The following is a 57,671-nucleotide window of genomic DNA, read 5'->3' as shown; positions in this document are numbered from 1 at the left end:
CGCAAGGCGTACGGTGGAGCCTACGACGTCATGGGTTCCAAGCACCTGGGCGCCGACATCAACCTGGCCTGGCCGACCGCGCAGATCGCGGTGATGGGAGCGCAGGGCGCGGTCAACGTCCTCTACCGGCGCGAGCTGGCCTCGGCCGCCGATCCGGACGCCCAGCGGGCCCGCTTCGTCGCCGAATACGAGGACACGCTCGCCAACCCGTATCTCGCGGCCGAACGTGGGTATGTGGACTCGGTGATCCGCCCTTCCGACACCCGAGTCCAGATCGTCAAGGCGCTCAGGACGTTGCGCAACAAGCGCGCGACCCTGCCGCCGAAGAAGCATGGGAACATCCCGCTGTGAGACACCTGAAGATCGTTAAAGGGGATGCGACCCCCGAGGAGATCGCCGCGTTGGTGATCGCTCTCTCTGCGCACACCGCGGCCGCGACTTCGGGCCCGAAAGTCCTGCAGACGCCAAAATCCTGGAGCAATCACTCACATGGCATGCGAAAACATCTTCCTACCGGACAAGGTGCGTGGAGATCGAGCGCACTGCCGAGATAGATCCTCAGAACGGGGTGTCAACTTGCACGAGAGTTGGGACCATCTAAGAAATGGGCGCATATAGTCAGCCGATCAGCTAGTTCCGAGGCCTGGAGGACGACATGACCATCCTGGACCTCACGTCACACCCCATCGCCGCGAAGTACGCCGTCCTGGTCGACGTCGGATACCTGTACGCCGCGGCGGGGGAGGTGCTTCTGAGTGCCAAGGAGCGCAAGGAGTACCGGGTCGCGGCGGACGAACTGATCCAGGCGTTGCAGAAGCACGCGGAGGAGCGAATCCACGGCGAGCTGCTGAGGATCTACTGGTACGACGCCGCCCGCGACCGGGTGCCGACCGTCGACCAGCGGGTCATCGCGCAGCTCCCCTGGGTCAAGGTCCGCCTGGGCAACCTCAACGCGAGGGGCCAGCAGAAGGGCGTGGACGCGCAGATCAGGAGCGACCTGGAGGCGCTGGCCAGGCACCACGCGGTGAGCGACACCATACTGCTGGCCGGGGACGAGGACATGGTCCCCGCCGTCGAGGCCGCCCAGGCCTACGGGGTGCGGATCCACCTGTGGGGGGTGGAGCCGCCGTACGGCACCAACCAGGCCGAGCGCCTGGTCTGGGAGTCCGACACCGTCGAGATCATCAGTGCCGACTTCCTGCGCTCCTTCTTCAGCCGGGCCCCCGCGCCGGTCCCGGTGCCGGCCGCCCCGAGCGCCCCCTCCCCCGCCCAGGTCTTCGCCGGGCGCACCGCCGCCGCCACCGCCAAGCCCAAGGCCCCCGCGGGCCAGGTCACCAAGCTGGGCCCGAGCCGCCCGCGCGTCGAGGAGGTCGGCGAGCACGTGGCCCAGAAGTGGATTCTCACCCGCGGCCGCGACAACATCCGCGACCTGCTCCCGGGGCCGATCCTGCCCACGGTCATCGACACCGAGCTGCTCATCGAGGCGGAGAAGGAACTGGGCCACTCCCTCCGCCCCTACCCCGAGGCACGCGTCTGGCTACGCGACGGATTCTGGGCCCGCGTCTACCGCGAGTTCGAGATCGGGGTCGGCGTCTCCTCCAAGTGATACCCGGGGTGTCCGCCACGGCTCCGGTGCCGCACGCCTCAGCGCATCACGCCCCTCTCACCGGCCGTTCCCTCCCCGCGACGACCATGTCCGATTCCCGCCAGCCGTACGGAGTGGGCTGCGAGTAGCGTCATCAGCATGTCCGTGGGAGAGCTTGACTTCGACGCCTGTTACCGCGCGGTGGCCGCGAGGGACGCCCGGTTCGACGGGCGCTTCTACACGGCGGTCACCTCCACCCGTATCTACTGCCGTCCGATCTGCCCGGCACGCACCCCTTCCAGCCGCAACGTGCGGTTCTACCGCCACGCGGCCTCCGCCGAGGCCGCCGGGTTCCGGCCGTGCAAGCGGTGCCGGCCCGAGCTGAGCCCCGGCGATCCCGGCTGGGACCACCGGGGCGACCTGGTCGGCAGGGCGCTCCGGCTGATCGACGAGGGTGTGGCGGACGACGGCGGGATGGCCCGGCTGGCCGGGCGGTTGCACATCACCGGGCGGCACCTGCACCGGCTGTTCACCACGGAGCTCGGCGTGGGACCACTGGCCGTGGCCAGGACCAAGCGCCTGCTGCTGGCCAAGCAACTGCTGACCGAGACCGGGCTGCCGATCGTCGACGTGGCGTTCGCGTCGGGTTTCGGCAGCGTCCGGCAGTTCAACGCGACCATGAAGGACACCTACGGGTTCACCCCGGGCGAGCTGCGGGCGACCACGCGACGCAGCACCGACGTCTCGGGCGACGCGCTGACCCTGCGGCTACACCGCAGGGAGCCGTACGACGCCGCGACCCTGATGCGGTTCCTGGCCGCGCGGGCGATCCCCGGTCTGGAGCACGTGGACGGCACGTCCTACCGCCGCGCCGTCCCCGGCGGCACGGTCACCCTGACCTCCGAGGTGGACCACGTCCGGCTGGACGTGAGCGTCGACGACACCAGCCACCTGGCCAGGATCGTCGCCCGCTGCCGCCGCCTCCTCGACCTGGACGCGGACCCCGAGGCCATCTCCGCCGCCCTTGGTGAGACCTCGCTGGAACCGCTCGTCGCCGCCCGTCCCGGGCTGCGGGTACCCGGCGCGTGGGACGGCTTCGAGGTGGCCGTCCGCGCCGTGATCGGCCAGCAGATCTCCGTCGCGGGTGCCCGCACCATCCTCGGGCGCGTCACCGCCCGAGCCGGGCGCCCGCATCCCGGGACGGGCGTCGACGAGGGGTTGACCCACCTGTTCCCGACCGCGGCCGAGCTCCACGAGGCTGATCTGGGCGGGCTGGGCCTGACCGGGCGGCGGGTGGCCACGCTGAAGGCGCTCGCCGCCAGGGTGGCGGACGGCGAGATCGACCTGGACGGGGCACAGCAGCCCGCCCAGGCGGTGGCCGGACTGCTTGAGGTCCCCGGGATCGGGCCGTGGACCTCGGGTTACATCGCGTTGCGGGCGCTGCGCGACCCGGACGCCTGGCCTGGCGGAGACCTCGGCCTGCGGCGGGCCATGGCCTGCCTGGGCATCCCGGAAGACCACATCGAGCGGTGGCGCCCATGGCGGGCGTACGCCGCACTGCATCTTTGGAGTTCGCAATGATAGAAGCACAGGTAATCACCACCCCGGCCGGTCCGCTGGCCCTACTCGCCCGCGATGGCGTCCTGGTCGTGGCGGGCTTCACCGACGCCCCGGACGAGATGTTCGCGCGGCTCTCCCCCGGCCTCCGGTCGGAGGGCCTGGCCCTGACCGCCGACCTGGGTCACCCGGCGCGTGCCGTACGCGACTACCTGGACGGCGAGCTCGCGGCCCTCGACTCCGTGGCGCTGGAACAGCCGGGCACCCCCAAGCGGCAGCGGCTGCTCACCGCCCTGCGTGAGGTCCCGCCGGGCGTCACGATCAGCTACGCCGAGCTCGCCGAGCGGGCGGGCCTGCCGAGGACGGCGGCCAGGGCGGCCGGGAGCGCGTGCGCGCAGAACCTGATCGCGCCGTTCGTCCCCTGCCACCGCATCCTGCCGTCCACCGGCGGGTTCGGCGGCTACTACTACGGCACGCCGGTCAAGCGGTGGCTGCTCACCCACGAGAAGGCGATCGCCGGCGAGTGACACGCCGGCACGCCTAGCCGCTCTTCCTGACGGTGCTCTGTACCTCGCCCACCGGGACGTCGCGGGTGACCCCGACCTCGACCGGGTCGTAGGCGAAGGGCACCACGTCGTCCTCGATCTCGATGGGCCAGACCGAGGTGACCGTCAGCACGTAGGCGTCACGCGGCTGGTCGACCGAGGCCCGCAGGTAGCGCACGCCGCAGGTGAACGCGGCGCCCTTCGCGTACGGCTTACCGCCGGGGCCGCACTCCTCCTTGACCTCCGCCCGGTCGGCGGTGGTGCCCGCGTCGATCCGGATGTCCTCAAGGGTGGCGGTCACGGTGGCGCTCATCACCCCGGGCAGCGTCGCCGTCACGGACCTGGTGGTCTCGCCGATACCGCTCAGCCAGACCCAGGTCGGCAGGTTGACGTAGCTCCTGGCGTCCGGGTTGAGCTCGATCTTCGGCTCGGGCACGGTCAGCGCGGCGCGGGCGATCTCGACCAGCTCGGCGATGGTGATCCCGGCGGGCGGCGTGGTGTTCGGAGGCGCGAACACGTAGGGCTCGCCCAGCGCGGCCACGCACGCCATCCCCGCCGGGTCCGCGGAGTTGTAGGCGCGCTGCCACCAGGTGCCCTCCTGGCCGATCCGGGCCTCGAACGGCTCCAGTGCCTCCTTCCGCCTCTCCCACTCCTGCCCGGGGAGGGCGTCGGGCAGCGCGTCTCGCTGCGAGTCCAGCATGTCGGCGGCATTGCCCCGGGGCTCGTACCAGCAGGGGCGCTTGATCCGATAGCCGTCGCTCTTCCCACTGAGTCCGGTGCCCGTGACGACGATCCGGGAGTCCTTGAGGGTGACCCCGGCCTCGCGGCCGCGTTGATGGGCCTCGCCGGTCACTCCTCCGGTGTCGGGCGGGGCGGACGGCACCGAGGGGGCGAGCAGCAGCGACCCCGCGAGGATCACTTTTCCGATCATCGAACACCTCCGGTGTGGGGACCGGGTCCCGGCCGCGGGGAGAGAGTCATCTGAGGCAGCCCTTCGCGCGCTCGTCGGGGAGCTTCGCATGGCGGAAGATCCTGATACGCCAGCCCCCGTCGGCGGCCCGCCCCATCGCGGCGGACTGGAGGAAGGGCTTCCTGGTCCAGTCGGGCTGCCTGGCGACGGGCTTGCCGGTGGAGGAGTCGAGGAGGCGCATCTTCGACTCGTCGACGCAGACGTCCAGCTGCGCCCCCCGGTCGTCGCCCGAGCCGCTGACCGCGCTGACGTTCAGGGCGTACAGCCGGGCGGTTCCCCGCACCGACCTGCGCTCGCCGAGAAACGCCCCCACCCAGGAGGACGCGTCGTCGACCGCGTCGTACTCGACCAGGCCGAGGTAGCCGGTGTCGCGGCCCTCACTCACGACCGCCCTGAAGGCTCCGGCGAAGTAGTCGCGGAGAACCTCGATCATCGCGGTCGTGTCGGCGTCGGGCGCGGCGGGCCACTCGACCACCACCCGCACCCCCGGTGCGACCTTGACCGTCTCCGCCCTCGGCGCCGCCTGCCGCGCCGGGTCCCACGGAGAGGAGCTCGCCGCGTCCAGCGGGGATTCCCCCGGGGAGGCCTCGGCGGAGAGGTCGGCGGGAGCGAACGGCTGAGCCTCCGACGGGGTACAGGCCGCCGACAGGAGCATGACCAGCGCGATCACCACACGCACACCGATCACGCTAGAAGCGCCCGCCCGCCGGAACCACCGATATGCACGATTCGGCATGGCTCTCCCGCCGCTCCCGTGCCGGGTCTCCGGCAGGACGTCCGTGGCACCACGACCCCGCCTGACCCTCGGCGCGCGGACCCGGCCCGCAGCGCCCGTCATGCCGTCGGGGCCGAGCGCATCCGCCACGAGGGCAGCAGCTCGTCGATGAGGGCCTCGGTCTCCGGCGCCATCCCACCGCCGTAGGGGTGGGAGGCGGCCCGCCGGTGCAGGGCGTCGGCCACGGCACGCAGGCGGACGGGGTCGTCGGTGAGATGCGTGGCCCGCAGCAGGTCGCGCCAGAGCCCCTCGTCGTCGGCGGCCAGCAGCAGCCCGGCCCGCACCGCCGCCACCGCCTGGTCGGTCTCACCGCGGGCCAGCCGTACCTCGCAGAGCCGGTGCGCGGCGTCCGCGACGCCCGCGGTCACGTTGTACTCCAGGTCGTCGGCTGCCAGCCAGGTGTAGCGGCCACGCGGGCGGCCGTTCAGCAGCGGCCCCCGTACCAGGCTCAGTGCCCGATCGAGGAGCTCGGGACGCCCGCCGGGGTTGGCGTGCGACTGCCGGACGAGGTCGCGGAAGAGCATCCAGTCGGTGCGCACCTCGGGGCCGAGCCGCAGGCGCCCCGAGGTGTCGGCGTAGAGGTTGGGCCGCCCCTGGCTGTCGGTGCCCAGCCACGCGACGACCCTGGCGATCGTGGCGTCCCTGACGACCGCCTGCACGCCACGTGGCCACAGGATGCCGCCGAGCACGACGGGGTGGACGCCGCCGGGGTGCGTCGCCAGGTAGACGGCGAGCTCGACCGCGATCACGGCTCGCCCCTCCTCCATCGGCGAGGGACCGACGACCTCGGCGGGGCCGAGGATCCGCACCTCGACCGAGGGTGTCCGGGTGACCGGTTCCGGCTCGTCGGCGAGCGGCTCCCCCTCCAGCCGGTCGGTCGCCAGGAACAGATCGATCAGTGCCCGGTACTGCCGCCGTGGCAGCAACTGCGCGGCCACGTCGAATCCGAGCGCGTCCACCCTGGCGCGGCCCTCCTCGGTGATCGTCCAGTTCCAGGTGGCGTGCGGCACGTCGCCCGCGATGACGTACCCTGCGGCGGTCCTGACGCCCTTCCTGGCGAGCAGCGCCAGCCGGCGGCCCTCCTCCTCGGTGGGGGCGATCGCGGACAGCAGGTAGTGCGGGGCGCAGACCGGGTCGGCGGCGCGTCCGTGGATCCTGCCGGTGAGCACCTCGCCTCGGTTACCGCCGTCTTTGCCCGATGCCTCCAGCTCGGGCAGGATCTCCGCCAGGCTGCCCACGTACCTGATCCGGTCGGAGGCGATCACGGTCAGCTCCTCGCCGAAGCCGACCAGCGTGACGCGCATCCGGTCCGACCAGCGGTTGGTCGCCAGCTCCACGGCGAGCGCCGCCAGCGCGGCGGTGGCCTGCGCGCCCCCGATGCTGATCGGACCGTGGGCGGCCTCCAGGTCGACGAGCACCCGGCCCTCACCGCTGGAACCGAGCGAGACCAGACCCGGGTACGGCGCGGGCGCGTCGGCGAGTGCCTGCTCGTCGAGCATCCGGCCCTCGTGCGCGGGAAGCCGCCAGACCTGGCCTCCGTCGTGGGCGCTCCAGGGCGCGGGCGCGTCGGGGTCCGGCGGGTGGATCCACAGGTCGAGGGTCTGCGGCGACAGGTGGGCCGCGTAGATCGTGGGCGGGACGCGGTTCTGGGCGGCGAGGGACCTGCCCAGCAGCCGGAGCCCGACGTCGAGCATCCGGCTGCCCGGGGCGTCCGCGCCGAGCCTGAGCGCCAGCTCGGCCTGGGCGGCGTCGTCCCTCGGCCGGGTGATCCGGCGCCCGAACGCCCGGTGCCAGAGCTGCCGCCTGCGCCTGCGGCCGAGCGCCATCAGCAGCCCGGCCGCGGCCAGCGAGGCCCCGGCCAGGTAGTCGAGCATCTCCAGCCCGGTGTGCTGTCCGTTCTGCGCGGGCCCCGCCACCACCGCTCCCGGGTCCACCGCGCCGGGATCCTGCCGCCCGGGCGCGGTGGTGGCGGGCGCGGTGGTGGCGGGCGCGGTGGTGGCGGGCGCGGTGGTGGCGGGCGCGGTGGTGGCGGGCGCGGTGGTGGCCGCCGTGTCCGGACCGCGCTCGGCGGTCGCCGTGGGGACGGGCACCTGGCGCGGGTCGTGCGAGGCGCCGCGCTCGGCGGCGGTGTCGGGACGGTGCCCGACCGCCTCGTGGCGCCCGTCCTGTCCCCGGCCGGTCTCCCGCGCCTGGTCCGCGCCCTCGCCGGGAGTGGAGATCTCGGGTACGGGCTCCGCCGGGAGGTCCGCACCGCCCGGGGTGAAGGTCTGGGTACGGCCGTCCAGCTCGGCGGGCTTGCCGGGGTGGTCCTTGAGGGTGTCGTCGCGTGGCTGGGACGCCGGGACGATGTGCACGTTGCGCGCGTCGTCCGGCATGTCCAGCACCCAGCCGGGCCTGATCAGGTCGGCCATCCGCAGGCGGCTGCCGTCCGGCTGCTCCCTGTGCTGGTTGAGCCGGTAGATCTCCGGATACCGCCGCCCGTCACCGAGGCACTTCTCCGCGATCTCCCACAGGCTCTCGTGGTGGCGGCCGTGCGGCGGCTGCACCACGTAGACCTTCTTGGCCTTCTGCACCGGCGCCAACTCCACCCGCTCGGCGCCGGCCGGGGCCGACGCCGCCGACAGCCCGGTCGAGACGATGGCGGAGGTCGCGGGCGGCAGGCTGGTCAGCTTCGCGATCGGCAGGGCCACCGCCGAGACGGTGAACAGCAGCATGGCCGCCGAGACCAGCCGGTTGGCGAACATCTGGGTGCCCCCGGAGAACGGCACCCGGGCCGGCATCCCGACCCGGCGCACTCCGGCGTAGATCTCGACCAGCACGCAGACCACCATCTGCAGCCAGGCGAGCCAGACCAGCAGCACGAGGATCGCGACGATCGTGCTCGTGCCCACCTGGCTGGTCAGCAGGTCGAGGTCGCGCAGCTCGGGCGGGAGCGGCGGCCCGGCCAGCCGGAACAGGGCGTAGGGGACCCCCGCGATGAGCGCGACCAGGACGGCCAGCGCGCCGAGGCCCGCCAGCAGGTCTCCCGGTGTGCGCCTGTCCTTGATACGCACGGGCTGTCGCGTGGGCATTCGTCTCCCTCCTCGTCCAGATTCGTCGTCGGTCAACCGGTGGGCCAGCGATTCACGGCAATTGGTCTGCCCCGATGTCCGGCCCCGCCGCGGCCAGGGCCTCCATGTCCGAGCCGGGGAAACCGAACGCGGCCAGGAAGAACGCCTTCCAGGTGACGGAGACGTTCACGGTGACCTCGGCCTGGGCGCCGCCGAGCGCGCACCGGGTGAGCCGGACGTCACCGGCGCCGTGCGCGGAGACGATCTCCTCGGCCTTCGCGCAGACCTCTCCCTCTCCCAGCAGCCGGGCCTGGCCGGTGGCGCGCAGGTGCTCGACGTCGATCTGGTCCGCGGCGGCCCTGGCGGCCTGCTCGGCGATGTCGGCGGCCCGCAGCCTGGCGTTGATGGCGGCCCCGCCGTCCACGAGCAGCCCGGCCAGCAGGAACACCACCACCGAGAAGATCACCGTGAAGATCGACATCGACCCCCGCTCGCCGTGCCGCCCTCTCTCCGCGTCCGCACCCGCCGGCCCCCCGGACATCCGGCACCGCGAGGGTGGGTTCACCGGATTCATTCGACCCTCCGGAACTGTTCCAGCGGGACCACCGAGTCGCCCTTCATCTTCTTGGCGGCGCCGAAGCCGAGGAACTCCAGATCCAGGGAGCAGGTCACCTGGGCGTGGACCCGGCCGCCCTCCTTCCAGTCCGTACCGGCCAGGCTGACCTCGGGCTCGCACTCGCCCGACAGCGCGGCGCGGGCCACCTCGGCCGCGGCGTCCTCGGCGTCGGCCAGCGTGCGCTCGACGGAGGCGGCCCTGGCAGCGTCCCTGGCGGCGCCGTTGACCTCGCCCTGGGCCTCCACCACCCTTCCCGCGCCGACCAGGAACAGCAGGAAGAGCAGGAAGACCGGGGCCAGCAGCACCGTCTCGGCGCTGAGCGACCCTCGATCGTCCCCGGCCGCGGGAATCAACCGGCTCACTGACACCCTTCGCTTCCGTCGTCGGGCCGGAAACACTCGATGGGACCGCCGAAGCGCGCGGTGACCGTGAACGTGGTGGAGGGCAGCAGCGGGACGACCTGGACCGCCGAGGCGGTCACCTCGACACCCCGCTGGTCGCCCTCCGCCCAGGCGGTGACCGTGGCGCCCTCCAGGAGCTTCGGGCCGACGGTCCGGATCACCTCCTGGGCGCGGGACTCGGCGTCCTGCTGCCAGGACTCGGTGTCGACCCGGGCCAGCCGCGCCCCCTCCCTGGCCGCGGCGTCGGCGATCTGGCGCCCGTGGAACCAGAGGGCGGACTGCACGATGAGCAGGATGACGACCAGCACCACCGGCATGATGATCGCCAACTCGATCACGGTGGCACCGCGTTCACCGCCCCGGTCTCGTCGGCGCGCGTCCGAACGCGCACCGGGTCCCATGGCGCCGCGTCCACCGCCCCGGCCTGGCCTGGTTTTCCGGTTCCCCGGGCGGCCCCGCTCACGATCACGGGTCTCCAAGGTCGCCGCCCCCGCCCCCGCCGCCCCCGCCGCCGAACTGACTGGAGATCTCCGCCTGCTTCCCCTCGACGAGGGTCTTGATGAGCGTGGCGAGGCCGAGCGCCACTCCGGCGATGATGGCCGTGATGATGACCCATTCGACGGCGGAGGCCCCCCGGGTGGGGGCGTTGCGCGCCCTGGCGATCCGGACGCTCAGAACGGCGGTCGCGTAAGTGATCCACGGATGGCTCAGCATGGTCAGGACCCCAACATCTTCATAGCGGCCGGAAAACTTAGAAAGATCACGAAACCCGCGCAGAGCAGGAGCTGGGCGACGAGCATCGACTGGGAACGCTCGCCCGCCTGCCCCTCGATCTCGGCCAGCTCGCGGCGGCGCATGGTCGCGGCACGGGCGGTGAGGGACGAGCGGACCTTGGCGCCGTCGTCGGCGACCAGGCCGAGCGCCGCGGACAGGTCGCGCAACTCGTCGACGTTGATCTCGTCACCGAGCTGACCGAGGGCCTGCCAGGGGGTGATGCCGACGATCCTGGCGTTGCCGAGCGCCTCGCGGATACGGGACATCGCCCAGTTGGCGCCTTCCTCGTCGGGACCGGGACTGCCCACCGAGACCGCCATCATCAGCGCCTCGGGCACCCCGCGCCCGCCCGCCAGGTTCATCGCGACGAGGTCCAGGAAGGAGCCGACGACGTGCCGGAAGTCGCGGCGCATCCGCGCGGCGTCCCGCTTGACCTGCAGGTCCGGCAGGACGAAGAAGACCCCGGCGACCACGAGTGCCGCCCAGAGCGGGACGGTGAGGGAGACGCCCCAGTCCATCAGCACCAGCCAGCCGACCAGCAGCGGGAAGGCCAGCAGCCCGGAGACCGCCAGCAGCACCTTGGTGGCCAGGAAGCCCTCGAACGACCTGCCGAGCAGCGCCAGGTCGGCCCTGGCGGAGCGCGCCTCCCAGCCTCTGGCCGCGTAGAAGCGGGCCATCCGCTCCCCCAGGCCGCGCCGGAGGACGCTGACCTCCTCGTCGGGCAGGATGAGCCGGGCGCGAGGCGCGTCGGTGCCCTCGCGGGCCGCGTCGAGCGCCAGCAGCCGCGTCACCAGCCCTGGGCGGGCCGGGAACAGTGCCCGGAACAGCAGGAACAGGCCCATCCCGAGCACGGAGCCCGCCAGCAGCGCCTCAGTCATCGGACACCTCACCCCCGGAGGGCAGGCCCAGCAGGCGGGCGGGCTTGTCGAAGCGGGCCAGGCGGCGCATCCAGGCGAACCCCGCGCCGAACAGCCCGGCGACCACCACGAGCACGGCCTGGCCGAGCGCGTTGTCGTACTCCTCGACGTAGGAGGGGTTGAACACCACGAGCATGACGGCGAAGGCGATGGCCGTGCCGACCACGATCTGCACGCTCCGCCGGGTGGAGCGGCGCTCGGCCTCGACCCGGCGGCGCATGTCGAGCTCCTCGCGGGCGGAGACGGCCAGCGCGCCGAGCACGTCACGCAGGCCGGGGCCGCGCAGCTTGGAGTTGAGGATGAGGGCGGCCACGACCAGGTCGGCGGAGGGGTCGTCGAGCTCGTCGGCGAAGCGCCGCAGCGCGTCGGGCAGCGCCATCCTGGTGTGCAGGCGGTCGACCATCGACCGCAGGTGCGGGCGGAGCGTGGGGGCCGCCGCCCGGATCGAGGACGGGATCGCCTGCTCCAGCCCGGCCGCCCCGGCGATGGTGTCGCGGAGCGACTCGGTCCAGGCGGCCAGGGCCTCCAGCCTGCGCATCGCGGTCCGCTCCTCGGCGGCTCCGCCGGACAGGCCCCGCCAGGCCAGGGCGAGGAGCACGGCTCCGGCCGCCATGACCGGCCACCCGGTCACCACGAGCACGACCACCCCGACGATGACCCCCACCGCGGTACGGGTGGACAGGGCACGGACGAACTCGCGCCTGCCCGCCTTCCTGCCGGGGGACGACGGGCGGGGGCGCACCCCGTACAGCGCGACGACGAGCAGGAACAGCCCCGCGCCGATCGCGATGCCGGCCAGCAGCACCAGCGGGTCGAACAGGCCCGGAGGCAGGGAGGTCATGTCCAGCCTCCCGGGTCGTAGCCGAAGTGGGCGAGCTCCTCCAGGCACGACAGCGGCGCGTGCGGCAGGACCCGGCCGTCGGGCGTCATGGCGAACACCTCCGAGGAGAGCACCCTGCCGTCCACTCCGGCCACCTCGCGCACGCTCGACACGAAGCGCCGCAGCCTGCCTCCCACCGCGTAGTCGTTGCGCTTCTCGATGAACACCACGAAGTCGATCGCGCCCGCGATGAGCATGTGGGTGGCCTCGATCGGCAGGCGCTCCGTGGCCTGGAGCGCGTAGGTCGCGATGCGGTTGAAGACCTCCATCGAGGAGTTGGCGTGAATCGTCGACAGCGAGCCGTCGTTGCCCTGGGTCATCGCGTTGAGCATGGTGACGATCTCGTCGCCGAGGACCTCTCCGACGATCACCCTGGACGGGTTCATACGCAGGGAGCGGCGGACCAGTTCCGCCATGGTGATCTCGCCCTGGCCCTCGGAATTGGGCAGCCTCTGCTCGAAGGCGACCACGTTGGGATGGAGTTCTGGAAATTGGTCGAGGCCGAGTTCGAGGGCGCGCTCGACGGTGATGAGCCGCTCGGAGGGCGGAATCTCATTGGCCAGGGCGCGCAGCAGTGTCGTTTTCCCGGCGTTGGTCGAACCGGAAATCATGATGTTCTTCCTGGCCGCCACCGCCGCCGCCAGAAAACGCCCCAACTCCGGGGTCAGGCTGCCGTTTCCCACCAGATCGCTGAGAAAGACCTTGCCCAGCCGGGAGCGGCGGATGGAGATGGACGGGCGGACCGTCACGTCCATCACGGCCGAGAGCCGGGAGCCGTCGGGAAGGCGCAGGTCGAGCTGGGGGTTGGCGGTGTCGAACGGCCTGCTGGACAGGCCGCTGTAGGCGGCGAGGATCTGGATCAGCTCGACCAGTTCCTCGTCGGACTCGGCCACCGGCTCACGCATGATCTCCTGGCCGTCGGCATAGCCGACGAACACCCGGTCGCAGCCGTTGATGTCGATGTTCTCGACCTCGGGGTCGTCCAGCAGGGGTTGGAGGCGGCCGACGCCGAACAGGGCCGCGTGGATCCCCGCGGCCAGCGCCTCCTCCTCCTCGGCGGTGGGCGGGGTCCTGCCGACGCCGATCTCACCGCGGGCGAACTCCTCCAGGATCTGGGCGATCAGCGCGCGGGCGAACTGGCGCTCGTCCTCACCGGTCATCGGCTGCAGGCCGCTGGCCTGGTCCAGGCGGCGCTGGTGGGCCAGCCTGTCTCCGACGTCCTGCCGGAAGCGCTTCACCAGCGTGTGGTCGATGGTCACGGTCTGGCTCCGCTCGACGGCTCGACGGGCACGCCCATGACCGGCTCGGGAGCGCTGACCTGTGCGGCGAGGCGGCCGCCCAGCTCCCGGGCGGTGCGGATCAGCAGAGAGCGGTCCAGGCGACCGCCCCACTGGCCGCGCAGCAGCTCCGCGCCCTTGGGGTCGTGCGCGAGCCCGCTCACGAAGGCGAGGTTCCTGCCGGTGCCCGCGACGATCCGGCGGACCTCCTCGATCGTGGTGCGGTACTGCCGGGGGTCGGCGATCACGACCACGCCCACCTGCGGCTCGCGAGGCATGATCTGCAGGCGTTCCCGCAGGTGGGCGACGTGGTCCAGGCTCGCCCTGGTGAACAGCACCACCAGCGAGGCCTCCGCGGTCAGCTCGGCCAGCTGGGGGTGGCCGCCGAGGCGTCCGCAGTCGGCCAGCACGTCGGCGCCGGGCATCGTGGCCAGTGCCCGGCCGAGCGGACCCCAGAGCCAGGTCAGCCCGGCCGCCTGTTCGCCGTGGGTCAGCCCCGCCAGTATGTCCAGACCACCGATGATCTTCTGGGTGTGCTCGTGGATCTGTTCCGGGTGCAGGCCGCGCCGGGCCGTGGCCCCCAGGGTGAGCAGGCCCCTGGCCGGGTTGAGCACGCCGCCGTCGGCCGCGGGCAGGCGGTAGGCGAGATCTCCGCCCGCCGGGTCGCACTCGGCGAGCAGCACCGGGCGCGGCCAGATCGCGCCGAGCGCGGTGGCCGCCGTGGTCACTCCGGGCGCTCCCTTGTCCGCGGCCAGCACGATGAGCGCCACGTCAGCGTGCTCCCGGCAGCTCGGCGAGCGCGATCTCACCGGTGGAGGCGTACGCGACGACCTCCGGTGAGATGGAACTGTCCACGATGATGGTGACCAGGCCGTTCGCACCGCTCCTGCCGGGCGTGCCGATCTGGTGGACCAGGGCGCTCTGCGCCAGCACCCGCCGCTCCTGGCCGGCGCCGCCGCCCCTGCTCGGCACGTAGACGACCTGGACCCGGTCTCCGCGCTCCAGGGTGCCCGGTGACTGGCCGGGTTTGAGGGCGAGACCGACCTGGGCCTTGCCGGGACCCAGCTCCCTGCTTGCGGAGACCACCATCTCGCGGGTCAGGAGCGTTCCGGGGATGAGGGTGACGCGGGCGAAGTTCTCCGCGACGCGGGCGCGCTGGGACCAGGACACGTAGCCGATGCCGGTGTCGGCGATCTGGACCTCCTTGAGCATCGCCTCGGTGAACTGCTGGCCGGCGCCGATCTGCTGGGAGACGGCGATCGCCGAGACGCGGTCGCCGCTGCGCAGGACGAGCAGGGTGGTGGCGAGGGCGCCGCCCAGGATGAGGAGGACGGCGAGGGCGGCGAGGGCTGGTTTGCGCTCGCGTGGGGGCACGGGAAGCTTGCGCGACGCCGGCCCGGACAGGGTGCCCGCCGACGACTGGCGCTCGGCGTTCACCGGGACACGGCCCGTTGGCTTCTCACTGGTCCTCATGGGTAGGGGGACTCCCAGAGTGATCATAAATATGGGGACTACTGGTCGAATTTACGCCATTATGCGCACCATGCCGACGGGCTGCCGGACAAAAACCAGAACCCATGCTCGTTTGATAGGAACACGTCTGTCAACGCCGCTTCAGAAGAACGTGGCGGTTTCGCTAGATGACGGGACACTTATCTGGGTGATAAGGACGGTAATTAACTCTTGCACCAATCGTCCCAGCATTTACCTCCATCATTACGGCGCCCCGTTCCCCTCCTTCATTCACGGGGTGTGCGCCCTCCTTAACCCTGAACCTGTTCAAAATGTGGCACCCTGGAGAGATGGCCACATCATCCGGGCGCGACGCCCCGGGCGGGGGACGTGTCAGGCTTCTTTTCCGCTCGGCGGCCGGGCGAATGCGCCGCCGCGGGGTCGAACGCCTCACCGCCACCCCCGCGACGGAGCGAATGACGGAGCGAATGATCGAGGGACTGCACCGCGCCGCCGTCCGGCTGGCCGAGGTGACCTCCGAGGTCAGCGCGTACGCCGGGCTGCTCGAGGAGAGGACGGACGAGCTTCGGGCCCGGATCGTGGCTCGCCGTTCCACCGGTTCTCCGAACAGGTTTTCCACAGCTCCGTACCGCGGGCAGCCCGGCGCCCAGGAGGCGATAAATCACCAAATATCCCCATAAAGCGGTATAAACGGCCGCCGCCTACGGAGAGTTATCCACAGGCTGGGATGTTTTCCACATACCGGGTCGCGAGCCATGAGATTGCCGCGAACACCCTCTCGGACCCCGTTTCCACTCTGTACGGTGGATCCGGGGCCTGACCCGAGGAGAGCGTCGATGCGGATCATGCTCACCGTGCTCAGCGAGCACGCCGACCGCGATGTCGTGGTCGAGGGCGACGAGACGACCACGGTGGCACGGCTCGCGGAGTCACTCGCGGGCCAGGGCGGCGAGCGTCCGAGCAACGTGGTGCGGCTGACGCGCAGCAAGGCCCCGTACGGGCTGGGCCGCGACTCGGCCGGGGCCGAACCCCCGGCGCTCTGGCTGGACGGCCGCCCTCTCGACCCCGCCGCCCCCGCGCTCGGCCTGCTCCGCGACGGCGACCTGGTCACCCTCGACCGCTCGCTCGCCATGGCCACCCTCGCCGAGGAGCCCGGCGGGATCGTGGAGATCCGGGTGGTCGGCGGGCCCGCCGCCGGGTCGGTGCACCGCCTCAGCCTGGGCGTGCACGCCATCGGCTCCGACCCCGCCTGCTCGGTGGCCGTGTCCGACCCCCGGCTGCCCGCGCTGGCCGCCGTGGTGCGGCTCACCCCGGACGCCGTCACCGTGGAGCCGGGGGACCCTGGGAACAGGGCCGGGGCCCTGCTCGACCGCGAGCGGCTGGAAGGTCCGCTGCCCTGGCCCGAGCACGCCCTGCTGAGCTGTGGCGGCAGCGTGCTGACCCTCAAGGCGGTGGAGCCGCCCGACGCGCACCTGGACGCGCAGCCGGACGGCGGCCTGGCCTACAACCGGCCGCCCAGGTTCCGCCCGCCGGGCGGCGCGCGGCGTTTCGAGGTCCCGGCCGAACCCAAACGGGCCGAGACCATGCGGCTGCAGCTGCTCACCGCGTTCCTGCCCGCCGCGCTGGGAGTGGGCATGGCCATCGCCCTCAATTCGCCGTACTTCCTGCTGTTCGCGTTCATGACACCACTGATCATGATCGGCCAGTGGTGGAGCGACCGGCGGCACGGCCGCAAGCAGCACCGCCAGCAGGTCAAGGAGTACAAGCAGCGGCTGAAGGTCTTCGAGGCGGCCGTGGAGCGCGCCCGTGCCGACGACGAGACCGCCCGCCGCGCCGCCGCGCCCGACCCCGCCGAGGTGCTGCTCACCGTGACGGGCCCTCGTCGGCGGCTCTGGGAGCGGCGCGACCACGACCCCGACGCGCTGCGGCTCCGGGTCGGCCTCGCCGACCTCCCCGCCGACCTGGAGTTCACCCCCGAGCGCTCCGCGCCGGCCGACGCCCCGATGCCCGCCCCGCCCACCTGCCAGGCGGTGCCGGTGGCACTTGCCATGCGCCGCCTGGGCGTCGCCGGCCTGACCGGGCCCAGGGAGGCGACGGCCGGGTTGGCGCGCTGGCTGGTCGGCCAGGCCGCCGCCCTGCACAGCCCGCGCGACCTGGCGATCGTCGTGCTCTCCGCGCACGGTGACGGCGAGGAGCGCTGGAGCTGGGTACGGTGGCTGCCGCACTGCGCCCCGCGCGGCGGCGAGGACTGCGTGGCCCTGGTCGGCGCCGACCCCGAGGCCGCGGCCCGCAGGGTGAGCGAGCTGGCCGCGCTGATCGACGAGCGCCTCGGCGACGACGCCGCCGCGGGGCCTGCGGCCAGGCTCGGCCGCGTACCGGCCGGCTGGGGCGATCTAGGGGGTGGCGGGTCCGAGCAGCCGTACGCCGCCCCCGTCTACGACGAGCGCCCCTACGACGTGCTGGTGGTACTCGACGGCGCGCAGGTGCTGCGCGCGCTGCCGGGCATGCCCCAGGTGCTGCGCCAGGGACCCCGCGCGGGCGTCTACACCCTGGCGGTGGACGGCGACCAGCGGCTGCTGCCCGAGGAGTGCGCCACCGTCGCCGCCATGCAGGCCGACGGCACCGTGCGGCTGCGAGGCGGCGGTCTGGACGACCTCGGCGAGATCCTGGCCGACCAGGTGACGGCCGCCTGGTGCGACCGGCTGGCCCGCTCGCTGGCGCCGATCCGCGACGTCAGCCGCGACGACGCCGGCCTCGCCCTGCCGGGCTCCGCGCGGCTGCTCGACCTGCTGGAGCTGCCCTCCGTCTCCGGTGCGGCCCTGGCCGAGCGCTGGGGCCGGGCGACCGAGGCCGTGGTGGGGGTGGGCTCCGAGGGACCTTTCTCGGTCGACCTGCGCAGGGACGGACCGCACGCGCTCATCGCGGGCACCACCGGCGCGGGCAAGTCGGAGCTGCTGCAGACCCTGATCTGCTCGCTGGCGGTGGCCAACAGGCCGGACGAGATGACGTTCGTGCTGATCGACTACAAGGGCGGCGCCGCGTTCAAGGAGTGCGTGCGGCTGCCGCACACGGTGGGCATGGTCAGCGACCTCGACGGCCACCTGACCCAGCGGGCCCTGGCCTCACTGGCCGCCGAGATCCGTCGCCGTGAGCGCCTGCTGCTGGCCGTGGGAGCCAAGGACATCGAGGACTACCACGAGCTGCGCGACGCCCGCACCGCCCGCGCCTCCCGCGACCTGCTCGTCGCCGGGGGCGGCGCGCCGGTCAGGCCGCTGCGCGGGCGCGCCGAGCCTCCGGCCCCGCTGCCCCGGCTGGTGCTGGTCATCGACGAGTTCGCGGCCATGGTCAGCGAGCTGCCCGACTTCATGACCGGACTGGTCGACATCGCCAGGCGGGGACGCTCGCTCGGCATCCACCTCATCCTCGCCACCCAGCGCCCCGGTGGGGTGGTGACCGCCGACATCCAGGCCAACACGTCCCTGCGGATCGCGCTGCGGGTCACCGAGGCCACCGAGTCCACCGACGTCATCGACCGCCCGGACGCCGCGTACATCCCCAAGTCCGCTCCCGGCCGGTGCTACGTGAAGTCGGGCGCGGGCGCGGCGACGGCGGTGCAGACCGCACGGATCGGCGGACGGAGCCCCGGTGTCTCGGGCGGCGAGGCCAGGGTGCGGGTGACGGAGGTCGGCTGGCAGGCTCTGGGACGCCCCAGACCGGCGCGCGCGGGGGTCGAGGGAGGCCACGTCACCGACCTGTCCGTACTCGCCGACGCCCTCGTCGAGGCGGCCCGCGTCGCCGGGGTCGCGGAGCAGCCGAGCCCCTGGCTCGAACCGCTCCCCGAGCTCATGGTCGTCCCCGGTCTCGCCACACCGTCCGGCGGTCCGCCCTACCGGGCGGGGGTCGAGGAGGTGCCGCCGCTGGCCTTCGGGGTCACCGACATGCCCTGGGCGCAGGACCGGCGGGCACTGGCGCTCGACCTCGCGGGAGGGGGGCACCTGCTCGTCGCGGGCGCCTCGCGGAGCGGGCGGTCCACGGCGCTGCGCACGCTCGCGGGGGCGATCGCCGGCCGGACCTCCCCCGACGACGTGCACGTGCACGCGATCGACTGCGGCTCGGGGGCGCTGCTGCCCCTGATGGCGATGCCGCACTGCGGCGCCGTGGTGACACGCGACCAGCTCGACCGGGTGGAGCGGCTGCTGGCCCGGCTCCGCGCGGAGGTGGGGCGGCGCCAGCAACTCCTCGCCGAGGCCGGGTACGCCTCGCTGGCCGAGCTGCGCGCCGGCACGGACGGCCCCCGGCTGCCGTGGCTGGTCCTGATGCTCGACCGGTGGGAGGGATTCGTCGCCGCGTTCGAGGGCTACGACTACGGGCGGCTGATCGATTCGCTGATGCAGCTGCTGCGGGAGGGACCCGCGGTCGGGCTGCGGGCCGTGGTGACCGGTGACAGGTCCGTGCTGCTCGGGCAGATCTCCACGGTCTTCGACGACCGGCTGATCCTACGGCTGGCCGACCCGTCCGACTACGGCCTGGCCGGGCTGCCGGTCAAGGACCTGCCCACGACCCTGGCGCCGGGCCGCGCGCTGGCCGTCGGCGAGTACGGCACGACCGAGAGCCAGATCGCGCTGCTCTGCGACGACCCCTCGGGACCGGCGCAGGTCGCCGCGCTCCAGGCGCTGGCCCGGTCGGCACCGGAGATCACCGCCGACCCGCCGATGCGGGTGGACGCGCTGCCGATGCGCGTCACCGCGGCGCAGGTCCTGGATCTGGTGCCCTCCTTCCGGCCGCCGTCGCCGTTGTGGGCGCTGTTCGGCGCCGGGGGCGACTCGCTGGCCCCGCTCGGCGTCGACCTGCTCGCCCACGGCCCCGGCGCGGTCGTCGCGGGGCCGCCCAGGTCCGGCAGGTCCACGGCACTGCTGACCGCCACCCACTCGCTGCTCTCCCAGGGCACCCCCACGGTCCTGGTGACTCCCCGGCGCAGCCCGCTGTGCACGCTGGTGGACACCCCGGGCGTGCTGGCCGTGCTGGACGCGAACGGTGACCTGCACGAGGCCGTCGCGGGGCAGGACCGCTACGTCGTGATCGTCGACGACGCCGAGCTGATCTCCCCGGACTCCCCCCTGGGCACCGCGCTCGAACAGGTGTTCCGGAGCGGCAGGGACGGCGAGCACGGCATGATCATCGGTGGTACCACGGGCGACCTGACCACCGCCTACCGAGGTTTCGCGGCCGAGACCCGCAAGGGGCGCACCGGCCTGCTGCTCTCGGTGCAGAGCCCCGCCGACGGCGATCTGTTCACGGTCCGGCTGCCCCGCGGCGCGGTCGGCGGCCCCCCGGGGCGCGGCCTGCTGGTGACCCTGGGCTCGGTGACCCCCATCCAGGCGGCCATCACCTGAAAATGCCCCGGTCTTTCAAGAACCGGGGCATTTCGGCGGGCCGTTTCCTATCGCGTGGCGGACTCGATATTGCCGCGATAGGTGTTGATCACCCGAGAAGCCTCGCCGAGCTCCTCGGACATGCGCTGGAAAGCGGCGCGGTAGTTCTGCCAGGCCTCGCTGAAACGCTGGGCACCGGGCCCCGTCCAGGCGGTCCCGACCTTCGCCGCCTCCCTGTCCAGGGCGGCCACGGTGGCTCTGACCTGGTCGGCCTGCTGGGTGAACTGGGTGGCCATCTGCTGCATTTCCGCGGGGTTGCCGCCGAGCAAGTTCTGGCTCATGCCAGTCTCCTTCGGATCGGTGTCGGGGGTTGGTCACCAAACGAAATCACGATAGGCGTACGGATCACAGGGGTATCCGGGATATACCGAGCGGCTATGGACGTTCCCTTCTCCCCTGAGAGGCTAACGTTCTTCATTGTCTTGATTTTTAGTGATTCAAGGAGATATGGGCAGTGCGTGAGATTGTGGTGACGGGCGGAGGCACCGGGATCGGCTACGCCATCGCGACGGCGTTCGCCGCGCAGGGCGACCGGGTGACCGTCACCGGGCGGCGCGAGCAGGTGCTCAAGGAGGCGGCCGACCGGCTGGGCGTCTCGTACGTGGCGTTCAACGCGGCCAACCCGGTGGCGGTGGGCGAGGCGCTGGAACGACTGCCCGCGCGGGTGGACGTGCTGGTCAACAACGCGGGCGGGAACACCAACCTGGACCGCGTGCCGTCCGGCGACGACCTGATGGACGTGGCGGAGGGCTGGTGGGCCAACCTCAACGCCAACCTGATGTCGGCCGTGCTGGTCACCAGCGCGCTCATCCCGCGCCTCGCCGAGGGCGGCCGGATCATCACGATCGGTTCCATCGCGGCCAGGGGCACCGGCTCCGGGTCCTACGGCGCGGCCAAGGCGGCCGTGGAGGCGTGGACCGCCGACCTGGCCGCCGAGCTGGGGCCACGGGGCGTCACCGCCAACGTGGTCTCCCCCGGTCTGATCGTGGACACCGAGTTCTTCCGGGGCCGTCTCACCTCAGAGGGGGTGCGCCGCAGGGTCGAGGGCACCAGAAACGGCAGGGCCGGGACCCCGGACGACGTCGCCGAGACCGTGAGGTTCGTCGCCTCCGCTGAGGCACGCCACGTGACCGGGCAGGTTCTGCACGTCAACGGCGGCGCGTACCTGGGCAGGTAGGACCCCCTTCTACGTCGCCATCAAGCGCCGCTTACACTCCGTTGGAGGCCCGCCAGCCCCCTGTTCGCACGTCTGAAGGGAACGACGTCGGTGCATAAGGTCTTGATCGCCAACCGTGGTGAGATCGCGGTGCGAATCGCCCGCGCATGCAAGGACGCCGGGTTGGCCAGCGTCGCCGTCTACTCCGACCAGGACCTGGACGCACTCCATGTCCGGGTCGCGGACGAGGCGCACGCCCTTGGTGGCCAGACGCCCGCGGAGACCTACCTCGACATCACCAAGCTGCTGCGGGTCGCCGCGGAGACCGGGGCGGACGCCGTACACCCCGGCTACGGCTTCCTGGCCGAGAACGCCGACTTCGCCCAGGCGGTCATCGACGCCAGCCTGACCTGGATCGGCCCGCCGCCGGCCGCGATCACCGCGCTCGGCGACAAGGTGCAGGCCCGCCACATCGCGCAGAAGGTCGGCGCGCCGCTCGTGGCCGGCACCAAGGATCCGGTCTCCGGGAGCGAGGAGGTCGTCGCCTTCGCCGCCGAGCACGGCCTGCCGATCGCGATCAAGGCCGCCTACGGCGGCGGCGGGCGCGGGCTGAAGGTGGCGCGCACCGCGGAGGAGATCCCCGAGCTGTACGACAGCGCGGTCCGCGAGGCGGTCACCGCGTTCGGCAGGGGCGAGTGCTTCGTCGAGCGCTACCTGGACCGTCCCCGGCACGTGGAGACCCAGTGCCTGGCCGACACCCACGGCAACGTGGTCGTGGTGTCCACCCGTGACTGCTCGCTGCAGCGCCGCCACCAGAAGCTGGTCGAGGAGGCACCCGCCCCCTTCCTGACCTCCGAGCAGCTCGACCTGCTCTACACCAGTTCCAAGGCGATCCTGCGCGAGGCGGGCTACGTCGGGGCCGGCACCTGCGAGTTCCTGGTGGGCCAGGACGGCACGATCTCCTTCCTGGAGGTCAACACCCGGCTGCAGGTCGAGCACCCGGTGACCGAGGAGGTCGCCGGCGTCGACCTGGTACGGGAGATGTTCCGCATCGCCGACGGCGAGGAGCTGGGCTACGGCGACCCGGTGCTGCGCGGCCACTCGATCGAGTTCCGGATCAACGCCGAGGACGCCGGGCGCGGCTTCCTGCCCGCCCCCGGCACGATCACGCGGATGAGCGCCCCCTCCGGTCCCGGGGTGCGCCTGGACGCCGGCTACGAGGCCGGCATGACCGTCCCGCAGTCCTTCGACTCCCTGGTCGCCAAGCTGATCGTGACCGGAGCCAGCAGGGCACAGGCCCTGGAGCGCTCGCGCCGGGCGCTGGCCGAGTTCGAGATCGACGGCATGCCGACCGTGCTGCCCTTCCACCGTGCCGTGGTGGCCGATCCCGCGTTCACCGGCGAGCCGTTCTCGGTGCACACCCGATGGATCGAGACCGAGTTCGACAACACGATCGCGCCGCACGTAGGAGAGCACGGCGAGACCGAGGAGCCGGGCGAGCGGCAGCGGATCACCGTCGAGGTGGCCGGCAAGCGGCTGGAGGTGGTGCTCCCCGCGGGGTTCGCCGCCGGGAACCCCGGCTCGGGCGGCGCGGCGTCGAAGGCACCGCGCCGGGGCGGCGGCGGGGTGGCCAAGAAGGCCGCGAGCGGCGACTCGCTGGTCAGCCCGATGCAGGGCACGATCGTCAAGGTCGTCGCCGCCGACGGCGACACCGTCGCGGCCGGCGACACGATCGTCGTGCTGGAGGCGATGAAGATGGAGCAGCCACTCGCCGCGCACAAGGCCGGCACCATCACCGGACTGGCGGCGCAGGTCGGCCAGACCGTCACCTCGGGCGCCACGATCTGCGAGATCAAGGACGTCTGAGGTCCCGCCCGGCGCGGTGTCCGCCCACGTTCACCGGCTTCGGCATGCCGTCCCGGCTGCCCGGAGATCCGGCGGGGATTCGTGGACATCGCGCTGGGGCCAGGCTCCGGGGACGCCCCGGGAGCCCCGGCCCGCGCTCCCGGCCACACTCGGCGGAGCTTTCGCGTGCGCGGGTCCGCGCGGACCGTGACGCGACGATCACACACCGGATGCCCTGGTAGACGCCTGACCAGGTTCGGAAAAGGATACGGTCGGGATGTAGGAACTCTGACGTCCACTCATTCGTCTTCAGGACGAAGGAGGCTTTCTGCCGTGACCACGATTAGAACCGCGCCAGGCCGTTCCGGTGCCATGCTCATGGCACTGTTCGCCGGGCTGCTGGCCGTTTTCATGCTCGCCCCGGCGGCCCACGCCGCGGCGCCGGACCCCAGTGCGATCGCCTCGGAGCTGAAGGACGGGGACCGCTTCTACGCCGACCCCGCGGCGGGCCTGCCCGCCAACGCCGTCGACGCCATGCGCGGCGCGGCCGAAAAGACTTCCTCCGTCTACGTGGCGTTGCTCCCCGAGAACTCGATCACCAGCCAGTCCCAGGCGAGGACCCTGCTGAGCTCGCTCCTGAAGAGCGTCGGCCCCAAGTCGACGGTCCTGGTGATGAGCGGCAGGACCCCGTTCGGCGTCACGAACATCAAGGGCGTCGACATCGACGAGCTGCTCGGGCGGGCCAAGACCAACAGCCCGACCGACAGCGTGACCAACTTCGTCAAGCTGGCGGACGACGCGGCGACGGGCGCCGGCGTCCCCGCCAAGTCCTCCGACTCCTCCAGTTCCTCCAGCGGCTCCAGCAGCGGTGTGCTGGTCGGCATCCTGGTGCTGGCCCTGGCCGGTGGCGCGGGCATCTTCTTCTACTCCCGCAAGAAGAAGAAGGAGCGCGAGATCCGTGAGGCCGCCGAGCTGGCCGCGGTCAAGCAGACCGTGGACGAGGACGTCACCAAGTTCGGCGAGGAGATCACCGACCTCGACACCGACGTCAAGCTGCTCGGCGACGGCGCCGACCACCTGCAGGACTGGCAGCGCGCCCTGGACTCCTACGAACGGGCCAAGGTGGAGCTCGCGGCGGTCAAGCGCCCCGACGAGCTTCGCGGCGTGACCACCGCGCTGGAGGAGGGCCGCTACGCGCTCGCCTGCGTGAAGGCCCGCGTCAACCACCAGCCGCTGCCCGAGCGGCGCTCCCCGTGCTTCTTCAACCCGCAGCACGGGCCCTCCGTCCGCGACGTGCGCTGGGCCCCGCCCGGCGGCGCGCTGCGCGACGTGCCCGCCTGCGCGGCCGACGCCGAGGCCGTCGAGCGCGGCTTCGAGCCCCAGACCCGCGAGGTCATGGTCAACGGCCAGCGCCGCCCGTACTACGACGCGGGACCGGCCTACCAGCCGTACGCCTACGGCTACTACGGCGGCTTCGGCGACGTCATGACCGGCATGCTCGTCGGCACGATGATGGGCAGCATGCTGAGCGGCGGATTCGGCGGCGGCTACGGCGGCTACGGCGCCGGCTACGAGCAGGGGGTCGCCGACAGCGGCACCGACTTCGGCGGCGGCGGAGACTTCGGCGGCGGCGGCTGGGGTGACTTCGGCGGCGGAGGCGACTTCGGCGGCGGAGACTTCGGCGGGGGCGACTGGTAGCCCCACCCACGGTAGTACGCCGAGCAGCACGCCGATGGGCGCGCTTCCCCTGCTGGGGGAGCGCGCCCATCGGCGTTACCGGGGCCCGTCGCCGGACTCTCCGCGCGGGCTCCGGGTGACGCCATCCCGCCGTACGGAGGCTCTCAGGTGCTGTCGCGCACGGTGAGCCGTGGCTGGAGCAGGGTGTCCTCGGGGACGACGTGGCCCTCAAGCTTCTCCATGAGCAGCCGGACCGCCTGGCGGCCCACCTCCTCGGCCGGGATCAGCACCGAGGTCAGCGGCGGGCTGGAGCGTTCCGCGATGTCGTCGGGGCAGATCGCCACCACGGCGACGTCGTCGGGCACCCGCCTGCCGTGCTGGCGCAGCGCGCCCAGCACGTGGTTGACCGCGGCCTCGTTGTGCACGACCAGCCCGGACAGGCCCGGCCTGGTGTCCAGCAGCTCGGCGATCACGGCGGACACCTGGTCGAAGTTCTCCTCGCACGACAGGGCCACCCCCTCCAGGCCGGTGTCGGCCACGGCCGCGGCGAAGCCCTCCCGGGTGCGGCGGGCGAAACCGGTGCCCCGGTCGTAGACGACCGAGGGGGCGCCGAGCAGCGCGACCTCGGCGTGCCCGCGCTCGGCCAGGTGCTCCACGCAGAGCGCACCCGCCCTCGCGAAGTCGAGGTCGACGCAGGTCAGCCCGGCCGAGTCGGCGGGGAAGCCGATCAGCACGCTGGGCTCGGAGAGATCCTTGAGCAGCGGCACCCGGCTGTCGTGAAGCTCCACGTCCATCAGGACCAGCCCGTCGACCAGCGCGCTCGCCGCCGCCCTGCGCAGCCCGTCCGCCCCCTCGTCGGCGGTCAGCAGCAGCACGTCGTGGTCGTACTGCCGCGCGGCCGTGACCACCGAGGTGGCGAACTGCATCAGCACCGGGACGTGCATCCCCACCCGCAGCGGCAGCACCAGCGCGATGACGTTGGCCCGCTTGCTGGCCAGCGCCCTCGCCCCGGCGTTGGGGTGGTATCCCAGGACCCGCACGCTGTCGAGCACCCTGCGCCGGGTGTCGGCCGAGATCGCGCGCTTCCCGCTGAGCACGTACGACACGGTGCTGACCGCCACCCCCGCGTGCCTGGCGACCTCGCTGATGGTCACCGCCCGCTCACTCATGAGGTCTCGTCGAAGCTCAGGGCGGCCACGGTGATCCCCATGTTCTCGAACACCAGATAAAGATCGTGGACTCCCCCCTGCTCCGCAAGTCCGGCGCGCACCTCGGTGAGGTCATGGCGGCCGGCGCGGGGGACGGGGAGGTCGCCGACCACGGGGCCGTAGAGGGGGTCGTCCAGGCGCAGGGTGATCACGCCGCCCTCGGTGCTGGTGGCGCTGACCGAGCAGGAGGCGGCCCCCTTTCCCAGGTCGACCGAGCGGAACACGATCCACGCCCCCTCGGCGGTGGACCGCACGGCGTCGCCGGAGACCCTGTCCGCGTCCACGAACGCCACCGAGTCGTACTCGTCGTGGTCCACCGCGGCGATCGGGCCCGCGAAGGCGTCGCGCGGCGGGATGCGCTCGCCGTCGACGTGGAAGGAGGCACAGAGCCGGATGTCGCGCGCGGAGCCACCGATCATGATCTTGTGGGACGCCTCCTCGACGACGAACCGGCCCCTGGTGACGTCCCAGAAGGCCAGCTCCCGGATGTCGAGGTCCCAGTCGACCCGGGTGCTCTCGCCGGGGGCGAGCCGCACCTTGACGAAGCCTCGCAGCCGGCGCAGCGCCTGCTTGACCCGGGAGCTCCGCTGGCGGGTGTAGATCTGGACGACCTCCACTCCGGCTCGGCCACCGGTGTTGGTGACGGTGGCCGAGGCGGTGAGCCGGCCGCCCCGCACCGAGACGGCCAGGTCGGTGTAGTCGAAGGTGGTGTAGCTGAGGCCGTGGCCGAAGGGGTAGAGCGGGGTGCCCCGGAAGTACTGGTAGGTCGCGTCGGCGGCGATGATGTCGTAGTCGAGCAGGTCGGGAAGCTCGCATGCGGAGCCGTACCAGGTCTGGGTGAGCCGCCCCTCGGGGTCGGCGTCGCCGAACAGCACCTCGGCCAGCGCGTGCCCGTACTCCTGCCCGCCGTGCGAGGACCACAGCACCGCGGGCGGGTCGTCGCCGTCCCAGGTCACCGGGTAGCCGCTGCTGATCACCATGACGGTCCTCGGGTTGACCGCGCGTACCGCCTCGACCACCGCCTGCTGCGCGGCGGGCAGCGCCAGGTCCAGGCGGTCCTCGGTCTCCCTGCCGTTGACCAGCGGGTGGTCCCCGACGACCACCACGGCCACGTCCGCGGTCGCGGCGAGCGCCGCGGCGGCCTCGGCGCCGCTGACCACCCGCTCCACGGTGAGCCAGGCGGCGGCGTCGGCGTCGTCGACCAGGCGGAGGACCTCGCCGTCCAGCGCGACGTAGCGGCCCGTGGAGATGTGCCGGAGCGCCAGCGTGCCGCGCGGGCGCTCCTCGGTACGGAAGGTCTGGCGCACCTCCCAGCCGTTGGGCCCCGGCTGGTCGTTGACCAGCACACCGTCGTCGTCGACCGACAGGTGGCGCCCGGTCGCCACGGCCCGCAGCGCGTAGCAGCCGCCGCCCCAGTCGAACAGGTCGAAGTGGCCGGGTTCGGCACCGATGCCGAGCGGCCCGCCGTCGAGGTCGGCGACGATGTGGCCACCGTCCACCGAGAGCGTGATCCGGTCCACCGCCTCGCAGAAGACGGTCTCGCACCGCTCGGCGAGCCCGGCGCGGGCGGTGACCGCGTAGGGGAGCGTCCCGGAGTACCAGTCCTCCATGAGGGTGTCACCGAGCTGGCCGATGACCGCGATCCTGCGCACCGAGGTCAGCGGCAGGATTCCGTCGTTGCGCAGCAGCACGATCGAGCGCCGGGCGGCCTCGCGGGCCAGTTCCTGGTGCTCGGGGCAGTTGACCACCGCCTCGGTGATGTCGTCGTACGGGGTGGTGGGGTCGAACTCGCCCAGCCGGAAGCGGATGGAGAGCGCGTGCCGTACCGCGAGGTCGACGTCGGCCTCGGTGAGCAGGCCGCGCTCCAGCGCGGCGTGGATGTGCCCGAGGGTGGCCTCGGTGCGGTCGTCGTCCTGGGTGAAGCTGTCCAGCCCCGCCTTGATCGCGTGCGCGTAGGCCTCGGGCAGGTCGTCGTAGTAGGCCTGCAGACCGGTGAGGTTGGCGGGCGCGTAGGCGTCGCTGACCACCAGGAGGTCGTCGGGCGCCCAGGCCCGCAGCACCTCGCCGATCAGCGGGCTGAGGTGGGCCGGACGGCCGTTGACCAGGTTGTAGGAGGGCATCACGGCGACCGCGGCGCCGCTGGCCAGCGCGGACCGGTAGGCCGGGAGCTCGTACTCGCGCAGCACCCGGGGCGGCAGGTCGCTGGAGGTGACGCAGCGGCCGGTCTCGTTGTTGTACCCGAGGAAGTGCTTGAGGGTGGGGGCGGTCTTCAGCACCGTGGGATCGCTCCCACGAAGGCCGGAGGCATACGCCGTCGCCATCACACCGGTCAGCCACGGGTCCTCGGAGTAGCCCTCCTCGTTGCGGCCCCAGCGGGGGTCGCGCAGCGGGTTGACCACCGGCGCCCAGACGTTGAGCCCGGCCCCCGCCGGATCCTTGTGGTGGAAGGCCAGCACCTCGTCGCCGGTGGCCTCGCCGACCCGCCGTACCAGGTCGGGATCCCAGGTGCTGGCCAGCCCGATCGCCTGGGGGAACACCGTCGCGGGACCGAGCCAGGCCAGGCCGTGCAGCGCCTCGGTGCCGGTGCGGAAGGGGCCGAGCCCGAGCCGCTCCACCGGCTGCTGGTACTGGTGCAGCAGCCCGACCTTCTCCTCCAGCGTGAGCCTGCCCCGCAGGTCCGCGATCCGCTGCGCGAGGGGAAGTTCCGGGTCACGGAACGGTTCGTTCATCGGGGACCATCCCTTTGAGAGCGTCGAAGCGCTTCGATTTTCTGTCCTGGAAAAACGCCTCTGTCGAAGCGCTTCGATAATCGGTCCGGGAAAACTCCGATCGTCACCCGTGCGTTACGCGCGTGTTTCGAGCGGAGCTTCCCTGAAGGGTGCACTCCCGTGCGACCCAGGTCAAGAGATTCGCGGCAAACGACCCGAATCCACCGAGTCGAGCACTCGCGCGGCACCACCCAGCGCCGCCGCGCCATAACCGAGCGTGGAGGCGACGACCCGGCAGCCCCCGGCGTCCGGCGCGATCACGCGCCCCCGCGTCTCGGTCTCCACCGCGGGCAGCAGCCACGGCGCGAGCGGCACGTAGTAACCGCCCAGGATGACCACCTCGGGGTTGAGCAGGTTGGCCAGCACCGCCACGCCCTTGCCGAGGTTGCGGCCCACGGTGTCGAGGACCCCGAGCGTGCGCGGGTCGCCCCCGCGGGCCAGTCGCACCACCTCGTCGAGTTCGAGTTCGACCTCGGCGGGCGAGATCGTGGCGTGCTCCAGCACGGCGCCGATCCCGGCGACGGCCTCCAGGCAGCCCAGGCGTCCGCACCGGCACTCGGCGCCGAGCGGGTCGAGCTGGATGTGGCCGATCTCGCCGCCGTAGCCCTGGCCTCCCCTGCGCAGCCGGCCGTCGAGGATGATCCCAGCCCCGACCCCGATCTCGCCGGTGAGGTAGACCAGGTTCGCCGTCCCGGCCTGCGGGCCGAAGCGGTGCTCGGCCAGGGCCGCCAGGTTGGCGTCGTTGTCGACCTGGACCGGGAAGCCCGGGTCGCGCAGCGCCTTGGTGAGGTCGCCGCAGAGGTCGGCGTCGCGCCAGCCGAGGTTGGGCGCGATACGCACCGTGCCGTCGGTGCCGATCAGTCCGGGCACGCCCACGGTCAGCCCCAGGACCTGGCGCTCCTGCTTGGTCATCCGGTTCACCACCCGGCGGACGATCCCGGCGACGGTGGCCATCGCCTGCCCCGCCGTACCGGCGGCGCCGGGGAAGGACCTCCGCCAGGACAGCAGTTTCTCCCCCGACAGGTCCACCGCGACCGCGGTGACGTAGTCGACGTTGACCTCGATGCCGATCGCCGCGTACGGCGAGCCGTCGAGCACCAGCATCGTCGCCGGGCGGCCGACCCGGTTCTCCGTCAGGCCGGTCTCCCTGACCAGGCGACGGTCGATCAGATCGGCGACCAGACTGGAGACGGTCGCCTTGTTCAGACCGGTGGACGCCGCGATGTCGGCCCGCGAGCACGGCGCGTGCTCGCGCACGAACCTCAGCACGACGGCGAGGTTGGTGGCCCGCACGTCGGCGAAGTCGGCCGGCCGCGGGTCAGTCGTAGATGTGATCAAGGTGAGTCCCGCTCCCGCTCGGCCAGGCTGGCCCCATCATGCCCCATCGTTCACCAATCTGTGACCGCCCCCCGGCGGCCCGCGATCGGCGGCCCTTGTGGCGGCGGTCACCCTCGACTAATTTGTTTGGTCGAAAGACGAACTAATTCTACCCCGGAGCCATGCTCCACGACACCCCCCGATCCGTCTCGAACCAATGAAGGGAGCGCCCCGTGAAAGATCTTCCCCAGGGCGCGATGACCAGCCGCCGAGGCTTCCTCGGCCTGGTGGGGCTCAGCGCGGCCGCGGTCGCCGGCGGCGGCCTGCTGGCCGCGTGTTCCGCGCCCAGCGGCCCCCGGCCGGGCAGCGGAGGCGCCACGGCCGCCGCGGCGGACAAGCTGACGTCCCTCACCCCCACCTACACCGCCTTCCCCGGCGTCAAGCCCGACCTTCCCGGCACGGTCTCCACGCTGCCCGGAGTCCCCGACGTCAGCGGCGGCTTCACCTCCTACCCGGCCGCCCCCACCGCGGCGCTCACCCAGAAGGCCGGCAAGGGCGGCACCTACAAGGCGATGACCCCGCTCTGGGGCCCGCCGCCGCCCGGCCTGGCGAGCAACTCCTACTTCCAGGCGGTCAACGCCGACATCGGCGCCACCGTGGAGTTCCAGATCACCGACGGTAACGTCTACGGCGACAAGGCGATCGCCAGGCTCGCCGCCGGGGACATCCCGGAGATCATGGTCATCCCGAGCTGGGAGATCGACAAGATGGCGGACTTCAACACCGCCGTCGACAAGGCGTTCGAGGACCTCACCCCCTATCTGCAGGGTGACAAGGTCGCCCCCTACCCGCTGCTGGCCAACCTGCCGACCGCCGCCTGGCAGTGGTCGGTCTGGAACAACAAGCTCATGGCGGTGCCGTTCCCGACCGAGCCGTACCCCTTCGCCCTGCTCTACCGCAAGGACCTGTTCGACAAGAACGGCTGGAACGCCAACCCCAAGACCGCCGACGAGCTGTTCCAGCTCGGCAAGGAGATCACCGACCCCAAGGCCAAGCGCTGGGCGTTCGGCAGCATCCACGAGGTGATGTGGCCGACCTTCCGGATCCCGCAGGACTGGCGGTACGAGGGCGGCAAGCTCGTCCACAAGTACGAGACCCCCGAGTTCGAGCTGATGCTGGAGTTCATGCGGAAGGTCTTCAAGGAGGAGCTGGTCCACCCGAACGTGGTCAGCAGCAAGGGCGCCAACGAGAAGGACCTGATCGGGGCCGGGCAGATCCTCGTCTACCGCGACGGCCTGGGCGGCTGGAAGGAGCTGCTCCAGCAGCATCGGGGCAAGAACCCCGACTTCAACCTGGGTGCCTTCCCGCTCTTCGCCCACGACGGCGGCACGCCGATCATGTACCACAACACCGCGGCGGGCATCTTCACCTTCGTCAAGAAGGGGCTGCCCAAGGAGCAGGTGGAGGAGATCCTCGCCATCCTCAACTGGTGCGCGGCGCCGTACGGGACCAAGGAGTACGAGCTCGCCAACTTCGGCGTGGAGGGAAAGCACTTCACCCGGGGCACGAACGGCATCCCGGAGACGAACGACCTCGGCCGCAAGGAGGTCGCCTACACCTACGGCTTCCTCGGCGGGCGCCCGCTCTACGTGGACTGGCCCTACCCCGACGCGGTCAAGCTCAACGTGGAGTGGCAGAACGCCGGCTTCCCGTTCATCGAGAAGGGCCCCTTCGACGGGATCAGGATCCAGCGGCCGTCGAAGTACTCCGGGCTGCAGGTGCCCACCGAGGACAAGTTCACCGACATCATGCGCGGCCGTCGCCCGGTGAGCGACGCCAAGCAGATCGCCACCGAGTGGCGGCGGGACGGCGGGGACGAGGCCCGCGACTTCTACCTGAAGGTCCTGCGGGACAACGGCCGTGCTTAGCGACCACGCGAAGACCGGACCGGCGGGTGACCTGACCTCACCCGCCGGCACCGGCACCTCCAAGGATGTCCGTAAGAGGGGCCCGAGGACAAGGCGGGCGCGCCCGCAACCCTTCGGATCGCGGCTGAAACGTGACTGGCAGCTGCTGCTGATGGCGCTGCCGGCGATCGGGCTGCTCATCGTGTTCCACTACGTCCCGCTGCTCGGCAACGTGATCGCGTTCCAGGACTACTCGCCGTACGTGGGCATCGCGGACAGCCCGTGGGTGGGGTTCGCCAACTTCCAATGGCTGATGTTCGACCAGAGCTTCTGGGACGCGACGCTCAACACCCTGACGATCACCGCGTTCCAGCTGGTCTTCTACTTCCCGGTGCCGATCCTGCTGGCCGTGCTGCTGGACAGCGTGGTGCGGCCCCGGCTGCGCCTGTTCATCCAGGGCATCGTCTACATGCCGCACTTCTTCTCGTGGGTGCTGGTGGTCACGCTGTTCCAGCAGATGTTCGGCGGCGCGGGCCTGCTCTCGCAGACGCTGCGCGACCACGGCTACAGCGGCATCGATCTCATGACGAATCCGGACACGTTCCTCGTGCTGGTCACCGCGGAGACGGTCTGGAAGGACGCCGGCTGGGGAACGATCATCTTCCTGGCCGCACTGGCGGCCATCAACCAGAACCTCTACGAGGCCGCCGCCGTCGACGGCGCGAGCCGCTGGCGGCGCCTGTGGCACATCACCCTGCCCGGCCTGCGCCCGGTCATCGTGCTGCTGCTGATCCTGCGCCTCGGTGAGGCGCTGAACGTCGGCTTCGAGCAGTTCTTCCTGCAGCGCGACGCGGTCGGCAGGGACGCCGCCGAGGTGCTGGACACCTTCGTGTACTGGCGCACGCTGCTCACCGGCGAGTGGAGCTACGGCGCCGCGGCCGGCCTGGTGAAGGGCCTGGTGGGGCTGGTGCTGATCCTGGTGGCCAACAAGGTCGCCCATCGATTCGGCGAGCAGGGAATCTACAAACGATCATGACGACTCTTCCCCCCTGGGCCGAACGGCCCAGCCGCGTCGGCGCGCTCCTCAAGGGGCTTCTGCTGACGCTCATCACGGTGGGCGTGCTCTTCCCGATCTACATGGTCGTGCTGACCAGCCTGTCCACCCAGGAGGCGGTGACCGAGGCCGGCGGCCTGGTCACCGTGCCGAGCGGGCTCTCCTTCGCCGCGTACCAGGAGCTGTTCGCAGGCGGCGTGGTGACCAGGTCGGTCCTGGTCAGCCTCGGCGTGACCGTCGTCGGCACCGCGATCAGCCTGACCGTCACCGTGCTGGCCGCCTACGGGCTGTCCCGGCCAGGCTCGCTGCTGCACCGGCCGATGCTCTTCCTGGTGCTGCTGACCTTCCTGTTCGGCCCCGGCCTGATCCCCAACTACCTGCTGGTCAGCTCACTGGGGCTGATCGACACGTACTGGTCGCTGATCCTGCCCGGCGCGGTCACCGCGTTCAACCTGGTGGTGATGCGGGCGTTCTTCATGAACATCCCGGACGAGGTGACCGACAGCGCCCGGATCGACGGCGCGGGCGAGTTCCGCATCCTGCGCACGATCGTGCTGCCCATGTCCAAGGGCGTCACGGCGGTCATCGGCCTGTTCTACGCGGTCGGCTACTGGAACTCGTTCTTCAACGCCGTCCTCTACCTCAACGACAACGCCAAGTGGCCACTGCAGGTGGTGCTGCGGCAGTACGTGCTCCAGGGCCAGTCCCTGATCGTCGGCCAGAGCGGAATCGGCACCCTCCCCGGCCAGAGCCCGCCCCCGAGCCTGGCCATCCAGATGGCCATCGTCGTCGTCGCCCTGCTGCCGGTGCTCTTCGTCTACCCGTTCGTCCAACGCCACTTCACCAAGGGGGTCATCATCGGCGCCATCAAGGGGTAACGGCGCAGTGTGCCGGTGCCGCCCCTGTGACCCGGTGACCTCAACTGCCGTCCGCCGGATCCCCGAGCGACCGCGACAGCGCGTCCAGGCGGGCGGCCTCGGCCTCGTTCTCCAGCTGCCGGTACTCCCGGCGGGCCTCCGCCAGGGTACGGCGGGCGGCCGCGAGGTCGCCGCCGCGCGCGTAGACCTCGCCGAGCGCCCCGAGGGTGCGCGCCCTGCCGTAGGCGTTCTGCAGCCGCTCCCACAGGTCCGCGGCGGCGAGCAGGCGGGCGACGCTCCGCCCGTGCCGCCCCTCCTCGCTCTCCAGCAGGCCGAGCCCGTGCAACGCGACCGCCTGACCGTGCTCGTAGTGGCAGGCGGAGCTGGCGGCCAGCCCCCGCTCCAGCGTCCGGCGGGCGTCGGGGTGGCCGCGGTCGGCGTAGAGCTGCCCGAGATGGGCGAGCAACTGCGCCTCCATCAGGGGGTCGGCGAAGGAGCGGGCCATCTCCACGGCCCGGCGGAGCTGTTCGGCCCCCTCGTCGAACCGGCCGAGCCGCTTGCAGATCATGCCGAGCAGGGCGCGCACCACGCACTCGTCGCGCGGGCTGGCCAGTTCCTCGACGATCACCATGGCCTGCCGGGCATGGCCGAGCGCCTCGTCGTAGCGCCCCCGCTCGCTGTCGATGATGCTGAACTGCTGCAGCACGTGGAGCTCGCCGAGCGGGTAGCCGCAGCTCCGGGCGATCTCGGCGCTCTCCTGAAGCCGGAACAGGGCCCGCTCGTAGTCCCCCCGCAACCGGTACGTGTCGCCGCAGAGGTACAGCGCGTCCGCCACGCCGCGCGGCTCACCGAGCTCACGGAAGATCCGGAGGGACCCGTCAGCCCACTCGACCTTGTCGTCGAGCACCGCTCCGGACTTACCGGAGTGCAGATCGGCCAGGTTGCGCAAGATGACCGCCTCGCCCCGGCGGTCGCCGGCCGCCCGGCAGGTGGCCAGCGCCAGCCGATGCGTGCGGACCCCCTCGGAAGCGTCGCGCAGCTCGTAGAAGGTCTGGGCGGCGGCGGCCAGCCCCCATGCGTACCCCGTCTCCCCTATCTCGGCCGACTGCCGCACCAGGGCGGCGATCGCCTGCCGTTCCATCTCGAACCAGGCGAACGGGTCGCTCACCGCGCTCTCCACCGCGGCAGGACACCAGCGGGGCGCGTCGGAGCGCAACACCGCCACGGTACGCGCGGGAAGCAGTTCGTCGGCCCTCTCGGCGAGCAGCAGCCACCCGCCGAACACCCGGGACAGCGCCGCCCGCCGGGTGTCCGCGTCCTCCTCCTGCTCCGCACGGCGGCGGGCGAAGATCCGGATCAGGTCGTGCAGCCGGAACCGCGGCCGCCCCCCGAGGTCGGGGCCGACCTCGTCGACGAGGCGCGCGTCCACCAGGGAGAGCAACCAGTCATCCGCGACCCGCTCCGGCGCACCGGTCAGCGCGGCGGCGGTCCAGGCCGGGAAATCAGGGACGTCGAGCAGCCCGAGCAGCCGGAACAACCGGCGCTGCGACCGGTCCAGGCCCGCGTAGGAGGTGCCGATGGCGGCCCGCACATCGAGGTCACCGGCCCGCAGCCGGTCGAGCCGCGACGTCTCGTCCCGGAGTTCCTCCGCGACGGCGGACAGCCGCCATCTCGGTCGCGTCGCCGCGCGCGCCCCGGCGATCCGCACGGCCAGCGGCAACTGGCCGCACAATCCGACGATCTCCAGCGCGGCGCCGGGCTCCTCCCGGACCCGTCCGGCCGTCACGATCCTGGCGAACAGATCGAGGGCCGCACCGGGCTCAAGCACGTCGAGATCCGCGAAGTAGGCGGACTCCAGGCCGAGCAGCCGCTTGCGGCTGGTCACCAGCACCGCGCAGCCGGCCGCCCCTGGCTGGACCGCTCTGACCTGGGCCTCGGCCTCGGCGTTGTCGGCGAGCACCAGGACCCGCCGGTCCGCGAGCAGGCTGCGGTAGAGCTGGATCCGCTCGGTGAGCGGTTCGGGGACGGCGGGGCCGGGCACCCCGAGGGCACGCAGGAACTGCCCCAGCACCGCGTCGGACGTGGTCTGGCCGGTGAAGTCGGCGTACAGCTGGCCGTCGGGGTAGTTCCTCCTGAGCCGGTGCGCCAGCTGGACGGCCAGTGTGGTCTTCCCCACCCCCGCGCGGCCGGAGATCGCGATCGTGCGGAGCGCCCGACTGTCGTCCGCGGTCAGTACCGCCGTCCAGTGCTCGATCTCCTTCTCCCGGCCGGTGAAGTCGGGCAGGCAGGGCGGGGTCTGCGCCGGGATCCGCCCCTGCCACGCCGGGCGGCGCTCGTCGAGCAGGACCTGCTGGTGCACCCTGCTCAGCTCGGGTCCGGGGTCGACGCCGAGGTCCTCCCGCAGCAGCCGCCGGTGGTCGGCGAAGAACTTGAGCGCCTCCGGGCGCCTTCCCGCCAGGTGCAGGGCCCGGACGAGCAGGACGGCGAGGTCCTCCCGGTACGGATGCTCCGCCACCAGGCTCATGAGCTCCTTCACGAGCTCCTCCGGCCGTCCCCGTTCGAGGTCGCTCTCCATCCGCCAGATGAGCGCCGCCAGCCTGCGCTCGTCGAGCCCGCCGGCGTAGGCGGCCACCGAGGGCGTCACCGGTACGTCCGCCAGCACCGGTCCGCGCCAGAGCGAGAGCGCCCGGCGCACCAGCGGGGAGGCCCCATCCGGGTCACCCCGCGCGCGCAGCCGGATCCCCTCGTCGCAGAGATCCTCGAAACAGGTCGCGTCGACGGCGTCGCGCTCGACGTTCAGCCGGTAACCGCCGTGGCGAGACTGGACGACCTCGGCCCCGCGGTCGTCCAGCAGCCGCCGCAGCGACATGACGTAGCCGCGCACCAGCGTCCGGCACGAAGCGGGGGGCGCGTCCCCCCACAGCTCGTGGACCAGGTGGTCCACCGACACGTTCTGCCCGGCCCGTACGAGCAGCGCGGCCAGCACACCGCGGACCTTGCTCCCGCCGGGTGACACCCAGCGGTCGCCGTCCCACACCTCCAGAGGCCCTAGGCAGCGGAACCTCGTCGATGTCAACAGATCTCCACTCAGCCGGGGCCTGAACAGAATCTCTACGCCATTTCTACGGCACTTCTACGGCGGAGGCCAATGATTCAGTGACCACCAAAGATCGGATCTGCGTTTCTGGAACGCACAGAAAGGAAGAGCTATGGTGCGATCGATCAGCGCCCTGGCCGACCGGCTGCTGAGCCGGCTGGTCCCCGCCGGGCACGCGGACGCCGCGTCCTGCTACTACCAGCAATGTGGCGCCCGGCACTCCAGGTACTGCTGCTACTACCCCGACAGCGGCGTGACCATCTGCGACAGCTGCCTCTACCGGCCCTAGCCCGGATCTCGCTCCCGCCGGCCGGTACTCCCGCCGGCCGGCGGGCCACCAGTGGAGAGGAACGAACACGATGCCCTATCTGATCGCCGCCGTCGTCGTGCTGGGCGTGCTCTGCGGGCTGAACCTCATGCTGATGCTCGCGGTGGTCCGGCGGCTGAAGGAGCACACCCGTATGCTGGCCGACCGGCCCGGGGCGGGCGGCGCGCGGCTGCCCGAGGCCGGATCGGTGGTCGGGCACTTCGACGCGCTGAGCACCGACGGCGAGCCGGTGTCCCGCCACGCGCTCGAACCGGGCACCCTCGTCGGCTTCTTCTCACCCGGCTGCGGGCCGTGCACGGAGAACCTGCCGAAGTTCACCGCGTACGCCGCGGCGCTGCCCGGCGGCCGGGGCCGGGTACTCGCGGTGATCGCCGGCACCGACGACTCCGAGGACATGCGGGTCGCGCTGGCCCGGGTCTCCCGGGTGGTCGTGGAGGCGCACGGGGGGCCGGTGGCCGCCGCCTTCGGGGTGAGCGCCTTTCCCACGTTCTGCGTCCTGGACGGCGAGAGCGTCATCACCGCGGCGGGATTCGACCTCTCGGCGCTGCCGAACCCGGTCACGGTATGACAGCACGGGGAGAGGACCGGCGGTCGCGGCTGGGGGAGCTCGGCGCGGCGCTGCGCCTGGGGTGGCAGGCGGCGCCCCGGCTGCTGCTGGGGTACACGGCGCTCACCGTGGTCACCGCGGCCGCGCCGGTCGCGACCGCCTGGTTGACCAAGGTCGTGCTGGACGGGCTGACCGGCGAGAACGGCCGCGTCATGACCGCGGCGATCGTCCTGGCCTCCGTCGGGGCGCTGACGCTCGCGCTGCCGCACGCGTGCCGTTACCTCCGGGCGGAGCTGGGCCGCTCGATCGCGCTCCGCACCCAGGACCGGCTGTACACGACGGTGAACGGCTTCACCGGGCTGTCGCGGTTCGAGGATCCCGCCTTCCTGGACCGGTTGCGCCTGGCGGAGCAGGCCGCCCGGCACACGCCGGGCCAGATCGTCGAGGGCACGCTCGGCATCGCCCAGAGCGTGATCACGGTGCTTGGCTTCGTCGCCTCGCTCGCGGTGATCAGCCCGATCATCACCGTGGCCGTGCTGGGCGCCGCCGTGCCCACGCTGATCGCGGAGATCTCCCTCAGCCGCCGCCGTGCCCGGCTGATGTGGAACATCAGCCCCGTCGAACGCAGGGAGATCTTCTACGCCCGGCTGCTCGGCGATGTGCAGGCGGCCAAGGAGATCCGGCTCTTCGGGCTCGGCGACTTCCTCCGCGGGCGGATGCGGGCCGAGCGGGTGCGTGCGAACGGGCAGCACCGGCGACTGGACCGCCGCGAGCTGATCACGCAGGCGGCACTGAGCCTGGTGAGCGCGGGCACGGCGGGGGCCGGGCTGGTCATGGCGATCGGTGCGGCGCTGAACGGCTCGGGCACCGCGGGGGACATCTCCATGTTCGTGGTGGCGGTGGCCTCCGTGCAGACGTCGCTGACCTCCCTGGCGGAGCAGGCGGCCTACACCCACCAGGAGCTGCTGATGTTCGGCCACTACCTGGCCGTCGAGCGGCTGGAGCCCGACCTGCCACCGCCGGCCCGGCCCCGGCGGCTCCCCCCGGCCGGCGACATCGAGCTGCGTGATGTCTGGTTCCGTTACAGCGAGGACCATCCGTGGATCCTGCGCGGGGTGGACCTGACCATTCCCCACGGGTCGACCGTGGCCCTGGTCGGCCTGAACGGGGCGGGGAAGAGCACGCTGGTGAAACTCCTGTGCCGTTTCTACGAGCCGACGTCCGGCTCGATTCACTGGGGCGGGATCGATCTGCGGGACGTACCCGCCGTCGATCTCAGGAAACGGCTGGGAGTGGTCTTCCAGGACTACATGTCCTACGACTTCACCGCGGCGGAGAACATCGGGCTCGGCGACCTGACCGCGATCGAGGACCGGGATCGGATCGTGGCCGCCGCGGAGCGGGCGGGTGTCGACGACATCGTGCGGCGGCTGCCGCACGGGTACGACACCATGCTGAGCCGCACCTTCTTCATGGAGGCGGACAGGGACGACCCGGTCACCGGGGTGGTCCTGTCCGGCGGGCAGTGGCAGCGCCTGGCACTGGCCCGGGCGCTGCTCCGGGACGACTGCGACATGATGATCCTCGACGAGCCGAGCGCCGGGCTGGACGCCCAGGCCGAACACGAGGTCCACCGCCGGCTGCGGCTGCTGCGGGCGGGCCGGACCAGCCTGCTCATCTCGCACCGGCTCGGCGCGGTTCGCGACGCGGACCTGATCGTGGTGCTGGAGGACGGGCGGATCGCCGAGCGGGGCGACCACCACGAGCTGTACCGGGCGGACGGCCCGTACGCGCGGCTGTTCCGTCTCCAGGCGGACGGCTACCGGGACGAGGTCGCCGTCACCGGGGCAAAACCGTGACCGGGCCGCTCCTGGGCGTCCTCGCCGCGGCGGTCCTGGCGGGCCTGCTCTGGACCCGGCGGCGCTTCCTCGTGGTGACGGTACACGGGGTGAGCATGGAACCCACCTACCGGGAGGGCGAGCGGCTCCTGATCCGCCGGGCGTCCCTGGCCGCGGTCCACCCGGGGCAGGTCGTGGTGATGACGAATCCGGTCCCTCCCGGACAGTGGATCATCAAGCGCGCGGCCGCCGTGCCCGGCGACCCGGTGCCCGGGGAGGTGGCGGTGGCCACGCGGGCCGCCCCCGGCGCCCGGGTACCGGCGGGCTGCCTGGTACTGCTGGGCGACAACCCCGCCGCCAGCGTCGACTCCCGGAGGTTCGGTTACTTCTCCGGGGGGCGGCTGCTCGGTGTGGTGTCCCGCCGCCTGGGCGCCCGGGAGCGGGTCACGGACCAGGTCGCCGCCGACCGCGGACGCCGGTCGGGATCGCCGCCGTGGCCGGATCCCGGCCCGTAGCCAGGCCCGGCAGTAGGCCGCACAGCGCCCGCGACCGGCACGGACCTGCCGGCCCGTGCCGGTCGGCCATCACCTACCCGTGCGCCGGCACCGCGAAGTGCCGCCACGAGTTGTGGAACCGCTCGGGCAGTGCCACCCGATGATGATCGGAGTCCGGCTCGCACAGTACTACGCCGTCCGGCTCCGCATCGCGCAGTTTCGCCAGGAACGTGTTCCTCTCATCGGCGCCGGACGCGGTGTCCCGCAGGTGGTGCAGCGCGAATGCGGCGTTCACCACCAGCGGGCGTGGTGCTCGGCGCACCAGCTCCCAGTCCTCGTCGGTCATGTGCTCGGCGAAGCGGGGCACCTGATGGAAGTCCAGCGGGACACGAGTGTCGCGGATGGATCGTTCGGCCTGGTGGAGGCTGCCCACTGCGGGGTCCACCCCGATCACCGTCAGCCGCCCGGGTGCCTGGCCGCGACTCGCGAGCGCGGCGAGCACCGCCGCCTCCTGGCCTCCCGAGCCTATGCCCACCGACATCAGGGTGGCCGTGTCCCGCCCGGCGAGGTGACCGGCGAGCAGCGCACCGCCGATACGACCGGCCAGAATCACCACCGGCAGGTGTTCGGCAACCAGGTCGAACAACTCGATTTGCGGCCGCTCGAAACGGCACAGATACAGATTGTCCCGCTCATCCTGGTGAGTGCCGAGCCGACGGGCCAAGGCGTCGTGGTAGAGCAGGTAGAGGAAGTCATCGCCCACTTTCTCGGGGGCGATCAGGCCGCGTAGCTTGTCCAGCCAGCGCCGGGCGGTGTCAGTGCGGCCCGCGTCCGTTTCTTCCACGGCGCGGCACAGCATGTCGAATGCATGAACACTCACGTTGGTCCTCTTTACTTCTGTGCATGACGGCTGCCCGGTGGCATGGGCCGCGAGTGTCTTTTCCGCCGCACTCCGGAAGGTGGCCAGGCCACGGCACGCGTCCGCTGCGCCGCCAGGCACGTTCGGGGAGCAGGGCACGGCCGGTAAAGCCGGTCGTCTGACGGCTCGGGCGCCCATTTGGGTCCATGGTCGGAGTGAATCTCGATTTCGAATGGGACCACTACGCACCGATCCGTACGCGCTGCCTCTCGTTTCTCCCGGTGACTTTTTCCGTGAAAGAATGACGTCGGCCCCCACGAGAAGATCCCTGAGCCGGGAAAACGTCTTCCCGCCTGCTTTCTCCTCGTCAAGCGCATAATTGGACAGCACTCTTGGAATTGACTTGTATGCGCTTTGGAATCGGCTTAGTGCTCCGATGGAGCACACCAGGCGATGTTCGGGCCTCAGCAGGACCGTCGACCAGGTGCCCGGACCGGCGGCGGATCGGCACATCGCGATGACGCGGTTCCCAGTCCGTCTCACCCGCGAGTCGGTCGCCGCCCTATCCGGTTCCAAGTCGCTCACAAGCGGCATGAGCCATGCTCGTCGCCATGCGAAACAGGGGCGACGGCGGTGAGAAGGCGACCAGGTGGGCGCGGATCGGCCCGTGGACGGTGCCCTGGCACCTGGCCTGGTGGTTCACCGCCGTCCTGGTCGCGGTGGCCGCAGCGCATTTCGTGCTGCTCTGGGAGCACCCCGGCACGTCCCTGACGATCTTCAACCTGCTCGCGCTCGCGTTCTACTTCTGGGCCTACGGCCAGTGGCGCCGCCGCTTCGAGCCCGAACTGGAGTCGTCCGGCGCGCAGCAATGGCTGGTCCTGCTATTCGCGTTGATCCTGGCGCTGGTCCTGTGGCCGGTCGGAAGTTGCGGCCCGCCCATCGGAACGCTGATCCCCTGGTTCGGCGACGACCCCACGGAATGCGGAGGCCTGGAAGCGAGAATGACCCAGCTCACCCTGCTGGGCCTGCTGGCCATCCCGCTGGCGGTCTCCACCGCCGTCAACCGCGCCCGCGGCTGACCTCGTCCACGGTTTCCGTACCGACAGGTGCCACGACGCGGACTTGGCCACGGGAACACCCCGGCCGCGGTGGCTCGTTCCCCGCGATCGGCGAACTGGCCGACGGGGTACAGCGGGGCGTGAGCGTGGGCCCTTCCTTTGGACATTGCCCGGGGCCGGGCAATGTCCAAAGGAGTCAGTGGTCAGGCCAGAGCCCGGTGGCCGCCAGCGCCTCCTGCGGGGACGAGACGTACCTGACGCCGGCGACCGGACGCCCCGCACCGTCGAGCAACCGCCAGCCGCCGAGCTGGACCACCGGGGCGCGGCCGTGGCGCATCGCGAGCGCCAGTTCCGACAAGGTGCCCCACGATCCACCGACGACGATCACCGCGTCGCCCGAGTTGACGATGATGTTGTTTCGCGCCTCCCCGACGCCGGTCGGGATCACGATGGAAAGGTCCGGGCCGGCATGCTCCCGGTCCGCTCGGGACAGGATGCCGACCACCGTCCCGCCCGCCGAGCGGGCGCCGGACGCCACGGCGGCCATGACTCCCGTGTAACCACCGCAGATCACCACCGCGCCGCGCTCCGCCAGCAGCCGGCCGATCTCGCGGGCATTGGACTCGTCCTCGCCGGTGCAGTCACGCGGACCGCAAACCGCTACCTGAATCGTCACGATGAGACCTTTCCAGCGAGCGGTGAACCGGCCTGGCCGTACGCCGACATCACGGTGTGAGAGTAACGTCGCCGCCGGTGGGACCGGCGGCGACGTTACTCTCAGGCCCCCTTGGACAGGGCCGCGAACTCGTCGTCGGTCAGTTCGACGCCCGCGGCGGCGATGTTGTCCTCCAGGTGGGCGACCTTCGAGGTGCCGGGGATGGGGAGCATCACCGGGGAGCGCTTCAGCAGCCAGGCCAGGGCGAGCTGGGACGGGGTGGCGCCGTGTGCCCTGGCCGCCTCGGCGAGCGGGCCGCCCTCCTCGGCCAGCTTGCCGGTGGCGAGCGGGAACCACGGGATGAAGCCGATGCCGTTGGCCTCGGAGTACTCCAGCAGCGGCTCGGCGTCGCGCTGGGCGAGGTTGTAGAGGTTCTGCACCGAGACGATCCTCGCGTACCTGCCCGCCTCCTCGACCTGCCCGACGCTGACCTCGCTGAGGCCGATGTGCCGGATCTTGCCCTCCTGCTGCAGCAGGGCGAGCTCCCCGACCTGGTCGGCGAGGGGCACCTTGGCGTCGATGCGGTGCAGCTGGAACAGGTCGATCCGCTCCACGCCGAGGTGGCGCAGGCTCAGCTCGGCCTGCTGGCGCAGGTACTCGGGGCGGCCGACCGGGCGCCAGTCGTCGGGGCCCGACCGGGTGAGCCCCGCCTTGGTCGCGATGACCAGGTCCTCGGGATAGGGGTGCAGCGCCTTCCTGATCAGCAGCTCGGAGACGAACGGGCCATAGGAGTCGGCGGTGTCGATGAAGGTGACGCCCAGCTCGACGGCGCGGCGCAGCACGCGGACCGCCTCCTCGGGGTCGCTCGGCTCCCCCCACACGCCCTTCCCGGTGAGCTGCATCGCCCCGTACCCCAGGCGGTTGACCGTGAGGTCGCCCCCGATGGCGAACTGGCCCGACGCCTCGGCCGGGCGATTCGTGGTCGTCATAATGCTCTCCCCTGCTACCAAACCGAATTTTCACCGTGACTACGGAGAGAAATCACAGCAGATCTCCTCTCCTTCCGCCATTACCCACGGACCCCCACTACGCACCTGGCCCGCTCCCGCCGAGGGGGGCGGGAGCGGGCCAGGTGGAGGAACGGGGGCGGTCAGCGGGTGAAGGTCACGTCCTTGACCCGCAGGGCACCCCTGAAGACCAGGTAGACGTCCTGCTTACCCCGTACGCCGGTGACCGGGGCGCCGGCGGTGGCCCAGGAGTAGTTCCCGCCGGTGGCGGTCACCGGCACGGTCCCGGCGAGCCTGCCGGTCGGGGAGCCGAGCCGGATCTCGACCGAGGAGGCGGCACTCGCCGCGACCCCGAGCCGCACGCCGGTGACCCCGGCCCGGAAGTCCGCGTCCTTGAAGGCGATCCACTCGCCCGCCGAGGCGCCGACCGCGTCACCGCGGACCTTGGTCTCGTCGACCAGCTCGACCCCCGCGTAGTCGTCGAAGTCGGCGGCGCGGGTGGGCCGGGTGAGATCGCGGGGACCGATCCGCTCGCCGTCCACCCGTACGGTCACGCGCTGCCGGACGACGTCCGAGGACGAGCCGACCATGACGTCGTGGGTGGACGGCTCCACCGCGAAGCGACCCCTGGTCACGTCCCACAGGGCCAGGTCCGCGGTCTTGAGCGAGAACTGCACCGTCTTCGACTCCCCCGGGGCCAGCCGCACCCGCTGGAAGCCGCGCAGCTGCTTGACCGGCTGCTCCACCCGGGAGGCGTGCTGGTGGGTGTAGAGCTGGACCACCTCGTCGCCCGCGCGCGAGCCGGTGTTGGTCACCTTGACGCTCACCTCGTACCCATCGCTCCTGGCGGTGGCCTTGAGGCCCTGGTAGCCGAACGTGGTGTAGCTCAGGCCGTGGCCGAAGGCGTACAGCGGCTTGGCCTTGGAGTACAGGTAGGTCGCACCGGTCTTGACGATGTCGTAGTCGAGGATGTCCGGCAGGGTGGCACCGGCCCTGGGCCAGGTCTGGGTGAGGCGGCCGGCCGGGTTGGCGTCGCCGTACAGCAGGTCGGCCAGCGCGTTGCCGGTCTCGGCTCCGGCGTGCGTGGTCCACAGGATCGCCGGGACCTTCTCCTGCAGCCGGTCGATCGTGGTCGGGTAGCTGTTCTCCAGCACGACCACGGTGTTCGGGTTGGCGGCGTGCACCGCCTCCACCAGCGCCCGCTGTCCCTCGGCGAGACCGAGGTCGGTCCGGTCGTGGTCCTCACGGCCGTTGATGAACGGCATGCTGCCGACCACGACCACCGCCACCTCGGCGCCCTTCGCCGCCGCGACCGCCTCGGCGATCCCGCTGCGCACCGTCTCCTTCTCGAAGCGGGTGGCGTCCTCGGCTGTGGTCAGGCTGAGCGTGCCGTCGGCCGCGGCCTTGACGTACTTGTTCGGGCCGAACCAGTCGTAGGCGGTCTCGTAGCCGGCGTAGCGCAGCAGCGTCGTGCCGTCGGCCTGCGCCTCCAGCTTGAACTGCTCCTGGACGAACCAGCCGGTGGGCTGTTCCTGGTTGTTGACCAGGGTGGACCAGTTCGCCCGGCTGACGTATCTGCCGTTGGCGACGCTGCGCAGGGTGACGATCCCCTGGCCCCAGTCGAAGACGTCGAACTGCTCGGTCGCGCCCGCGGTGGTCGCCGAGAGCTTCAGGTCGGCACCGGCCCCGGTGCCCGCGGTGAGGTACCTGCCGCCGGACTTCAGCGCGATCCGGTCGACGCCCTCGCTGGTGACGGCGGCGGCGGACCGCGCCCTGATCCCCTCCAGCGGGGTGACCTCGTAGGGCAGCCTGCCGGAGTACCAGTCGGTGTAGAGGGTGTCGGCCAGCGGGCCGACCACCGCGACCTTCTTGGCGGGGCTGAGCGGCAGGGTCTTCCCGGAGTTCTTCAGCAGCACCGCCGCCTCGGCCGCGGTCCGCCGGGCCAGCGCGCGGTGCGCGGGGCTGTCGACCACGTCCTTGGTGATCTTCCCGTACGGCCCGCCGTCCGGGTCGAACTCGCCGAGCCGGAACCGGATGCCGAGGATGTTGCGTACCGCGGTGTCGATGTCGGCCTGGGTCAGCAACCCTCGCGTCAGCGCCTCGTTGACCGCGGCCACCGTCGGGGCGGCGTTGGTGTCGTTCACCGTGAAGCTCTCCACGCCCGCCTTGAGCATGGCGGCGGCGGCCTCGGCCTGGGTGGCGAAGTAGCCCTGGGAGCCGGTGAGGTTGTTGGGCCCGCCGGCGTCGGAGACGTTGAACAGCGGCCTGTCGGTCCAGGTCCTGACCGTGGAGTTGAGGTCGGTGACCGTGGCGGGCCGCCCGTTGATCAGGTTGTAGGCGGTCATCACACCGGTGGCCGCGCCCGCCTGCAGCGCGGTCTTGAACGCCGGGACGTCGTACTCGTTGAGGACGCGCGGGCGCAGGCTGGAGGAGGTCGTGTCGCGGCGGACCTCGTTGTTGTTGGCCAGGAAGTGCTTGAGCACCGGGGCCGCCCGCAGGTGGTCCGGGTCGTCGCCCTGGATGCCCGAGCCGTACGCGGTGGAGATCGCGCCGGTGAGCAGCGGGTCCTCGGAGTAGCCCTCCTCGTTGCGGCCCCAGCGGGGGTCGCGGAGCAGGTTGACCACCGGCGCCCAGAGCTGCAGGCCCCACAGCCGGGGGTTCTCCGCGTGGTAGCCCCTGGCCTCGTCGCCGACGGCGGCGCCGACCTTCTTGATCAGGTCGGGATTCCAGGTGCTGGCCAGGCCGACGGCCTGCGGGAACACGGTCCCCTCGGCGGTCACCACGCTGCCGCCGTTGTCGATGTCGGTGGACCAGGCGACGCCGTGCAGCGCCTCGGTGCCGGTCTTGAACAGCCCGATGCCCAGGCGGTCCACCGCGGGCTGGTACTGGTGGAGCCAGGAGATCTTCTCGGCCTGGGTGAGCCGGCCGAGCAGGTCGTCGACGCGCTGGCTCAGCGGGAGCGAGGGATCACGGAAGGGGTACTCGTAGGCCGCGCGGGCCGGGGCCGCGCACAACCCCAGGGTCAGGGCCGTCGCGGCCACGGCCGCGACGGCCCTGGTCGCTGCCTTGGTCGATAAGGACATCTCGCCTCCAGGTCAGGGGGAGTCGAAGAACTGCGGGTCTGGGGACGCCGTCCGCCCCCGAGCGGCGTACGGCGTCGGGAGCCCCGTCGGGGCTCGGCGGAGAGTTCGTTTGACGGCTCACTTGACGGCGCCCACGGTCACGCCGCGGGTCAGAGTCCGCTGGAAGATGAGGAAGAAGGCGACCGCGGGCAGGATGCCGAGCAGCGCCGAGGCGCTGGACATCGTGGCGTCCATCATCTTGTCCCCCTGCAGCACCCCGAGGGCGACCGGAACCGTCTGGTTCTCGTTGGAGATGAGGAAGACCAGGGGCAGGAAGAACTCGTTCCAGGTCCAGATGAAGAAGAAGACGAGCAGCACGCTCAGCGTGGGCCTGCTGATCGGCACGACGATCCGCCACAGGGCCCGCCACCTGCCCGCCCCGTCCAGGGCCGCCGCCTCCAGGATCTCGTGCGGGAAGCGGCCGAGCACCGAGGAGAGCAGGTAGGTCCCGAAGGCGCTCTGGATCACCGTGAAGATGATGATCACCCCGAGCCTGGTGTCGTAGAGACCGGCCTGCTTGGCCAGGTAGTACAGCGGGTAGACCAGCGCCTCCTGCGGCAGCGTGTTGGCCACCAGGAAGACGACCAGGATCCACACCCGCCCGCGCACCCTGCCGATGCCGAGCGCGTAGGCGTTGAGCACCGACAGGACCGTCGCGAGCACGGCCACCGAGCCGCTGATCAGCAGGCTGTTCCAGAGCTTGCCGCCGAAGTCGACCCGGTTCCAGAAGTCGACGATCCCGTCGAGGTACAGCTCGCTCGGCAGGCTCAGCGGCCCGCCCGAGGAGTAGTCGGCCGGTGACTTGACCGCGTTGAGCGTGACGATGACGAACGGCACCAGCATCACGACGGCCAGCACGACCAGCGAGACCAGGACCGAGTACTTCCGGATCATGATTCCCTGTCCTGAACCCGCAGGAAGAAGACCGTCACCGCGATGATCACCAGGGTGAGCACGGTGGCGATCGCCGCGCCGTAGCCGACGTTGGCCTTCTCGAAGAAGTTCTGGTAGCTGAAGTAGGAGGGCACGAGCGTGGCACCGCCGGGTCCGCCCCTGGTCAGCACGAAGATCGGCCCGAACACCTTGAGCGCGGCGATCGTGCAGGTCAGCAGGACCACGTAGATCTCCGGCCGGATCTGCGGGATGGTGATGTGCCAGAACCGCCGCCACCACGAGGCGCCGTCCATCTCGGCGGCCTCGTACAGCGCGGGGTCGACCCGCTGCAGCCCGGACATGAAGATGACCACCGGGTAGCCGATCTGGAACCAGACCATGATCACCATGACGCTCGGCAGCGCCCAGCCCGGGTCCCCCAGCCAGTTCCTCGGCTCCATCCCCAGCAGCCCGAGCAGCTCGTTGAGCGCCCCGAACCTGGGGTGCATGATCCAGCCCCAGACGATCCCGGCCACCGCGACCGGCAGCACCTGCGGCAGGTAGTACGCGGCCCGCAGCACGCCGGCCGCGCGGGGGCCGACCTTCTTGCCCACGTAGTCGAAGAGCGTGGCGGCCAGGACGAGGCCGACGAGCGTCGGGACGATCGCCATCGCCACGATGAGCGCGACGTTGTTGCGGAAGGAGGACCAGAACCGCTCGTCGGCGAGGAGCCGGGTGTAGTTCTCCAGCCCGATCCACCTCGGGTCGCCGATCCCCTGCCAGCGGGTGAAGCCGATGCCGACGTTCATCAGGAACGGCACGACGATGACCGCGGTGAAGAGCACGGCGCTCGGCAGCAGGAACACCCGGTACCCGCGGTCACGAGACCTCGGCATCGGAGGTCTCCTTTCTCTGTGCTGTGCGTACGACCCGCGCCGGGACACCGTGATCGTCACGGCGCGGGCCGTGGGAGGGGTCAGTTACCGATGTCGGCGAGGTTCTCGTGGTACGGAGCGGCGATCTCGTCCAGCACCGCGTCGGGGGTCTTGGTGCCGTTGATGAGGTTCTGCACGCCCGCCACCAGCACGTCGTAGTAGCCGGGCGCCGGCCAGTCGGGGTAGAAGGCCAGCCCGTCGGAGGCCGAGAGCCTGTTGAAGTTCTCGATCAGCTCCTTGCTCTTCTCATCGGTGATCGCGGCCGTGTCGGCGGCCACCGGGATGCCGCCGGAGTTGCCGAGCAGGTTCTGGATGTCCTTCTTCATGGTGATGTCGATGAAGTCGTAGGCGAGGTCCTTGTTCTTGGCGTTCTCCGGGACGACCCAGACGTTGCCGCTGGACCCGGCGCTCATCGTGTTGCCCGGCCAGAGGAACGAGCCCCACTCGAAGTCCTTGACGTCGCTGACGAAGCGGCCGTACCACCAGCTGCCGGAGACCAGGATCGGGTACTTGCCGCCGATGAAGGAGACGCCCATGTCCTCGGCCTTGATGGCGGCGGAGTCCGCCTCGACGTAGCCCTTCTTGACCCAGTCGGCGAAGGTGTCGGCCGCGTACTTGAACTCCGGCCCCTTGAAGTCGACCTTGCCCTTGTAGAGCTGGAAGGCGTCCACCCAGGAGCGCTGCGCCTTGCTCAGCGCGAGCTGGTAGAAGATCTGCTGCGCCGGATACTCGGCGCCGCCGACCGCGATGGGGGTGGTCCCCGCCTTGACGAACGTGTCGAGGGCGGCGGTGAACTCCTCGTAGGTGGTGGGCACCTCGACGCCCGCCTTCTTGAAGGCGTCCCTGTTGTAGTAGACCATCACGTACTCGGCGTAGTTCGGGACGCCGTACCACTTGCCCGCGCCCATCACACCGCGCTCGTCATACCTGGCGGTGGTCTGGATCGAGGGGCTGAGCAGCTTGTCCCAGCCGCGCTTGGTCACCTCGGGGGTGAGGTCGGTGAGCAGCCCCTGCTTGGAGAGCAGGCCCGCCGTGGCGTTGCCCTTGTTGTACTCCATGACGTCGGGGGCCTCGTCCGAGTTGAGGATCATGCCCGCCGACTGGCGGATCTGCTCGAACGCCTTCTCCTCGAACTTGACCGTCACGTTCGGGTGGGTCGCCTCGAACTGCTTGACGGCCTCGGCCCACGCCTTGCCCATCGCGCTGTCGGCGCCCTCGTAGTGCCAGAGCTTCAGGACGCGGGGGCCGTCCGCGGCGGGCTTGTCCGCCGCCTGCTCGGTGCCGCCGCAGGCGGCGAGCGCCGCGAGCGCCGCCACCGTGGCGACACCGACTCTCAGGTTGAACATGGTCTTCTCCTAGATGGTGGTGATGACGATCGGGACGCCGGCCCCCAGCAGCTCGACGCCCGCGATCCGCGCGCTCCCCGAGACGGTCACCCGCAGGCCCTCGCCCTCGGGCATCGCGGTGATCGTGGTGTCCCCGTCGTGGTCGGAGATGGTGGTACTGCTCTCGCCCACGCCGTACGCGACCAGGGTGATCTCCCCGAACGGCCCGTCCCCGACGGCGACGCCGGGCTCGGCGAGGACGGGGATGATCGCGCCGTGCCTGACGAACAGCGGGATGCGGTCCAGCGGCGTGGCGACCGTGACGTACCTGCCGCCGGTCAGCACCTCGCCACTCCAGTGGTCCACCCACCGCCCGGCCGGCAGGTAGACCTTCCTGACCTGCTCGGGTGAGGTCATCGGCGCCACCAGCAGGTCGCGGCCGAGGAGATACTCCAGGTCCGCCTGCCAGGCCACCGGGTCATCGGGGTAGTCGACGCAGAGCGCCCGCATCATCGGCGCCCCGGTCGCGGCGGCCTCGACGGCCGCCGTGTAGAGGTACGGCATCAGCCGGTAGCGCAGCCGCAGCGCCTCGACCGCCTCCGCCTCCACCTCGGGGAACTCCCACGGCTCCCGGCTGGTGGTGCCGTGCAGCCGCAGCAGCGGGGAGAGCGCGCCGAACTGGGTCCACCTGACGTACAGGTCGTCGGTGGGGCGGCCGGTGAACCCGCCCGCGTCGTGACTCCAGAACGGGACGCCGGACAGGCCGTGCGCCAGCCCGCCACGGAGCGTGCTGCCCATCGCCGGGTAGCTGGTGAAGGTGTCGCCGCTCCACTGCGCCGAGTGCCGCTGGCCGCCGAGGAACGACGAGCGCGCCCAGACCATGCCGTGCCCGGCGATCTCACGGGTCACCTCGGAGACGGCGTCGTTGAAGAGCAGCGTGTAGACGTTGTGCAGGTCGGTGCCCGACATCCCGTTGGCCGCGACCGCGTCGTGCGGCACCCCCTCGGCGAAGTCGGTCTTGAAGACCTGGACGCCCTGTTCGAGCAGCGGGCGGAGCAGTCCCTGGAACCACTCGGTGGCGGCCGGGTTGGTGAAGTCGACGATGCCGCAGGCCGGGTAGGAGCCGTGCCAGCAGTCGGCCACGTAGACCTCGCCATCAGGCTTTTTCAGGAAATATCCGTTCTCAGCCGCTGCCGGGAAGGCCGGGCTGAGATGGGAGATGTACGGGTTCATCCACAGGCAGACCTTGAACCCCATCTCGTCCAGCTCGGCCAGCATGCCGGTCGGGTCGGGGAAGCCGCCCGCGTCCCAGCGCAGGTCGGACCAGTGCCCGTCGGTCTGCCAGTAGGTGTCCAGGTGAAGCACGTCGCACGGGATGCCGCGCTCGCGGATCGTCCGCGCCCTGGCCATCACCCGCTCCTGGGTGTCGACGAAGAACCCCGAGGAGATCCAGGTGCCGAACGCCCACTTCGGCGGGAGCAGCGGCGCGCAGGTCAGCAGGTCGAACCGGCCGAGCACCTCGGAAGGGGTGGGCCCGGCGATCACGTAGTAGTCGATCAGGTCGTCCGGGACCACGATCTGCACGCAGCTGTGCGTGGTCTGGCAGACGTCGAACTCCACCGGCGTCCCGCTGTCCACCAGCACGCCGTAGCCCCTGCTGGACAGGTAGAACGGAACGTTCTTGTACGCCCGCTGCGACTCGGCGCCGAACGCGTCGAAGTTCCACATGACCGGCCGCTGGCCGCGCTTGTCGAGCCGGGTGAACGACTCGCCGAACCCGCTGAACGCCTCGTCGGCGGGGGCGGCGAAGCTCTCGTGGTAGCCGACCACCGCACCGTTCGAGCTGGAGCGGCCGAACGGCAGCGTGCGCAACCGGCCACTGATGTCGGTGTGCCCCCGGTCCTGCTCCACCAGCGGCACCCCGCTCGCGTCGGTGAACCTCAGGTGCCAGGGCGCCAGGGTGATCTCCGCACGGAGCGAGCCCGCGTCCAGCAGGATCGTCCCGTCCAGGCTCTCCACCCGCGCCCCGGCGAACTCTCCCGGCGTGACCATGGAGATCGCGGCGGCCGACCGGGTCCGCGCGTCCGCGTCCTGCCCGAGCCGGACCCGGATCACCCCCTCGCCCGCCACACTCACCTGGACCAGGAGCGTCTCCTCGGCGGAGGTCACCGCCTTCAGGATCACCCCGGCCGCGTCCGAGGCGACCGGCTCCGCCGAGATCAGCGCAGACAGGCCCTCCTCGCCGTGCGACCGGACGGGCAGCTCCGGCGGATCGGCGACGAAGTACTCGTGCGCGACCAGCGGGGGACGGTACGGCATGGGAACTCCAGCTCTCGGCATCCTGTAGCGGAATTAGTTTTGCGTCCAAACCAACAAACGTCAATGGCTCCACCTGCCGAGCCCCCCGCTCACCCACGCTCTGCAGCCGCCCGCACCCGGGGCGGGGCGGGAAAGACCTTCACCCGCATGGCCGTGGACCGGGCCGGGCACCGAGCCTGGAGCCGGACACGACCGTTCACACAGCGAGGCGGTCGAGGCGGATGATCATCCGCCTCGACCGCCTCGACCCCGGCGTCCGCGAGCGTCGCGTTCGCCGGCTGACCCGGATTCGGTCAGTCTTCGAAACCACCGGGGGCGCACAGGGTTTTGTTCCCGTCTGTCCTCGCCGGAACCTCGTGAGATCGCCGTCGTCGTCACCGCCACCGCGGTGGCCGCGACGATCGCGGCCGCGAGGCGCGGAACCGGGCGGGACCATCGCCGCGGCGCGGCCGGCGAGCCCGCCGCGGTGAGCCTCCAGCGCGAGCCGAGCAGCCGGATTGAACGCCGGGCCGCCCGCTCGGGCTCCCCGGCGGCGCTGCGGAGGCGGTCGAGTGCCGAGGCGACGACCTCGGGCCGCGGAGCGGGCTGAGCCTCGGCCCGGTCACGAAGCAGGTTCATCTCATCCATCGTGTCGTCTCCCCTTGCTTGCGATGCCCGTGTTCAGGACTTCCCTGACCCGCTTACGGGCCCGGTTCAGGCGGGATCCGACGGTGCCCGGGGGAATGCCCAGGGCGTCGGCGGCCTCCGCGTAACTGAGCTCGCCGTAGGCGACCAGCAGGAGTGCCTCCCGGTCACCGGCTTTCAGCACGGCAAGAGCACCCGCCAGGCGGCGCTGCGCGAGGTCGGCCTCGGCGCGGTCCACCGGTGACACGCCCGAGCCGGTAACGGAGGCGTCCCTGGCCCGCTCCAGGGCGCGGTACAGGCGCACCTCGTCCCTGCGGTGCCGTCTGATCAGGTTGGTGGCGATGCCGAACAGCCACGCGCGCGTCACGACGGGACAGGTCATAGCGCTCCCGCTGCCGGAAGGCCGCGAGGAACGTCTCCGCCGCGACGTCGTCCGCGGCGTCGGCGCCCAGCCTGGCGGAGGCGTACCGATGAATCGCGGTGAAGTACCGGTGGAAGATCTCGGCGAACCGTTCCGGATCTCGCAGGGACAGCCGGATCACCCCGGCGTCGGACGTGTAGGCGTCGGATGTGTCGGCGGAGACGGAGGGCCGGTGCCGGGCGGGGCCTGACGCGCTTACCGGGAGCGACCGATCGACCGCACCCGCCGCCGACAAGATCCAGCGCCGGCCGATGTGGCGACCACGCCATCCGACCCGCACTCGGCGAGCCGGCTACCAGGAACAACGCATCAGAGATCGCCAAGTATGACCAGGACGCTAGATGTAACGGAAACGTATGTGTAAAGTTCAAAAGCCGCCGCCATGTTCTGGGACGTTGAGATACGACGAGCTGTCCACGTAATACGTTCCGGGAGGCAAGCTCAGGGAGTGACCGGTGAATTACCTGGAGATAGGGATCCGTTGCCTGATCGGTGTGGTGTTTGTCTCCTCGTTCATCGGTAAGGCGGCGAATCGGGACGCGACCAATGCCTTTGTAGAGTCAGTACGCGATATGCGGCTGTTGCCCCAGACCTTGGCCAGGCCAGTGGCACTGGGCGTGATGGCCGCCGAGCTCGCTGCGTGCGTGCTACTCGTGGTGCCTACACCGACTGCGGCGGTCGCCGGTTTCACAATTGCGGCCGGCCTGTTGATAATCTTCACAATTAGTATCGCGCTGACGCTGCGCCGTGGTGCGCACATCCCCTGCCGCTGTTTCGGCGTCTCGACGACGACCCCGCTCGGAATCCAGCACATCATGCGGAACATCGCCCTGACGGCATTCGCATTGATGGGCGCAGCCGTCACTCCGGCGACCGGCCCCGTAGAAGCCGGCGGGGTGGCGATAGCGGTCTTCGGCGGCCTCATACTAGGGGGCCTGTTCACCGTCATCGACGACCTGGTGGAACTGTTCAAACCTATCGCCGAGAGCACCGGCGCCTCCCACAGCCCCCGGTGAAGCAAAAAGCACGCACGTGCTCGTCCGGCCCCGGCCCCTCAACCGGCGAGACCGTGCGGGCGGCACTGGAACAGCTCGCGCCTATCCCACGAGGATCAAGCCCGGGACGGACCCGGCCCACGACCACGGCTTGAGTCAGGTTCCCTACCTGTGGATAATTAGTTTGGATACCATCCAAATAAGGGAGCGGCCGGTGGACTGGCCCCGAGGGTTCGGCGGACTGTGTTACGGCGGGGACTACAACCCCGAGCAGTGGCCCGAGGAGGTCTGGAAGGAGGACGTCGAGCTGATGCGGCGGGCCGGGGTCAACCTGGTCAGCGTCGGGGTCTTCTCCTGGGCACGGTTGGAACCCGCACCGGGCGCCTACGACTTCGGCTGGCTCGACCGCGTCCTCGACCTGCTGCACACCGGCGGGATCCGGGTCAACCTGGCCACCCCGACCGCCTCCCCACCCCCCTGGTTCGGCCTCGCCCACCCCGACGCCCGCACCGTCACCCCCGACGGCACCCGGCTCACCCACGGCAGCCGCGACACCTACTGCGTGCACTCCCCCGCCTACCGCGCCGCCTCCGTCCGGATCGCCCGTGCCCTCGCCGAGCGCTACCGCGACCACCCGGCGCCGGCCATGTGGCACGTGCACAACGAGTACGGCACCACCTGCCACTGCGACCACGCCGCCACCGCCTTCAGAACCTGGCTCCAGGCACGGCACGGCACCCTGGAGGCGCTGAACGACGCCTGGACCACCTCGTTCTGGAGCCAGCACTACTCCGCCTGGGAGCAGATCACCACCCCCCGCACCACCCAGTACCTGCCCAACCCCGCCCAGGTCCTGGACTTCCGGCGGTTCGTCTCCGACGCGATGCTCGACCACTTCCGCGAGCAGAAGGCGGTGCTGCGCGAGCTCACCCCGGACCTCCCGATCACCACGAACTTCGTGCTCGGCGACTGGGTCCCGGTGAACCAGCGGCACTGGGCCGCGGAGGTCGACCTGGTGGCGATCGACCACTATCCGTCCGCCGACCCACCCGCCGAGACCGCCTTCGCCGCCGACCTGGCCCGCGGCTGGGCCTCGGACCCGGCACACGGCTCGGCCGACGCCCCGGCGCAAGGCCCGGCCACCGGGAAGCCCTGGCTGCTGATGGAGCAGGCGGTGGTCACCTACACCGGACCCCGGATGCTGGCCAAGCGCCCCGGCGAGATCACCAGACTGAGCCTGTCGCACATCGCGCGGGGCTCGCGGGGAGCGATGTTCTTCCAGTGGCGGGCCTCCCGGGGCGGCGCCGAACTCTGGCACGCGGGCATGGTGCCGCACGCCGGACCCGACTCGCGGGTCTTCCGCGAGATCTGCGACCTGGGCGCGCTGCTGCCCACGCTGAAGGACGCCTGCGCGGCCCCCGTCGAGGCCGGGGCCGCGATCCTCTGGGACGTCGAGGCGAACTGGGCGCTCCAGGCCCCCGGCCTGCCCTCCACCGAGCTGAACCACACCGAGGCGGCACGCCAGGCGCACCGGGTGCTCTACCGGCACGGCGTCACCGCCGACCTCGTGCCCCCCTCCGCCGACCTGTCGGCGTACCCGCTGGTGCTCGTCCCGAGCCTCTACCTCATCTGTGACGCCGACGCCGAGAACCTGCGCCGCTACGTCTCCGGCGGCGGCACCCTGGTGGTCTCCTACCTCAGCGGCGTCGCCGACGAGCACGCCCGGGTCCGCCTCGGCGGCTACCCCGGCGCCCTCCGCGACCTCCTGGGCATCAGGGTCGAGGAGTTCCACCCGCTGCCCCCCGAGGTCACCCTCACCCTGTCCGCCCCGTCCCCGAACGGATCCGGCCCGCGCCCAGCCGCCCCCGTACCCACCGAAGCCGAAACCCCCACGCGGTCCCGCCCCGGAGCCGGCACCTTCGCCTCCGAGCAAGCGGAGACCGGCACCTTCTGGAGCGAGCACGTGCACCTGGAAGGCGCCGAGGCACTGGCCGTCTACACCGGCCCACACACCCTGGGCACCCCGCTCTCCGGCCGGCCCGCGATCACCCGCCACCCGTACGGCTCCGGCACCGCCCTGTACGTCTCCACCCGCCTGACCGACGACGGCTACGCCCGCCTGCTCGGCCTGGAACCCGCCCCCGTGGAACTCGTCCGGCGCGGTGACTGGCTGTTCGCCATCAACCACGGTGACGAGGAACAGCAGGTGGCGGGCCTGCGCCTGCCTCCCGGCGGTTTCGCCGTACGAGCACGCGGTTGACCCGGATCCCTGATTGCCGATTCTCGGTATTCGCCGGTGAGGGTCGGCGAGCCACCGCGTTGCCGGGGTTCCCGTCTCAGCTCAGTGCAGGCGGGCGAACCACCGGTCGTCGGCCTGCCATGAGTCGACCTCGGTGAATCCGGCGGACCGGGCGATGCTCGGAAAGTCGGTCACGGAGACCCTGGCCCAGGTGAACCAGTCGCCGGTGAGGCCGAGGCCGCGCAGGCGGAGCCGGTCAACGCGGCTGGCGACGCCGGGGGGCTCGACCTCGGTGAGGATCTGCCCGCCCGGCCGGACGAGTTCGCGGACGCGGCGGAGAAGTGCGTGCGGGTCGCCGCCGATGCCGATGTTGCCGTCGGCGAGGAGCGCGGTGGCCCAGTGCCCGCTGCCGACGACGGGGCCGAACACGTCGCAGCACAGGACGAGGCCGCCCGCGCGGCGGGTGAGGTGAACGGCGTACGGGGTGATGTCGATGCCGAGTGTGGGCACCTCACGGCGGGCCAGCTCGACGGTGAACCGGCCGGGCCCGCACCCGATGTCGAGGACGGGGGCGAGGCACCTGGAGAGGATCGCCTCGTCACCCGGAGCCGGCCGGAGCCAGCGGGCGGAGTCCAGCGGCCGGCGGGTGCCGTCGGCGTGCTCGATCTCCACCGCGGCGCCCTTGAGGGATTCCGCATAGAGCAGGCCGATCACTACGGCGTGCCCGTTCCGGCCAGAGCGGCGGCGAACAGGGAGCGTGGAGTCAGCGCGGCCACGGCGAACACGTCCGCCGGGGTGTCCACGTCGGTCAGGCGCGGCATCGTGGCGATGCTCAACCCGGCCTCGTTCAGTCTCCGCAACTGGATCTCACCCGTGGTCGGCTCCGACATCGGG

The 57,671-nt window shown here is 71.4% G+C and carries 48 protein-coding genes (2 of these 48 only partly in view); 20 read left to right on the top strand and 28 right to left on the bottom strand.

Annotation, left to right across the window (positions count from 1 at the left end):
• The 5 genes from ACQP0P_RS08790 to ACQP0P_RS08770 all read left to right on the top strand — a co-directional run.
• A protein-coding gene (locus ACQP0P_RS08790; protein ID WP_433373345.1) for an acyl-CoA carboxylase subunit beta crosses the window boundary here: on the top strand, window positions 1–351 show its 3' portion. 1,254 nt of this gene lie to the left of the window's left edge; 351 of the gene's 1,605 nt are visible here — the last part of the coding sequence; its start codon lies off the left edge, out of view; it ends in the stop codon at window positions 349–351.
• Window positions 348–554: an acyl-CoA carboxylase subunit epsilon gene (locus ACQP0P_RS08785; RefSeq protein ID WP_433373342.1), complete on the top strand. Its 207-nt coding sequence runs from the start codon at window positions 348–350 to the stop codon at window positions 552–554. Before ACQP0P_RS08790 ends, ACQP0P_RS08785 begins: the two co-directional genes overlap by 4 nt.
• Before the next feature lie 101 nt (window positions 555–655).
• On the top strand, window positions 656–1,606 hold the full coding sequence (locus tag ACQP0P_RS08780) for an NYN domain-containing protein (protein WP_355614647.1): 951 nt from the start codon (window positions 656–658) through the stop codon (window positions 1,604–1,606).
• Window positions 1,607–1,744: 138 nt separating this feature from the next.
• A complete protein-coding gene (locus tag ACQP0P_RS08775; protein WP_433373339.1) occupies window positions 1,745–3,166 on the top strand; it encodes an AlkA N-terminal domain-containing protein in 1,422 nt (473 codons plus the stop codon).
• Entirely contained in the window at window positions 3,163–3,669 is a 507-nt protein-coding gene (locus tag ACQP0P_RS08770) for a methylated-DNA--[protein]-cysteine S-methyltransferase (protein ID WP_433373336.1), read from the top strand. Before ACQP0P_RS08775 ends, ACQP0P_RS08770 begins: the two co-directional genes overlap by 4 nt.
• Before the next feature lie 13 nt (window positions 3,670–3,682).
• Here the strand turns inward: ACQP0P_RS08770 and ACQP0P_RS08765 are convergent, their stop codons facing one another.
• The 12 genes from ACQP0P_RS08765 to ACQP0P_RS08710 form a co-directional block, all read right to left on the bottom strand.
• Complete coding sequence (locus tag ACQP0P_RS08765) at window positions 3,683–4,618, bottom strand: hypothetical protein (protein ID WP_433373334.1); 936 nt, start codon at window positions 4,616–4,618, stop codon at window positions 3,683–3,685.
• A 46-nt stretch (window positions 4,619–4,664) separates the two neighbouring features.
• A complete protein-coding gene (locus tag ACQP0P_RS08760; RefSeq protein WP_433373331.1) occupies window positions 4,665–5,336 on the bottom strand; it encodes a hypothetical protein in 672 nt (223 codons plus the stop codon).
• Between the two features lie 155 nt (window positions 5,337–5,491).
• Window positions 5,492–8,503: a hypothetical protein gene (locus ACQP0P_RS08755; RefSeq protein WP_433373328.1), complete on the bottom strand. Its 3,012-nt coding sequence runs from the start codon at window positions 8,501–8,503 to the stop codon at window positions 5,492–5,494.
• A gap of 52 nt (window positions 8,504–8,555) precedes the next feature.
• Complete coding sequence (locus ACQP0P_RS08750) at window positions 8,556–9,047, bottom strand: flp pilus-assembly TadE/G-like family protein (protein WP_433373326.1); 492 nt, start codon at window positions 9,045–9,047, stop codon at window positions 8,556–8,558.
• Between the two features lie 5 nt (window positions 9,048–9,052).
• Complete coding sequence (locus ACQP0P_RS08745) at window positions 9,053–9,460, bottom strand: TadE/TadG family type IV pilus assembly protein (RefSeq protein ID WP_433373323.1); 408 nt, start codon at window positions 9,458–9,460, stop codon at window positions 9,053–9,055.
• Window positions 9,457–9,837 carry a TadE/TadG family type IV pilus assembly protein gene (locus ACQP0P_RS08740; RefSeq protein WP_386324248.1) on the bottom strand — a complete coding sequence of 127 codons (381 nt, stop codon included), beginning with the start codon at window positions 9,835–9,837 and terminating at the stop codon, window positions 9,457–9,459. Before ACQP0P_RS08740 ends, ACQP0P_RS08745 begins: the two co-directional genes overlap by 4 nt.
• Window positions 9,838–9,964: 127 nt before the next feature.
• A complete protein-coding gene (locus tag ACQP0P_RS08735) occupies window positions 9,965–10,213 on the bottom strand; it encodes a hypothetical protein (RefSeq protein ID WP_433373320.1) in 249 nt (82 codons plus the stop codon).
• A gap of 2 nt (window positions 10,214–10,215) precedes the next feature.
• On the bottom strand, window positions 10,216–11,151 hold the full coding sequence (locus ACQP0P_RS08730; RefSeq protein ID WP_343973893.1) for a type II secretion system F family protein: 936 nt from the start codon (window positions 11,149–11,151) through the stop codon (window positions 10,216–10,218).
• Window positions 11,144–12,031, bottom strand: coding sequence for a type II secretion system F family protein (locus ACQP0P_RS08725; RefSeq protein ID WP_433373317.1), 888 nt, complete (start codon window positions 12,029–12,031; stop codon window positions 11,144–11,146). The genes ACQP0P_RS08730 and ACQP0P_RS08725 overlap by 8 nt, the downstream gene beginning before the upstream one ends.
• Complete coding sequence (locus ACQP0P_RS08720) at window positions 12,028–13,329, bottom strand: CpaF family protein (protein WP_433373314.1); 1,302 nt, start codon at window positions 13,327–13,329, stop codon at window positions 12,028–12,030. Before ACQP0P_RS08720 ends, ACQP0P_RS08725 begins: the two co-directional genes overlap by 4 nt.
• Window positions 13,326–14,117: a hypothetical protein gene (locus ACQP0P_RS08715; protein WP_433373311.1), complete on the bottom strand. Its 792-nt coding sequence runs from the start codon at window positions 14,115–14,117 to the stop codon at window positions 13,326–13,328. The genes ACQP0P_RS08720 and ACQP0P_RS08715 overlap by 4 nt, the downstream gene beginning before the upstream one ends.
• 1 nt (window position 14,118) lies before the next feature.
• Window positions 14,119–14,820 carry a hypothetical protein gene (locus tag ACQP0P_RS08710; RefSeq protein WP_433373308.1) on the bottom strand — a complete coding sequence of 234 codons (702 nt, stop codon included), beginning with the start codon at window positions 14,818–14,820 and terminating at the stop codon, window positions 14,119–14,121.
• An 836-nt stretch (window positions 14,821–15,656) separates the two neighbouring features.
• Between ACQP0P_RS08710 and ACQP0P_RS08705 the strand changes: the two genes are divergently transcribed.
• On the top strand, window positions 15,657–20,213 hold the full coding sequence (locus ACQP0P_RS08705) for an FtsK/SpoIIIE domain-containing protein (protein WP_433373305.1): 4,557 nt from the start codon (window positions 15,657–15,659) through the stop codon (window positions 20,211–20,213).
• Window positions 20,214–20,260: 47 nt separating this feature from the next.
• Here ACQP0P_RS08705 and ACQP0P_RS08700 read toward each other — a convergent pair whose 3' ends face one another.
• Entirely contained in the window at window positions 20,261–20,533 is a 273-nt protein-coding gene (locus ACQP0P_RS08700) for a WXG100 family type VII secretion target (protein ID WP_030907662.1), read from the bottom strand.
• Between the two features lie 173 nt (window positions 20,534–20,706).
• Between ACQP0P_RS08700 and ACQP0P_RS08695 the strand changes: the two genes are divergently transcribed.
• The 3 genes from ACQP0P_RS08695 (at window position 20,707) to ACQP0P_RS08685 (ending at window position 24,951) form a co-directional block, all read left to right on the top strand.
• Window positions 20,707–21,429, top strand: a complete 723-nt coding sequence (locus tag ACQP0P_RS08695; protein WP_350911817.1) for an SDR family NAD(P)-dependent oxidoreductase — start codon at window positions 20,707–20,709, stop codon at window positions 21,427–21,429.
• A 90-nt stretch (window positions 21,430–21,519) separates the two neighbouring features.
• Window positions 21,520–23,274 carry an acetyl/propionyl/methylcrotonyl-CoA carboxylase subunit alpha gene (locus tag ACQP0P_RS08690; protein ID WP_433373301.1) on the top strand — a complete coding sequence of 585 codons (1,755 nt, stop codon included), beginning with the start codon at window positions 21,520–21,522 and terminating at the stop codon, window positions 23,272–23,274.
• A 312-nt stretch (window positions 23,275–23,586) separates the two neighbouring features.
• Window positions 23,587–24,951 carry a hypothetical protein gene (locus ACQP0P_RS08685; protein ID WP_433373298.1) on the top strand — a complete coding sequence of 455 codons (1,365 nt, stop codon included), beginning with the start codon at window positions 23,587–23,589 and terminating at the stop codon, window positions 24,949–24,951.
• A gap of 143 nt (window positions 24,952–25,094) precedes the next feature.
• Here the strand turns inward: ACQP0P_RS08685 and ACQP0P_RS08680 are convergent, their stop codons facing one another.
• The 3 genes from ACQP0P_RS08680 to ACQP0P_RS08670 form a co-directional block, all read right to left on the bottom strand.
• Complete coding sequence (locus ACQP0P_RS08680) at window positions 25,095–26,099, bottom strand: LacI family DNA-binding transcriptional regulator (RefSeq protein ID WP_433373295.1); 1,005 nt, start codon at window positions 26,097–26,099, stop codon at window positions 25,095–25,097.
• On the bottom strand, window positions 26,096–28,867 hold the full coding sequence (locus tag ACQP0P_RS08675; protein WP_433373292.1) for a glycoside hydrolase family 3 C-terminal domain-containing protein: 2,772 nt from the start codon (window positions 28,865–28,867) through the stop codon (window positions 26,096–26,098). Before ACQP0P_RS08675 ends, ACQP0P_RS08680 begins: the two co-directional genes overlap by 4 nt.
• A 171-nt stretch (window positions 28,868–29,038) precedes the next feature.
• Window positions 29,039–30,244, bottom strand: a complete 1,206-nt coding sequence (locus tag ACQP0P_RS08670) for an ROK family protein (RefSeq protein WP_433373289.1) — start codon at window positions 30,242–30,244, stop codon at window positions 29,039–29,041.
• A 212-nt stretch (window positions 30,245–30,456) separates the two neighbouring features.
• Here ACQP0P_RS08670 and ACQP0P_RS08665 point away from each other — a divergent pair, with 212 nt between their 5' ends.
• The 3 genes from ACQP0P_RS08665 to ACQP0P_RS08655 are packed head-to-tail and all read left to right on the top strand — an operon-like array spanning window position 30,457 to window position 34,062.
• Complete coding sequence (locus ACQP0P_RS08665) at window positions 30,457–32,151, top strand: extracellular solute-binding protein (protein WP_433373286.1); 1,695 nt, start codon at window positions 30,457–30,459, stop codon at window positions 32,149–32,151.
• Window positions 32,144–33,166: an ABC transporter permease gene (locus ACQP0P_RS08660; RefSeq protein ID WP_433373283.1), complete on the top strand. Its 1,023-nt coding sequence runs from the start codon at window positions 32,144–32,146 to the stop codon at window positions 33,164–33,166. The genes ACQP0P_RS08665 and ACQP0P_RS08660 overlap by 8 nt, the downstream gene beginning before the upstream one ends.
• The gene (locus tag ACQP0P_RS08655) at window positions 33,163–34,062 is read left to right on the top strand and encodes a carbohydrate ABC transporter permease (RefSeq protein ID WP_433373280.1); all 900 of its coding nucleotides are present in this window, start codon (window positions 33,163–33,165) and stop codon (window positions 34,060–34,062) included. The genes ACQP0P_RS08660 and ACQP0P_RS08655 overlap by 4 nt, the downstream gene beginning before the upstream one ends.
• Before the next feature lie 40 nt (window positions 34,063–34,102).
• On the opposite strand, the gene ACQP0P_RS08650 is transcribed toward ACQP0P_RS08655, so the two are convergent.
• On the bottom strand, window positions 34,103–37,117 hold the full coding sequence (locus ACQP0P_RS08650) for a BTAD domain-containing putative transcriptional regulator (RefSeq protein ID WP_433373277.1): 3,015 nt from the start codon (window positions 37,115–37,117) through the stop codon (window positions 34,103–34,105).
• A 133-nt stretch (window positions 37,118–37,250) separates the two neighbouring features.
• On the opposite strand from ACQP0P_RS08650, the gene ACQP0P_RS08645 reads away from it, so the two are divergent.
• The 4 genes from ACQP0P_RS08645 (at window position 37,251) to ACQP0P_RS08630 (ending at window position 40,366) form a co-directional block, all read left to right on the top strand.
• Complete coding sequence (locus ACQP0P_RS08645; protein WP_433373274.1) at window positions 37,251–37,427, top strand: hypothetical protein; 177 nt, start codon at window positions 37,251–37,253, stop codon at window positions 37,425–37,427.
• 70 nt (window positions 37,428–37,497) lie between these two features.
• Window positions 37,498–38,034 (top strand): TlpA disulfide reductase family protein, encoded by a 537-nt coding sequence (locus ACQP0P_RS08640; RefSeq protein WP_433373272.1) that lies wholly within the window; start codon window positions 37,498–37,500, stop codon window positions 38,032–38,034.
• On the top strand, window positions 38,031–39,872 hold the full coding sequence (locus ACQP0P_RS08635) for an ABC transporter ATP-binding protein (RefSeq protein WP_433373269.1): 1,842 nt from the start codon (window positions 38,031–38,033) through the stop codon (window positions 39,870–39,872). Before ACQP0P_RS08640 ends, ACQP0P_RS08635 begins: the two co-directional genes overlap by 4 nt.
• Window positions 39,869–40,366 (top strand): S26 family signal peptidase, encoded by a 498-nt coding sequence (locus ACQP0P_RS08630; protein ID WP_433373266.1) that lies wholly within the window; start codon window positions 39,869–39,871, stop codon window positions 40,364–40,366. Before ACQP0P_RS08635 ends, ACQP0P_RS08630 begins: the two co-directional genes overlap by 4 nt.
• A gap of 73 nt (window positions 40,367–40,439) precedes the next feature.
• Here the strand turns inward: ACQP0P_RS08630 and ACQP0P_RS08625 are convergent, their stop codons facing one another.
• Entirely contained in the window at window positions 40,440–41,225 is a 786-nt protein-coding gene (locus tag ACQP0P_RS08625) for a GRAS family protein (RefSeq protein ID WP_433373263.1), read from the bottom strand.
• Between the two features lie 590 nt (window positions 41,226–41,815).
• Between ACQP0P_RS08625 and ACQP0P_RS08620 the strand changes: the two genes are divergently transcribed.
• A complete protein-coding gene (locus ACQP0P_RS08620; RefSeq protein WP_433373260.1) occupies window positions 41,816–42,283 on the top strand; it encodes a hypothetical protein in 468 nt (155 codons plus the stop codon).
• Between the two features lie 175 nt (window positions 42,284–42,458).
• Here the strand turns inward: ACQP0P_RS08620 and ACQP0P_RS08615 are convergent, their stop codons facing one another.
• From ACQP0P_RS08615 to ACQP0P_RS08585, 7 genes are all read right to left on the bottom strand, one after another.
• Window positions 42,459–42,938, bottom strand: coding sequence for a TIGR00725 family protein (locus ACQP0P_RS08615; protein ID WP_433373257.1), 480 nt, complete (start codon window positions 42,936–42,938; stop codon window positions 42,459–42,461).
• A gap of 101 nt (window positions 42,939–43,039) precedes the next feature.
• Window positions 43,040–43,906, bottom strand: coding sequence for an aldo/keto reductase (locus ACQP0P_RS08610; RefSeq protein ID WP_433373254.1), 867 nt, complete (start codon window positions 43,904–43,906; stop codon window positions 43,040–43,042).
• Between the two features lie 161 nt (window positions 43,907–44,067).
• Window positions 44,068–47,007 (bottom strand): glycoside hydrolase family 3 C-terminal domain-containing protein, encoded by a 2,940-nt coding sequence (locus ACQP0P_RS08605; RefSeq protein WP_433373251.1) that lies wholly within the window; start codon window positions 47,005–47,007, stop codon window positions 44,068–44,070.
• 117 nt (window positions 47,008–47,124) lie between these two features.
• Complete coding sequence (locus ACQP0P_RS08600) at window positions 47,125–47,940, bottom strand: carbohydrate ABC transporter permease (RefSeq protein WP_399526645.1); 816 nt, start codon at window positions 47,938–47,940, stop codon at window positions 47,125–47,127.
• Window positions 47,937–48,815 (bottom strand): carbohydrate ABC transporter permease, encoded by an 879-nt coding sequence (locus tag ACQP0P_RS08595; RefSeq protein ID WP_433373247.1) that lies wholly within the window; start codon window positions 48,813–48,815, stop codon window positions 47,937–47,939. Before ACQP0P_RS08595 ends, ACQP0P_RS08600 begins: the two co-directional genes overlap by 4 nt.
• An 80-nt stretch (window positions 48,816–48,895) precedes the next feature.
• On the bottom strand, window positions 48,896–50,200 hold the full coding sequence (locus tag ACQP0P_RS08590; RefSeq protein WP_433373244.1) for an ABC transporter substrate-binding protein: 1,305 nt from the start codon (window positions 50,198–50,200) through the stop codon (window positions 48,896–48,898).
• A gap of 9 nt (window positions 50,201–50,209) precedes the next feature.
• Window positions 50,210–52,498 carry a TIM-barrel domain-containing protein gene (locus ACQP0P_RS08585; RefSeq protein WP_433373241.1) on the bottom strand — a complete coding sequence of 763 codons (2,289 nt, stop codon included), beginning with the start codon at window positions 52,496–52,498 and terminating at the stop codon, window positions 50,210–50,212.
• Between the two features lie 388 nt (window positions 52,499–52,886).
• On the opposite strand from ACQP0P_RS08585, the gene ACQP0P_RS08580 reads away from it, so the two are divergent.
• Window positions 52,887–53,087: a hypothetical protein gene (locus ACQP0P_RS08580; protein ID WP_433373238.1), complete on the top strand. Its 201-nt coding sequence runs from the start codon at window positions 52,887–52,889 to the stop codon at window positions 53,085–53,087.
• Between the two features lie 30 nt (window positions 53,088–53,117).
• Here the strand turns inward: ACQP0P_RS08580 and ACQP0P_RS08575 are convergent, their stop codons facing one another.
• A complete protein-coding gene (locus tag ACQP0P_RS08575) occupies window positions 53,118–53,504 on the bottom strand; it encodes an RNA polymerase sigma factor (RefSeq protein ID WP_433373235.1) in 387 nt (128 codons plus the stop codon).
• Window positions 53,505–53,998: 494 nt separating this feature from the next.
• Between ACQP0P_RS08575 and ACQP0P_RS08570 the strand changes: the two genes are divergently transcribed.
• Together ACQP0P_RS08570 and ACQP0P_RS08565 are read left to right on the top strand one after the other, a co-directional pair.
• Entirely contained in the window at window positions 53,999–54,559 is a 561-nt protein-coding gene (locus ACQP0P_RS08570) for a MauE/DoxX family redox-associated membrane protein (protein ID WP_433373232.1), read from the top strand.
• Window positions 54,560–54,752: 193 nt separating this feature from the next.
• Window positions 54,753–56,798, top strand: a complete 2,046-nt coding sequence (locus ACQP0P_RS08565) for a beta-galactosidase (protein WP_433373229.1) — start codon at window positions 54,753–54,755, stop codon at window positions 56,796–56,798.
• A gap of 81 nt (window positions 56,799–56,879) precedes the next feature.
• Here the strand turns inward: ACQP0P_RS08565 and ACQP0P_RS08560 are convergent, their stop codons facing one another.
• Both ACQP0P_RS08560 and ACQP0P_RS08555 read right to left on the bottom strand, forming a co-directional pair.
• The gene (locus ACQP0P_RS08560; protein ID WP_433373226.1) at window positions 56,880–57,491 is read right to left on the bottom strand and encodes a class I SAM-dependent methyltransferase; all 612 of its coding nucleotides are present in this window, start codon (window positions 57,489–57,491) and stop codon (window positions 56,880–56,882) included.
• On the bottom strand, window positions 57,491–57,671 hold the 3' portion of the coding sequence (locus ACQP0P_RS08555; protein WP_433373223.1) for a TIGR04282 family arsenosugar biosynthesis glycosyltransferase. Its footprint extends 515 nt past the window's final position; the window shows 181 of its 696 coding nt (coding positions 516–696); its start codon lies off the right edge, out of view; its stop codon occupies window positions 57,491–57,493. The genes ACQP0P_RS08560 and ACQP0P_RS08555 overlap by 1 nt, the downstream gene beginning before the upstream one ends.

The sequence above is a fragment of the Streptosporangium sp. CA-115845 genome, assembly GCF_050943795.1.
GTDB lineage: Bacteria > Actinomycetota > Actinomycetes > Streptosporangiales > Streptosporangiaceae > Streptosporangium.
Note: the sequence above shows the minus strand (reverse complement) of the source record. Positions and strands in the feature narration are given on the sequence as shown.

Bases quoted from the DNA above. Each gene is read 5' to 3' on its own strand.
- ACQP0P_RS08780 (WP_355614647.1), top strand. From the start codon at position 656: ATGACCATCCTGGACCTCACGTCACACCCCATCGCCGCGAAGTACGCC.
- ACQP0P_RS08705 (WP_433373305.1), top strand. From the start codon at position 15,657: ATGCGGATCATGCTCACCGTGCTCAGCGAGCACGCCGACCGCGATGTC.
- ACQP0P_RS08730 (WP_343973893.1), bottom strand. From the start codon at position 11,151: ATGACTGAGGCGCTGCTGGCGGGCTCCGTGCTCGGGATGGGCCTGTTC.
- ACQP0P_RS08590 (WP_433373244.1), bottom strand. From the start codon at position 50,200: ATGTTCAACCTGAGAGTCGGTGTCGCCACGGTGGCGGCGCTCGCGGCG.
- ACQP0P_RS08620 (WP_433373260.1), top strand. From the start codon at position 41,816: ATGCGAAACAGGGGCGACGGCGGTGAGAAGGCGACCAGGTGGGCGCGG.
- ACQP0P_RS08655 (WP_433373280.1), top strand. From the start codon at position 33,163: ATGACGACTCTTCCCCCCTGGGCCGAACGGCCCAGCCGCGTCGGCGCG.
- ACQP0P_RS08595 (WP_433373247.1), bottom strand. From the start codon at position 48,815: ATGCCGAGGTCTCGTGACCGCGGGTACCGGGTGTTCCTGCTGCCGAGC.
- ACQP0P_RS08585 (WP_433373241.1), bottom strand. From the start codon at position 52,498: ATGCCGTACCGTCCCCCGCTGGTCGCGCACGAGTACTTCGTCGCCGAT.
- ACQP0P_RS08725 (WP_433373317.1), bottom strand. From the start codon at position 12,031: ATGACCTCCCTGCCTCCGGGCCTGTTCGACCCGCTGGTGCTGCTGGCC.
- ACQP0P_RS08605 (WP_433373251.1), bottom strand. From the start codon at position 47,007: ATGTCCTTATCGACCAAGGCAGCGACCAGGGCCGTCGCGGCCGTGGCC.
- ACQP0P_RS08765 (WP_433373334.1), bottom strand. From the start codon at position 4,618: ATGATCGGAAAAGTGATCCTCGCGGGGTCGCTGCTGCTCGCCCCCTCG.
- ACQP0P_RS08700 (WP_030907662.1), bottom strand. From the start codon at position 20,533: ATGAGCCAGAACTTGCTCGGCGGCAACCCCGCGGAAATGCAGCAGATG.
- ACQP0P_RS08775 (WP_433373339.1), top strand. From the start codon at position 1,745: ATGTCCGTGGGAGAGCTTGACTTCGACGCCTGTTACCGCGCGGTGGCC.
- ACQP0P_RS08735 (WP_433373320.1), bottom strand. From the start codon at position 10,213: ATGCTGAGCCATCCGTGGATCACTTACGCGACCGCCGTTCTGAGCGTC.
- ACQP0P_RS08640 (WP_433373272.1), top strand. From the start codon at position 37,498: ATGCCCTATCTGATCGCCGCCGTCGTCGTGCTGGGCGTGCTCTGCGGG.
- ACQP0P_RS08645 (WP_433373274.1), top strand. From the start codon at position 37,251: ATGGTGCGATCGATCAGCGCCCTGGCCGACCGGCTGCTGAGCCGGCTG.
- ACQP0P_RS08610 (WP_433373254.1), bottom strand. From the start codon at position 43,906: ATGACGACCACGAATCGCCCGGCCGAGGCGTCGGGCCAGTTCGCCATC.
- ACQP0P_RS08675 (WP_433373292.1), bottom strand. From the start codon at position 28,867: ATGAACGAACCGTTCCGTGACCCGGAACTTCCCCTCGCGCAGCGGATC.
- ACQP0P_RS08600 (WP_399526645.1), bottom strand. From the start codon at position 47,940: ATGATCCGGAAGTACTCGGTCCTGGTCTCGCTGGTCGTGCTGGCCGTC.
- ACQP0P_RS08680 (WP_433373295.1), bottom strand. From the start codon at position 26,099: ATGAGTGAGCGGGCGGTGACCATCAGCGAGGTCGCCAGGCACGCGGGG.
- ACQP0P_RS08755 (WP_433373328.1), bottom strand. From the start codon at position 8,503: ATGCCCACGCGACAGCCCGTGCGTATCAAGGACAGGCGCACACCGGGA.
- ACQP0P_RS08710 (WP_433373308.1), bottom strand. From the start codon at position 14,820: ATGAGGACCAGTGAGAAGCCAACGGGCCGTGTCCCGGTGAACGCCGAG.
- ACQP0P_RS08635 (WP_433373269.1), top strand. From the start codon at position 38,031: ATGACAGCACGGGGAGAGGACCGGCGGTCGCGGCTGGGGGAGCTCGGC.
- ACQP0P_RS08770 (WP_433373336.1), top strand. From the start codon at position 3,163: ATGATAGAAGCACAGGTAATCACCACCCCGGCCGGTCCGCTGGCCCTA.
- ACQP0P_RS08575 (WP_433373235.1), bottom strand. From the start codon at position 53,504: ATGACCTGTCCCGTCGTGACGCGCGCGTGGCTGTTCGGCATCGCCACC.